General features: G+C 65.3%; 51 protein-coding genes and 2 riboswitches (1 of these 53 running past the window's edge). Of the genes, 12 read left to right on the top strand and 39 right to left on the bottom strand.

Going from position 1 to position 57,671, the window contains the following annotated elements; all coding sequences use genetic code 11:
• The 14 genes in view from fliF to MJ605_RS07845 are tightly spaced (at most 38 nt apart) and all read right to left on the bottom strand, a layout consistent with a single transcriptional unit that may run on beyond the window.
• Window positions 1–912, bottom strand: partial view of a flagellar basal-body MS-ring/collar protein FliF gene (gene fliF, locus MJ605_RS07910; RefSeq protein WP_243040895.1) — the 5' portion only. It extends 510 nt beyond the left edge of the window; 912 of the gene's 1,422 nt are visible here — the first part of the coding sequence; it begins with the start codon at window positions 910–912; its stop codon lies off the left edge, out of view.
• Window positions 913–948: 36 nt separating this feature from the next.
• Window positions 949–1,251 carry a flagellar hook-basal body complex protein FliE gene (gene fliE, locus MJ605_RS07905; RefSeq protein ID WP_243040894.1) on the bottom strand — a complete coding sequence of 101 codons (303 nt, stop codon included), beginning with the start codon at window positions 1,249–1,251 and terminating at the stop codon, window positions 949–951.
• Window positions 1,248–1,664, bottom strand: a complete 417-nt coding sequence (locus MJ605_RS07900; protein ID WP_243040890.1) for a flagellar basal body rod protein FlgC — start codon at window positions 1,662–1,664, stop codon at window positions 1,248–1,250. Before MJ605_RS07900 ends, fliE begins: the two co-directional genes overlap by 4 nt.
• Before the next feature lie 2 nt (window positions 1,665–1,666).
• Window positions 1,667–2,035: a flagellar basal body rod protein FlgB gene (locus tag MJ605_RS07895; RefSeq protein WP_243040889.1), complete on the bottom strand. Its 369-nt coding sequence runs from the start codon at window positions 2,033–2,035 to the stop codon at window positions 1,667–1,669.
• Between the two features lie 8 nt (window positions 2,036–2,043).
• Window positions 2,044–3,114: a flagellar basal body P-ring protein FlgI gene (locus tag MJ605_RS07890; protein ID WP_243040887.1), complete on the bottom strand. Its 1,071-nt coding sequence runs from the start codon at window positions 3,112–3,114 to the stop codon at window positions 2,044–2,046.
• Window positions 3,115–3,152: 38 nt separating this feature from the next.
• Entirely contained in the window at window positions 3,153–3,743 is a 591-nt protein-coding gene (locus tag MJ605_RS07885) for a flagellar basal body L-ring protein FlgH (RefSeq protein WP_243040880.1), read from the bottom strand.
• A complete protein-coding gene (gene flgA, locus MJ605_RS07880; protein ID WP_243040878.1) occupies window positions 3,733–4,440 on the bottom strand; it encodes a flagellar basal body P-ring formation chaperone FlgA in 708 nt (235 codons plus the stop codon). The genes MJ605_RS07885 and flgA overlap by 11 nt, the downstream gene beginning before the upstream one ends.
• Window positions 4,441–4,442: 2 nt before the next feature.
• Window positions 4,443–5,210, bottom strand: coding sequence for a flagellar hook-basal body protein (locus MJ605_RS07875; RefSeq protein ID WP_243040876.1), 768 nt, complete (start codon window positions 5,208–5,210; stop codon window positions 4,443–4,445).
• A 10-nt stretch (window positions 5,211–5,220) separates the two neighbouring features.
• A complete protein-coding gene (locus MJ605_RS07870; RefSeq protein ID WP_243040875.1) occupies window positions 5,221–5,898 on the bottom strand; it encodes a flagellar hook-basal body protein in 678 nt (225 codons plus the stop codon).
• An 8-nt stretch (window positions 5,899–5,906) separates the two neighbouring features.
• The gene (locus tag MJ605_RS07865; protein WP_243040873.1) at window positions 5,907–7,967 is read right to left on the bottom strand and encodes a flagellar biosynthesis protein FlhA; all 2,061 of its coding nucleotides are present in this window, start codon (window positions 7,965–7,967) and stop codon (window positions 5,907–5,909) included.
• Window positions 7,964–9,037 (bottom strand): EscU/YscU/HrcU family type III secretion system export apparatus switch protein, encoded by a 1,074-nt coding sequence (locus tag MJ605_RS07860; protein WP_243040871.1) that lies wholly within the window; start codon window positions 9,035–9,037, stop codon window positions 7,964–7,966. The genes MJ605_RS07865 and MJ605_RS07860 overlap by 4 nt, the downstream gene beginning before the upstream one ends.
• A 1-nt stretch (window position 9,038) precedes the next feature.
• The gene (locus MJ605_RS07855; protein ID WP_243040869.1) at window positions 9,039–9,806 is read right to left on the bottom strand and encodes a flagellar biosynthetic protein FliR; all 768 of its coding nucleotides are present in this window, start codon (window positions 9,804–9,806) and stop codon (window positions 9,039–9,041) included.
• A 5-nt stretch (window positions 9,807–9,811) separates the two neighbouring features.
• Complete coding sequence (locus tag MJ605_RS07850) at window positions 9,812–10,075, bottom strand: flagellar biosynthetic protein FliQ (protein WP_243040864.1); 264 nt, start codon at window positions 10,073–10,075, stop codon at window positions 9,812–9,814.
• The gene (locus MJ605_RS07845; RefSeq protein WP_243040861.1) at window positions 10,065–11,216 is read right to left on the bottom strand and encodes a tetratricopeptide repeat protein; all 1,152 of its coding nucleotides are present in this window, start codon (window positions 11,214–11,216) and stop codon (window positions 10,065–10,067) included. Before MJ605_RS07845 ends, MJ605_RS07850 begins: the two co-directional genes overlap by 11 nt.
• Window positions 11,217–11,692: 476 nt before the next feature.
• On the opposite strand from MJ605_RS07845, the gene MJ605_RS07840 reads away from it, so the two are divergent.
• The 4 genes from MJ605_RS07840 (at window position 11,693) to MJ605_RS19425 (ending at window position 12,988) form a co-directional block, all read left to right on the top strand.
• Entirely contained in the window at window positions 11,693–12,085 is a 393-nt protein-coding gene (locus MJ605_RS07840; RefSeq protein ID WP_243040859.1) for a hypothetical protein, read from the top strand.
• Between the two features lie 16 nt (window positions 12,086–12,101).
• Window positions 12,102–12,413 carry a DDE-type integrase/transposase/recombinase gene (locus MJ605_RS19430; protein ID WP_425600992.1) on the top strand — a complete coding sequence of 104 codons (312 nt, stop codon included), beginning with the start codon at window positions 12,102–12,104 and terminating at the stop codon, window positions 12,411–12,413.
• Window positions 12,341–12,607, top strand: coding sequence for an integrase core domain-containing protein (locus MJ605_RS07835; protein ID WP_279237498.1), 267 nt, complete (start codon window positions 12,341–12,343; stop codon window positions 12,605–12,607). Before MJ605_RS19430 ends, MJ605_RS07835 begins: the two co-directional genes overlap by 73 nt.
• Before the next feature lie 192 nt (window positions 12,608–12,799).
• A complete protein-coding gene (locus MJ605_RS19425) occupies window positions 12,800–12,988 on the top strand; it encodes an integrase core domain-containing protein (protein ID WP_425600998.1) in 189 nt (62 codons plus the stop codon).
• Between the two features lie 268 nt (window positions 12,989–13,256).
• Here the strand turns inward: MJ605_RS19425 and MJ605_RS07830 are convergent, their stop codons facing one another.
• The 17 genes from MJ605_RS07830 to MJ605_RS07740 all read right to left on the bottom strand — a co-directional run bounded on the left by MJ605_RS07830 (window position 13,257) and on the right by MJ605_RS07740 (window position 44,276).
• Window positions 13,257–13,499: a hypothetical protein gene (locus MJ605_RS07830; protein ID WP_243040854.1), complete on the bottom strand. Its 243-nt coding sequence runs from the start codon at window positions 13,497–13,499 to the stop codon at window positions 13,257–13,259.
• Window positions 13,496–14,959 carry a TNT domain-containing protein gene (locus MJ605_RS19355; protein ID WP_243040852.1) on the bottom strand — a complete coding sequence of 488 codons (1,464 nt, stop codon included), beginning with the start codon at window positions 14,957–14,959 and terminating at the stop codon, window positions 13,496–13,498. The genes MJ605_RS07830 and MJ605_RS19355 overlap by 4 nt, the downstream gene beginning before the upstream one ends.
• A gap of 6 nt (window positions 14,960–14,965) precedes the next feature.
• Entirely contained in the window at window positions 14,966–16,534 is a 1,569-nt protein-coding gene (locus MJ605_RS07820; RefSeq protein WP_243040851.1) for a LysM peptidoglycan-binding domain-containing protein, read from the bottom strand.
• A gap of 292 nt (window positions 16,535–16,826) precedes the next feature.
• Complete coding sequence (locus MJ605_RS07815) at window positions 16,827–17,138, bottom strand: hypothetical protein (RefSeq protein ID WP_243040849.1); 312 nt, start codon at window positions 17,136–17,138, stop codon at window positions 16,827–16,829.
• A complete protein-coding gene (locus tag MJ605_RS19295) occupies window positions 17,138–31,186 on the bottom strand; it encodes a putative Ig domain-containing protein (RefSeq protein WP_279237486.1) in 14,049 nt (4,682 codons plus the stop codon). The genes MJ605_RS07815 and MJ605_RS19295 overlap by 1 nt, the downstream gene beginning before the upstream one ends.
• Window positions 31,187–31,331: 145 nt before the next feature.
• Entirely contained in the window at window positions 31,332–32,081 is a 750-nt protein-coding gene (locus tag MJ605_RS07795) for a VOC family protein (protein ID WP_243040848.1), read from the bottom strand.
• A gap of 78 nt (window positions 32,082–32,159) precedes the next feature.
• Window positions 32,160–32,969, bottom strand: a complete 810-nt coding sequence (locus MJ605_RS07790) for a ferritin-like domain-containing protein (RefSeq protein ID WP_243040845.1) — start codon at window positions 32,967–32,969, stop codon at window positions 32,160–32,162.
• Between the two features lie 117 nt (window positions 32,970–33,086).
• A complete protein-coding gene (gene purF / locus MJ605_RS07785; RefSeq protein WP_243040843.1) occupies window positions 33,087–34,562 on the bottom strand; it encodes an amidophosphoribosyltransferase in 1,476 nt (491 codons plus the stop codon).
• 15 nt (window positions 34,563–34,577) lie between these two features.
• Entirely contained in the window at window positions 34,578–35,183 is a 606-nt protein-coding gene (locus MJ605_RS07780; RefSeq protein WP_243040839.1) for a CvpA family protein, read from the bottom strand.
• Window positions 35,184–35,209: 26 nt separating this feature from the next.
• Complete coding sequence (locus MJ605_RS07775; RefSeq protein ID WP_243040836.1) at window positions 35,210–36,250, bottom strand: SPOR domain-containing protein; 1,041 nt, start codon at window positions 36,248–36,250, stop codon at window positions 35,210–35,212.
• Window positions 36,251–36,311: 61 nt separating this feature from the next.
• A complete protein-coding gene (gene folC / locus MJ605_RS07770) occupies window positions 36,312–37,607 on the bottom strand; it encodes a bifunctional tetrahydrofolate synthase/dihydrofolate synthase (protein WP_243040835.1) in 1,296 nt (431 codons plus the stop codon).
• Window positions 37,604–38,206: a GNAT family N-acetyltransferase gene (locus MJ605_RS07765; protein WP_243040834.1), complete on the bottom strand. Its 603-nt coding sequence runs from the start codon at window positions 38,204–38,206 to the stop codon at window positions 37,604–37,606. The genes folC and MJ605_RS07765 overlap by 4 nt, the downstream gene beginning before the upstream one ends.
• 3 nt (window positions 38,207–38,209) lie before the next feature.
• The gene (locus tag MJ605_RS07760) at window positions 38,210–38,617 is read right to left on the bottom strand and encodes a ketosteroid isomerase-related protein (protein WP_243040825.1); all 408 of its coding nucleotides are present in this window, start codon (window positions 38,615–38,617) and stop codon (window positions 38,210–38,212) included.
• A gap of 96 nt (window positions 38,618–38,713) precedes the next feature.
• Entirely contained in the window at window positions 38,714–38,872 is a 159-nt protein-coding gene (locus tag MJ605_RS07755) for a hypothetical protein (RefSeq protein ID WP_243040823.1), read from the bottom strand.
• A gap of 98 nt (window positions 38,873–38,970) precedes the next feature.
• The gene (locus tag MJ605_RS07750) at window positions 38,971–41,388 is read right to left on the bottom strand and encodes a heavy metal translocating P-type ATPase (protein WP_425600997.1); all 2,418 of its coding nucleotides are present in this window, start codon (window positions 41,386–41,388) and stop codon (window positions 38,971–38,973) included.
• A gap of 2 nt (window positions 41,389–41,390) precedes the next feature.
• On the bottom strand, window positions 41,391–41,795 hold the full coding sequence (locus tag MJ605_RS07745) for a heavy metal-responsive transcriptional regulator (RefSeq protein ID WP_425600991.1): 405 nt from the start codon (window positions 41,793–41,795) through the stop codon (window positions 41,391–41,393).
• 294 nt (window positions 41,796–42,089) lie between these two features.
• Window positions 42,090–44,276 carry a TonB-dependent siderophore receptor gene (locus MJ605_RS07740; protein WP_243040815.1) on the bottom strand — a complete coding sequence of 729 codons (2,187 nt, stop codon included), beginning with the start codon at window positions 44,274–44,276 and terminating at the stop codon, window positions 42,090–42,092.
• A 470-nt stretch (window positions 44,277–44,746) separates the two neighbouring features.
• Here MJ605_RS07740 and MJ605_RS07735 point away from each other — a divergent pair, with 470 nt between their 5' ends.
• Entirely contained in the window at window positions 44,747–46,114 is a 1,368-nt protein-coding gene (locus MJ605_RS07735) for a ComEC/Rec2 family competence protein (RefSeq protein WP_243040813.1), read from the top strand.
• Here MJ605_RS07735 and MJ605_RS07730 read toward each other — a convergent pair.
• Window positions 46,106–46,306 (bottom strand): TonB-dependent receptor, encoded by a 201-nt coding sequence (locus MJ605_RS07730; protein WP_243040812.1) that lies wholly within the window; start codon window positions 46,304–46,306, stop codon window positions 46,106–46,108. The two genes, MJ605_RS07735 and MJ605_RS07730, sit on opposite strands and share 9 nt — an antisense overlap.
• A gap of 409 nt (window positions 46,307–46,715) precedes the next feature.
• On the opposite strand from MJ605_RS07730, the gene MJ605_RS07725 reads away from it, so the two are divergent.
• Both MJ605_RS07725 and MJ605_RS07720 read left to right on the top strand, forming a co-directional pair.
• On the top strand, window positions 46,716–47,168 hold the full coding sequence (locus tag MJ605_RS07725) for a fasciclin domain-containing protein (RefSeq protein ID WP_243040803.1): 453 nt from the start codon (window positions 46,716–46,718) through the stop codon (window positions 47,166–47,168).
• Between the two features lie 65 nt (window positions 47,169–47,233).
• Entirely contained in the window at window positions 47,234–47,533 is a 300-nt protein-coding gene (locus MJ605_RS07720; protein WP_243040801.1) for a YkgJ family cysteine cluster protein, read from the top strand.
• Between the two features lie 94 nt (window positions 47,534–47,627).
• On the opposite strand, the gene MJ605_RS07715 is transcribed toward MJ605_RS07720, so the two are convergent.
• The 3 genes from MJ605_RS07715 to MJ605_RS07705 form a co-directional block, all read right to left on the bottom strand.
• Window positions 47,628–47,768 (bottom strand): hypothetical protein, encoded by a 141-nt coding sequence (locus MJ605_RS07715; RefSeq protein WP_243040784.1) that lies wholly within the window; start codon window positions 47,766–47,768, stop codon window positions 47,628–47,630.
• A 98-nt stretch (window positions 47,769–47,866) separates the two neighbouring features.
• Window positions 47,867–48,079 carry a cold-shock protein gene (locus MJ605_RS07710; protein WP_243040781.1) on the bottom strand — a complete coding sequence of 71 codons (213 nt, stop codon included), beginning with the start codon at window positions 48,077–48,079 and terminating at the stop codon, window positions 47,867–47,869.
• A gap of 294 nt (window positions 48,080–48,373) precedes the next feature.
• Complete coding sequence (locus MJ605_RS07705; protein ID WP_243040779.1) at window positions 48,374–49,126, bottom strand: LysR substrate-binding domain-containing protein; 753 nt, start codon at window positions 49,124–49,126, stop codon at window positions 48,374–48,376.
• A gap of 238 nt (window positions 49,127–49,364) precedes the next feature.
• Here MJ605_RS07705 and MJ605_RS07700 point away from each other — a divergent pair, with 238 nt between their 5' ends.
• The 3 genes from MJ605_RS07700 to MJ605_RS07690 all read left to right on the top strand — a co-directional run bounded on the left by MJ605_RS07700 (window position 49,365) and on the right by MJ605_RS07690 (window position 52,185).
• Window positions 49,365–49,664, top strand: a complete 300-nt coding sequence (locus MJ605_RS07700; RefSeq protein WP_243040777.1) for a hypothetical protein — start codon at window positions 49,365–49,367, stop codon at window positions 49,662–49,664.
• A gap of 536 nt (window positions 49,665–50,200) precedes the next feature.
• Window positions 50,201–50,278: riboswitch (Fluoride riboswitch) on the bottom strand.
• An 81-nt stretch (window positions 50,279–50,359) separates the two neighbouring features.
• Window positions 50,360–50,425, top strand: a riboswitch (Fluoride riboswitch).
• A gap of 81 nt (window positions 50,426–50,506) precedes the next feature.
• Window positions 50,507–51,814, top strand: coding sequence for a voltage-gated chloride channel family protein (locus MJ605_RS07695; protein WP_243040776.1), 1,308 nt, complete (start codon window positions 50,507–50,509; stop codon window positions 51,812–51,814).
• Window positions 51,815–51,822: 8 nt separating this feature from the next.
• Entirely contained in the window at window positions 51,823–52,185 is a 363-nt protein-coding gene (locus MJ605_RS07690; RefSeq protein WP_243040775.1) for a DUF190 domain-containing protein, read from the top strand.
• A gap of 90 nt (window positions 52,186–52,275) precedes the next feature.
• Here MJ605_RS07690 and MJ605_RS07685 read toward each other — a convergent pair whose 3' ends face one another.
• A complete protein-coding gene (locus MJ605_RS07685; RefSeq protein ID WP_243040773.1) occupies window positions 52,276–53,211 on the bottom strand; it encodes a peroxiredoxin in 936 nt (311 codons plus the stop codon).
• Window positions 53,208–54,182 carry a quinone oxidoreductase family protein gene (locus MJ605_RS07680; RefSeq protein ID WP_243040772.1) on the bottom strand — a complete coding sequence of 325 codons (975 nt, stop codon included), beginning with the start codon at window positions 54,180–54,182 and terminating at the stop codon, window positions 53,208–53,210. Before MJ605_RS07680 ends, MJ605_RS07685 begins: the two co-directional genes overlap by 4 nt.
• Before the next feature lie 79 nt (window positions 54,183–54,261).
• On the opposite strand from MJ605_RS07680, the gene MJ605_RS07675 reads away from it, so the two are divergent.
• Complete coding sequence (locus MJ605_RS07675; protein WP_243040770.1) at window positions 54,262–54,900, top strand: TetR/AcrR family transcriptional regulator C-terminal domain-containing protein; 639 nt, start codon at window positions 54,262–54,264, stop codon at window positions 54,898–54,900.
• Here the strand turns inward: MJ605_RS07675 and MJ605_RS07670 are convergent.
• On the bottom strand, window positions 54,886–55,830 hold the full coding sequence (locus tag MJ605_RS07670) for a LysR family transcriptional regulator (RefSeq protein WP_243040768.1): 945 nt from the start codon (window positions 55,828–55,830) through the stop codon (window positions 54,886–54,888). The genes MJ605_RS07675 and MJ605_RS07670 overlap by 15 nt on opposite strands.
• A 98-nt stretch (window positions 55,831–55,928) precedes the next feature.
• Here MJ605_RS07670 and MJ605_RS07665 point away from each other — a divergent pair, with 98 nt between their 5' ends.
• Window positions 55,929–57,182 carry a YbfB/YjiJ family MFS transporter gene (locus tag MJ605_RS07665; protein ID WP_243040767.1) on the top strand — a complete coding sequence of 418 codons (1,254 nt, stop codon included), beginning with the start codon at window positions 55,929–55,931 and terminating at the stop codon, window positions 57,180–57,182.
• Here the strand turns inward: MJ605_RS07665 and MJ605_RS07660 are convergent.
• Window positions 57,176–57,427 (bottom strand): hypothetical protein, encoded by a 252-nt coding sequence (locus MJ605_RS07660; protein WP_243040766.1) that lies wholly within the window; start codon window positions 57,425–57,427, stop codon window positions 57,176–57,178. The genes MJ605_RS07665 and MJ605_RS07660 overlap by 7 nt on opposite strands.
• Window positions 57,428–57,671 lie beyond the last annotated feature (244 nt).

Raw genomic sequence — 57,671 nt, 5'->3', positions numbered from 1 at the left:
CGGCTTCTCATGATCGGGATCCGCGTCGTCGGCCGCCTTTCCGGACGACCCCGTTTTCTCCCTGACCAGCAAGCCATTGCCGTCCTTGCCCTGGGAGATCAGTTGCTCGCGAACCTGCTTGACGTGGTCATAGTTGAGGCGCACGTCGACCGAGACGGTAAAATCATCATTGGACAGCACCCGGTGGAGCAGCTCGGCCACTTTCCGCCGCAACTGCAGCTCCAGGCGTGACTGTTCATCGAGGCGATCGCCCATGGCAAGGTGGCCGCCGTCCACACCGTGGGCCGACAGTACGGTGCCATTGCCATCCAGCACCACGACCGCGTCCGGCGCCAGTCCTTCGACCGCCGAGGCCAGCAGCCGCTGGATGCCGACGACCTGGCGGGCATCCAGGTGTTTTCCCGCCTTGATGGCGATCGCCACGGACGCCTTGGAGGCATCTTCGTCATGCGAGAAAAGATCCTGCCGGCGTATCGTCAAGTGGACCCGCGAAGAGGACACCTCGTCCATGGAATCGATCGTCCGCTCGAGTTCGCCCTGCAGGGCGCGCTGGAAATTCACCCGCTGGGCGAACTCCGTGACGCCATAGTCGGAGTCCTTGAACAGCTCGAAGCCGACGCTGCCGCCCTTGGGAACGCCCTGTGACACCAGCTTCATGCGGGTGTCGTACACCTGGGTCTCCGGCACCAGGATGGCGTGCCCCTCGTCCGCCAGGCGGTAGGGAACCTGCATTTGCCCCAGGGCCGACGTGATCTCGGCCGCATCGGCGTCCTTGAGGTCCCGGAACAACACCCCATAGTCGGGATGGGCCGCCCACCAGGCGATGGAGGCGCCCGCGCCAACGATCAGGAAAGCGCCCAGCGCAAAGCCCATGCGGGCACGCCGGGAAAGATTGGAAAGAAACTGCTGCATGCCTGCTCCGGGTACTCGACCGCTATCGACGCATCGTCACAACTGCATGTTGGTAAGGTTCTGGTACGCATCCACGACCCGGTTGCGCACTTCAACGGCAAGCTGCAGCTTCAGATGCGCCTGCTCGAAAGCGATCATCACGTCATGCACCGGTACCTTCTCGCCCGCCGCCATCTGACGTGCCAGGGCGTCGGCATGCGACAAGTCGGCATTGAGGCCATTGAGGCCGTCGCCAAGAGCCTGCATGAAGCCCGCGCCTTGCGTGGAGCCCACCGGCGACGCCTCCCTGGCGGCATCGATCCCGATCCCGTTGACCGGCTCGATCGGCGTGATCGTCATGCGCCACCTCCAAGGTCGAGGGCATGCAAGGCCATGCCGCGCAGCGTATTGAAAGCTCGCACGTTGGCCTCGTAGGCGCGGCTGGCATCCAGCAGTGCGCTCATTTCCTGGACGAGATCGACCCTGGGATAGCTCACCATGCCGTTCCCGTCCGCCGCGGGATCGGAAGGATCGTGGACCTTGCGCTGGTCCGCCGAAACCTCGACCAGCGCGGGTTCTTGCCAGCGCCCACGCAGGCTCGGGGAATCGGAGGCCATGTGAGGGAGAAACGTCGTGGACACCCGCATCAATCGCGACGGTTGCCCGGGGTCATCGGGCGTGTTGGCCACGGCGATGTTGTGGCTGGCCGCCTCCAGTCGCAGGCGCTCATATTCCAGGCCATAGCGGCTTGCCGCAAAAATCGGGTCGACCATGATCAGTTCCTCCCCGCCAGAGCCAGCTGCATGAGCGAGAAGCGGCGCGAGAGCACCGCCGTCATCGTCTGGTAGTCCGCGCTGGCGGCTTCCAGGTCGGCCACTTCGCCATCGAGGTGGACGGCCGGATCAGCCTCGTCGAAGGTCGTCGTAGTCGCGGCAAGCTCGCGGTCGCCCTGGACACGCAAGCGCACGTCGCTCATCTCCGGATGCGCCGCCGCATCCCGCAGCAGGCCGATGGCCTGGCTGAAATCGGCCTGCTGGGCGCGATAGCCTGGCGTATCCACGTTGGCGATATTGACGCTGGCCACCTCCGCGCGTGTGCGGGCCAGCCCCATGCCGAGTCGCAAAGCTTCGGTCGTAAGGTCCATTGTCTGCCTCACTGGATGACGAGGTCGCCGTGCAACGCGCCGGCGGCCTTGATGGATTGAAGAATGGTGATGAGGTCACGCGTCGAGAGATGGATGGCCCGCAGCGCGCTGACCAGGTCGGCCACCGTCGCCCCGTTGGGCATGTTGACCATGCGCGCCTCCGGATCCTGCACGCGAATGGTCGATTGCGGCACCACGGCCGTGCCGATGCTGCGCGACGGATTGATCAGGGCTTCGGGCTGCGATACCAGGTAGTCGGTCTGCACCGAAATCCTCAGGTCACCCTGCGAGATGGTGACGCTGCCCAGCCTGACGTCGCCGCCGGAAACCACCGTGCCCGTCCGCTCGTTCACGACCACCCGCGCAATCGCGTCCGGCGTGACCGGAACGTTCTCGATGGAAGAAATCGCGCGCACCATGTCCGGCGGGGGCGATCCGAAGACGACCTTGACCTTGCCCGCATGCTCGGCGACCGCCGAGACGCCGGCATAGCGGCGCAGCGATTCGGCCACACGTTCCGCCGTCGTGAAATCGGGCTGGTAAAGCACGACATCGAGGGATCGGCTATCGGTATTGAGACCCAGCGGCGCCTCCCGTTCCACGGAAGCCCCGTCCGGCACGCGTCCCACCGTCGGATGATTCTTCTGCTCCATGCTGCCGAACGAGCGCACGTCATAGCCACCGACCGACAACGCACCCTGTGCCAGGGCATAAAGCTTTCCATCGGGCCCGTTCAGCGGCGTAAGCAGCAGCACGCCGCCGGAAAGGCTGCGCGCATCGCCCAGCGACGACACGGACACATCCAGCTTCTGGCCCGACTCCGCGAAGGCCGGCAGCGTGGCCGTCACGAGTACCGCGGCGACGTTGCGGCTGTTCAAGTCGTCGGGACTGATATTGACGCCGAAGTGACTGAGCGTATTGGCGACGGATTGGACGGTCAGGCGGTTCTTGTTGGTATCGCCGGTACCCGCCAGGCCAATCACCAGCCCATAGCCCGTCAGCGGGTTGTCCCGCACACCCTCGATGCGGGCAATTTCCTTCAGACGTACGGTACCGGTGTCGGCCAGGGCGGGCGACATCCCGGCGCAGGCCAAGGCCGCTATGAATGCAAGGCGTCTCATATGAGGTGAAGCCACCGGGCGATGCGATAGAGAATGCTTCGGCGCTGCGCTTCGGACACGTCGCCTTGGCCCGTAAACTCGATGTTGGCGTCACTGATGCGATTGGACAGGACGACATTCGTGGTGGAGATATCTTCGGGGCGAACCAGGCCGGTGAGCGAAAAATGCTGCTTTTCCCCATTCACCACCATCGTCTGTTCGCCACGGATGCGAAGCATGTCCTTGCCTTCCAGTGCCGTGACCCGCACCGTCAACTGCGCCTGTAGCGTGCCCGCCCGGGTCGTCATGCCCTCGCCCGCATCGCTACCGGAAAGTCCAAGCCCATAGTTGTGCTGGCTCCGCTTGCCGTGGGTATTGGCGGCCAGTTGCACATCGCTGTCCGCGTCCGTATTGGCGCTGGCCGATGCCTGCGTCGCCTCGGTAACCACGACAGTCAGCGTATCGCCCACCTGGTGGGCCCGGCGATCCGCCGCCAGTCCGCGATAGGTATCCGGCTCGATCATCGAACCGCTGGCCTGCTGCGCGTGCAGCGGAAATGCGCTCAGTGCGCAAGCCAGGGCGACGGCCATTGCATGCTTATTGGACAACTTCGACCACTCCTTTTTCGGTCACCCTGGCCTGTACCGGAGCATCCGCGCCATCGACCAGCACAGGCACCATGTTTCCTGCATTGCCCATGGCATTGGCCACGCCGTGCGTGGCCAGGCGAATGGCGCCATAGCTCACTAGCACGCTCACCTTCTGCTTCCTATCCACGTCGGGAATGCGCTCGAAGTCGCTCTTCAACACAGGCGCTCCCGCCTGGGCGGGCTTGCGCAAGCGCATGCCTTCCAACTCGGCCGGCTCGGCAACGGTGGCATCCTGCAGGGCGGCGACGTCGACATCCGCCAACTGCATCGGCACGCTCGAGGCCATCGTATCGATGGGGAAATCCCCGCCATACGTCAGTACCCGGCCATGCAGGCTCAAGGCGAACCACACGGTGGTCGAGCGCGCCACATGCCCATCGACCAGCACATCCACGGGAACTCCCACCCGCGGCCGCGGCCAATGCCCGATAACGGGGCGGACGTTCAAGCTCACCGTGCCAGGGCCGACGCGCACATCCTCGGGGGCGCCGATGGCCGACAGTTCGGCCTCCCCCGCGCTGGAGGCAAGCCGGGCAAGCAACGCCTGCCGCGCCGTCTCCACGAGCCGCGACGAAGCCACCACCTGCGCCGCCGCTCCCGCAACCAGCCTTGCAGGCAACAGCAACACGGCAAGCCCGAGCAGGAGATATCGCATGCTTACTGGCGCAGGTTGTTGATCGTATCGAGGACCTGGTCCGACGCCTGCAGAACGCGCGCATTCAACTGGTAAGCGCGCTGGGCGATGACCAGCGAGGACATCTCCGACACCATGTCCACGTTGGAACTTTCCAACGATCCCTGGAGAATGATGCCGGTGCCGTTTTCATTGGCCTTTTCCACGCTCGGGTCGCCGGATGCCTGCGTCGCCACGAAATTGTTGCCGCCGACCGACTGGAGGCCGTCAGGCGAGGGAAAAACGCTCAGCTCGATGGTGCCAAGCAAGGTCTGCGATGTTGCGCCACCGACATTGGCGTAGATCTGGCCGTTCTGGTTGACCTTGACCTGCGACGCATCGGGTGGAACCTGGATGTTCTGAGCCAGACGATTGCCATCGACCGTGGCCAGGTAGCCTTCGCTGTCGATGTGCAGTTGTCCCGCCCGGGTATAGAGATGGTTGCCGTTGCCGTCGACCACCTCGAGGAAGCCGCTGCCCTGGATGCCAAGGTCCCAGGTGTTGTTGGTCTGCGTCATCTGCCCCTGCGAAAACAGCGCGGTCGTGGCGAGGACTTCCGAGCCCGCGCCCGCGCTCTCCGGTGGAAGGCCCGCCGCGACCTGGGCCGGCGAGATCGTCGCAATATCGCCGAAAGCGACGCGCTTGGCCTTGAAGCCGGGCGTCTGCATGTTGGAAATATTGTTGGACAGCGTATCGATCTGGCTCTGCTGGCTCTTCAGTCCGGAAGTGGCGATATACAGCGCATCGATCATGTCGGGTTCCTCAAGCATTGTCGCCAAGGTGGGAGATACCGTTCTGCATCGCGGTGTCGTAAGCCTGGATGGCCCGCTGCACGGACTGGGCGTGCCGCGTTACTTCCATCAACCGGACCATCTCGGTGCCCGGGTCGACGTTCGAACGCTCCAGCGCCCCCTGGTGCAGGGTTCCGTTCCAGTCGGCCGGCGCACCGTCATAGGCATAGAGGCCGCTCCCCAGTTCACGCAGGCCATTGGCATCGGCGACGCCTACGATCCGCAGGGTATCGACCTGCCTGTCGCCGTCCGTGATCGTTCCATCCGCGGCGACGCGTACCGTCTCGCTGTCCAGCGCGATGGGACCCGATGCGCCGAGAACTGGCCTGCCCATGGCATCGACCAGTTGCCTGTCCGCATCGAGATGGAATTGGCCATTGCGTGTCAGGCGCTCCTGGCCATCCGCCTCGACCACGAAGAAACCCGGCCCCTGGATGGCGAAATCGAGCGGGGCTCCGGTCTTGTCGATATTGCCGTCCAGCAGGCTGAGGAACCGGTCCGCACCGGGACCTTCGCCCCTGAAGCCGCTTTTCAGCCGCTCCGTGCGGTATCCGGCCGTGCGCATGTTGGCCACGTTCTGGCCGATGACGTCCAGCGCCTCCACGTCCCGGCTCAGATAGCTGGCAATGCTCGAAATGACGTTGCTCATGATGATCCTCAGTGCGTTGCCGAGACGATGCCGAACGCCTTCACCGCGACCGACGTCGGCACCTCGTTGATGCCGAGCACGGTGACGTGGGGAAGACTGCGCTGGATGAGCGCGCGGAGATGGCGCCTCAAGACGCTCGGGCAAAGCAGTACGGGTAGATGGTTGCGCACCATCATCGCCTCGGATTGCTTCGCCAGGCCGCCCAGGAAAGCTTCCAACTGGCTTGGATCGCTGAGCAGCAGCCCTCCACCCTCCTTCTGCCGGACCGCCGCCAGGATGTTGCGTTCCAGGTCCGTGGCCAGCGTCAGCACGTGCAATTCGCCCTGGGCGTTGCTGATGCGTTGGCAAATCACCGGACCCAGCCGCTCGCGCACGCGCTCGACCAGTTCCTCGGTCTGCTTGAACGTCTTTCCAGCGTCGACCAGCACCTCGAGGATCGCCTCGATATTCCGGATGCTGACCTGCTCCCGCAGCAATTGCTGCAGCACTTTCTGCACGTCGGTATAGGACATGACGCCGGGAACCAGTTCATCGACCAGCGATGCCTGCTGTTCCCGCACGCGGGCCACGAGCCGTTCGGTCTCCGCCCGGGTCAGCAACTCCGGCGCATGCCGCTTGACCACTTCGCCCAGATGGGTGATCAGCACCGTCTCCGGGTCGACCAGCGTATAGCCCGCCCCCCGCGCCGCCTGGCGCTTTTCCGGGGCGATCCACAATGCCGGCAATCCATACGCCGGGTCCTTGGTTTCCCTGCCTTCCAGGCGTGGCCGCTTGCCACCGGGATCGATGGCAAGCAGCGCATCGAAGTAAAGCTCTCCCTTCCCCACGCGCGAGCCCTGTACGAAGATCTCGTAGGCCCGCTCGGGTAGTGGCGCCTCCTGCACGAGCTTCACCTTAGGCAGGATGAAGCCCGCCTCCATCGCGTACTGCTTGCGATAGGTCGCAATGCGTTCTCCAAGGTCGAGGTTCCTGGCCCTGTATGTCGCGACAATGGCTGTGCCCAGGTGGATCTCGATCGGCTCGATCGCGATAAGCCTGTAGATGTCATCTTCGGTGCGGCTAGTGGCCGATACCGGCTCGTCGGCGGCGGCTTGCGCCATCTGCTCAGCCTGGCCGCCGCGAGTCGAGAAGAAGATCATGACGGCCACGCCGGCGAGCACCAGCAGTACGGGCCATGCCGGCAACCCGGGAAGCATCAGCACCACCATCAGCGTCAGCGCCACGATGAGCAGGGTGCGCGAATTGGACAACACCTGGCGCGTCACCTCGGTGCCAAGCTGTGCATCCGACGCCGCACGCGTGATGATGATGCCCGTGGCCACCGCGATCACCAGGGAAGGGATCTGGGTGACGATGCCGTCGCCGACGGTCAGCAGCGTGTACTGGTGCGCCGCCTCGGACCACGGCAGGCCGCGTTGCACCATGCCGACCGCAAGCCCGCCGATGATGTCGATCAGGATGATCATGATGCCGGCGATGGCGTCGCCTTTCACGAACTTGGTGGCGCCGTCCATCGCGCCATAGAAGCTGGCTTCCCGCTCCACCATCCCGCGGCGGCGCTTTGCCTCGTGCTGGTCGATGAGCCCCATGTTCATGTCGGCGTCGATGCTCATCTGCTTGCCAGGCATGCTGTCCAGCGTAAAGCGCGCGGCCACTTCGGCCACGCGCTGGGCGCCGCTGGTCACCACCACGTACTGCACGACGACCAGGATCAGGAACACGACCAGGCCGATCACGTAGTTGCCTCCCACCACATAGGAACCGATGGCGCTGATGACCCTGCCCGCATTGCCCTTGTCGAGGATCAGCCGTGTCGCGGAGATGTTCAGCGCGAGCCGGAAAAGCGTCGTGATGAGCAGTAGCGACGGGAACGTCGAGAAGCTCAGCGGCGTATCGGTAAAGAACGTGATCAGCAGCACCAGCAATGCCGACGTGAAGTTCAGGACTAGCAGGAAGTCCAGGAGGCCCGGTGGAATCGGCGTGAACAGGATGACGAGAATGCCGACCATGCCGAGCACGAGGGCCATGTCCCGCTTGCCGCTCCACAGCTGCCGGAATAGCGCGTTCACGAGAAGATCCTGTTGCCGGGACGCCCCATGAGCCAGCGATAGACCGGCGCAAGCTGGGCATAGAGGTGGTCGGGAACCGTGCGATCCACGCCGCATTCCCGGAACAACGCGCGCGCCAGGGCCGGCGAGCGCAGGCAGGGCACCCCGGAGATGACCGCCTTGCTGCGCATCCTCGCCGCGACCGCATCGGTGCCCTTGGCCACCACGATGGGCGAGCGCATGGTGCGCGGCCGATACTGCAACGCCACGGCCAGATGGGTGGGATTGGTGAGCACCACGTCCGCCTCCGGCACACGGCGTATCGAACGGGACTGCTTGAGCAGTTCGGCCATCAGGCGCCTGCGCTTCTGGCGGATGTCGGGGTCGCCCTCCCGCCGCTTTACCTCGTCCCTGATGTCGTTACGGCTCATGCGCAGCTTGCGCAGGTACTCGCGGCGGCTGAACAGCCAGTCCAGAAGCGCCACGAAGGCAAGCACGCCGATGACCCAGGCGGTGACGTGGACGTACACGGCCCGCAACAGGCTCCCGGCCTCCGTGGGAGCCGCGCTCACCGTCGCCAGCACCTGCCGCTGCAGCGAGCCAGCCAGCCACCAGGCCAGCGCTCCCAGCAACGTCACCTTGAACACCAGCTTGAAGAGATCCCACAGCAGCCGCATCGAAAAGATGCGCTTGAATCCCTGGGCGGGATTCAGGCGCGAGAAATCCGGCCTGAGCGGATCCGTGCTGAAGACGGGCCCGGTCTGCACCAGGTTGGCCACCACGGCGGCCACCAGCAAGGCGATGATCAGGGGCACCAACGCCTGCCATACGGGCTGGAAAGTGGCGTCGATCCAGCGCGCCAGGCTGACGGTCGGCGACGGCGCATTGCCGGCCATGAGAATCAGGCGCTGGAAGGAATGTTCCCAGGCGTGGGCTGTGGCGTACCCCGTGGCGCACAACGCCACGCTGAACACCATCATCACCAGTAGCCCGCTCAGCTCGGCGCTGCGGGGCACTTGTCCCTTTCTTCTCGCTTCCTGCAGCCGGAAGGGCGTCGGCTGTTCAGTCTTGCTCTGCTCGCTTTCGGCCACGTCAATAGTTCCCTGGCATGGACAAGGCCGAGAAGGCGCCGTGGAACAGACGGCCGATCAATGCCGGCGCGAACTTCAGCGTGCTGGCCAGCAAGGCAAAGCCCGCCAGCAGTTTCAGCGGCAATGCGACGAAATAGATATTCGCCTGTGGCATCGACCGGCTGGCATAAGCGGTGCCCAGGTCGATGGCGAACAGCCCGAGAATGACCGGCAGCACTACCATGATGCCCAGCAGGAACTGGCTGGAAAGCAGCCCCATGAATGCCGCCGGGGACAGCAACCACCTACCACTGCCAAGAGGCACCAGTTCGACCGACGATACGACGCCGCGCAGCAGCACCAAGTGCAACCCCAAGACAAAGAACGTGATCGTTCCACCCCACTGGACCAAGGTGCCGAACAACGACTCCGAGGTATGCGTCGATGGATTCAGCAGGCTGGCCGCCGCCAATCCCGACTGTATGTCGACCATGCGCGAAGCGAATCCCAGCGCCGCGGCGGGAAGCACCACCGCCAATGCGAACGTCAGCCCGACCAGGCTTTCTCCGCCCAGGGCAAGGCCGAAAAGCAGCGGTGAATCCATCATGTCCGATGGAGCCGAGGATGCGCCCGCCACGCCTGCCACGGTCATACTCAGCACAAGGAGCACCACGACCCTGACCATGCCCGGCACCCATGCCATGAAGCCGAAAGCCGGCACCATCAGCAAGGGAGCGAAACGCGCCATGGCCAACAGGAACGTGCCGATGTCGTTATCCCAAGCGCCCACAGCCGTCACATCCCCACGATGAGGCCGAAGAGATGGCGCGTGAACTCGACGATGACGGCCATCATCCAGGCGCCGGTGGCCACCACCATCACCACGACAATCGCCAGCTTGGGAATGAAGGTGAGCGTCATCTCCTGGATCTGCGTCACGACCTGCACGATGGAAATCACCACGCCCACCACAAGCGTGGCCAGCAGGATCGGCGCACTGACCTTCGATGCCGTCAGCAGCGTCAGAGACAACAGGTGCATGGCGGTATCAGTGTCCACGCATGTTCCCCGCCCTTGGACGCAGCAGCTCGCGCAGCGTGTGCACGAAGCCGGCGGGAATCGGCACCTGGCCCTGCAGCGGTTCGGACGCCAGGGCATCGACGATCTGCTGTGCCTCCGACTCCCTGCCCTCGTCCAGCAACAGCACGCTCTGGGCATAACGCGCCGATCGGCCTTGGGGATCCAGGCGCAAGGCGCGCTTGATCGCCTCGCCGGCCAATGCTTTCTCGCCGCGCAAGGCATGGACCAGGGCGCGACCGCCGTGCGTCTCGCCAAACGCGCGGTCCAGGGCGAAGGCCCGATCGAAACTGGCTTGGGCGCCATCGAGGTTGCCCAGCAACAACTGGCACCATGCCAGCGCGTGCCAGGTACCGATGTGCCCGGACATATGGGAGGCCGCTCGTTCGAGCACGCCAAGCGCGGCAGGAATATCCCCCCGCAGCATCAAGCCCTCGCCCAGCCCCAGCAAGGCACGTCCCGCCGTGGGCTGCCTGGCGACCAACGGCTGGAACTGCGAGATAGCGACATCCGTCTGGCGTGCCCACAAGGCAAGCGTGCCGTTCACCAGGCAGGCTTCATATTGGGTGGGGTCCAATGCCAGTGCCTGCTCTGCCTCCCGTGAGGCCTCTGCCGCCTGCCCATGGTCGAGCAACAGCAGTGCGCGCAAGCCACGACGCTCCGCTTCCCGATCCTCCCCAGGCGTTTCATCCAGCAACGCCAATGCCTCCACCAGGCGCTGCTGCTGGTACCAGATGCGGGCTTTCAGCAAATGGATGGCGATCGCATCGGTCCCGGTGGCCTGGGCAAACGACAACGAATGCAGCGCCCCTTCCGGGTCGCCGAGCAGGAATTGCGCCCACGCCAGATCGTGGCACAGCCCTGCCGGGACAGGCTGTGCCGCCTGCCGGATGGGCATCAGCAAATCGACGACTTGCGCGTAATCACCCGCCATGAGCGCGCAGCGCGCTTCGCGGAAACGCATGCCGGGCAAGGCCCGCACTTCTTTCGGTGCCTGGATCAATCGCTGCCTGGCACGCTCGACCTCGCCTTGCAACAACAAGGCATCCAGCAACTCGCAAAGCGCGTCCGGGTTGGACGGGTCGCTGTCCGCAAGCATCTCGAGTCCGGGGACGCGATTCATGCGGCTCCCCTAAACTTCTTACGCCCTGAGCGGACAAGCATTTCGCGCGAGAAGCCGTGTCTTCTCGCCATCAAGATGACTTTGAACACGTAAGTCCATTTACGCACGGTGTATACCCGTACGCCCCCTAATACCCAGCCCTTCGAAAGAGCGCCCCCGCGCTCTTCAGCAGATCAAAAGTCAACCTGAGCTGTGGTCCGGAGACTATGTGCCGTTCGGCAAAGCTGTCAACAAGCTAACGACGACGTACTTATTTGCGCAGGTCGACTCGATGATAATCAGCATGATGCCCGCATTGAACGCATGTTCTTGCGCCGATGGCAAAGCATTTGGCGAACCAGGCCGGCCCTTGTAGCCACCATGAAGTCCAGGGCACCCTGCCGATCTGGCCGGCGAGGCCAACCGTGCATGTGCTAACGACGGGCCGCACCAGCAGCTAGACTTCGCAAGCCTTATCGACAGGAAGAATCCAGCGCATGCCTACTGATCGCATCAACCCCGGCGCTTCCCTGCTGGAGGCGATGCGCGCCATGGCCCTGGACAAGGCCAGGAAGAGAGATCCGTCGAGCGCCGCCGCCAGCATCGATCCGGCAAAAAACGAGCCCACCGGTCCATCGCGCACCGGCGGCGCCACGGAACTGAGGCAACGCCTTCGCACGTTGCTCGCCCCTGTCGATCCAGATGACGACGAGGCGATAAATCGCATCAGGGAGCCCGCGCTACGCGAAGTCATCCTCTGGGAATTTGGCGACGACTTCAGGCAAAGCGCCAATTTCCATCCGATGGTCACATCGATCAGCCAGGCAATGGATATCGATGAACGATTTCGCGCGCAGTTCATGGCGATGATCCGGAGCTTGAAGCCCTGAGGCCAACTCCACGCCGGTGTTTTCCTGCCTGGCGGCCACTGCCGATGCCACTGAAGCTATAGCTCAGTGGGCGACCGGAGGGATGGGTGAAGGTGACAAGCGGGCCACCACCATCGTACGGGCGCTACTCGATGCCATCGCCAGCTACGGGAAGCCCAAGGCGATCCGTACCGACAACGAAGCGGTGTTTCGCAGCCATGCGTTCAACGCCGCCCTGAAGCGGTTGAGCATCCGGCATCAGACCATCGAGCCGCACTGCCCTGGCAAAACGGTCGCATCGAACGCTTCTTCGGCATGCTCAAGGGCAAGCTGGACCGTTGGGCGGTAGCCGATGCCGATACGCTGCAAACATCATTGGTGGTCTTCCGCGCCTGGTACAACCACGTACGTCCTCATCAGCACCTGGGCGACCTCACGCCGGGGGAGGCCTGGGCTGGCGTCGACATCCGCCGGCCGCCGCGGCGACGGCTTTGGTTCGAGGGGTGGCATGGGCTGCTGCAGGGCGAATATCTACAGCGCTGACGCCACGCCACGATGAATCCAGGTCTGTCCGGAGCACGGAAGGTTCCAAGCCGTTCGTATTGTCAAAGCAAGACGGTTTTAGCGCAAACATCCCAAGGAGGACGCACATTCGGCGAGCCGAAACTGAGCTTGCCGACCATTTCGAACGGCGGTCGCTTCAGAAAAAGGGCTCGCTGAAGAGACGGAAGAGCTATTCGGACAGCGGACAGGACACTGGCGATCTTCCGCACTTGGTACAACCACGTACGCCCTCATCAGCACCTGGGCGACCTCACGCCGGGGGAGGCCTGGGCTGGCGTCGACATCCGCCGGCCGCCGCGGCGACGGCTTTGGTTCGAGGGGTGGCATGGACTGCTGCAGGGTGAATACCTGCAGCGCTGACGCCACGCCATGCCGAATCTGGGCCTGTCCGGGATACGGAAGGTTCCAAGCCGTTCGTGCTATCAAAGCAAGACGGTTTTAGCGCAAACATCCCAAGGAGGACGCACATTCGGCGAGCCAAAACCGCGCTTGCCGGCCATTTCGAACGGCGGTCGCTTCAGAAAAAGGGCTCGCTGAAGAGACGGAAGTACTATTCGGAAAGCGGACAGGACACCCCGTTTTGTTGAAGAGAAACGCCCGCACAACGCGGGCGCTTCCGGCACAATCATCAGCTCGTTGCCTTTACGCCGAGCCATTGGCAAAACGTGGTGTACACGAAGTCATAAGCAGCGTCCACCGCATTGAAAGATGCGAGCTCGTCGGGCTTATCACGTTCTACATAATAGACCTTCCATTTATCGCCGTCCTCAACAACACAAACACATTCGCTGTTGCGGAGAGCTCCCAATGAATAGCTATTCGGGTGCACACCAAGCTCGGAAAGTTTAGATATCAACTGATCGCGCGTCATGGATGAATCACCTTCAAATATCCGTTGTTCAAGTACCACTGTACAGAATTTGGAACCTGGAACTGGGTACCCATGCCAGGCTGCCCAAACCAAGGCAACGCCTTGGCCTGCGTTACGCCAGGAATCGGCTGTATGACCTCATATTGGAAGTATGGCTTTGTAGTCAGATAGGACGACGGCAAAGCGCGGCCGCCAAACGAATCGCCAAGCGGAGACAAATACGTTCCACCAGGGAAACCAAATCGATCGAGCTGCGTACCGACATCTAGCGTCGTGTTGTAAATCGGGGCATAGCCACCGTTATTGGGTGGCCAGATTCCAAGTGCCTCCTGAAGCTGACCTTCTACTTGGCTAAATTGACCAAAATTCGAGCTTGCTCGCGCAGCCTGGCTGTCAGCAATGTTGCTCAGGACACGGGCACGAATCGCAGATGCATCAGCACCGCTCGCCAACGACGTATCAACGGCCGTCGTGTTTGGAACTGCTGGGTTGGCGACAGCTGAGCTATCGCTGGCCACACTGCCTGTTATCCCACCACTTAACAGCCCAGCCAAGCCAAAAGAATTTGCTATAGCCTGGCCGCCTGCCATCAGGCTTTGGCTAGTATAACTCAACATATCGTTCGAGTTATTTGACAGCACTGCAGCGGCAGCACTTTGGCCCGCAACAGACGCATCGGAGTAGATGTTCTCGATGCCCCTGATCCAGCCAGCGACGAGATTCGCCGGTTCCTCGGCAGCCCCCAAGACCAAGTACCCGGCGCGCTGCAGCAACGTATTACTGGGGTCGCTGAATCCCTCAACTGCCGTGTCGTGAACTTGCTCGTAATAGCCCTTATCGACGTAGTAAGGCCTCTCGATGGCGGGCAACGTCTGAGCGCTGTCGCCTGCTGGATTGAGATAGGTAACTTCGTTCATTGAAGGCGTCTGCGCCCAACTCATGGTGGGGCCACTGCCGCCAGAACCGGATGGCACTGGGGATGGTGCCTGGCTATCGTTTGGTAGCGCCGGCACATTTATCTCACTAGCCAGCTTCTGATTCACTTCATCATTCAGCCGCTGACCCATTGCGACACTGGCTTGCGAACCTATGCCAGACAAGTCGCTATCAATGACTGCCTGTGTGCTGGCCCCGTTAGCGGTTGAAAGCTGCTGAATTTCAGCACCAATCTGCTGATTGGCCTGCGTTGTAATTTGGCTCATCCGCTCATAGCCAGCCACCTGTTGGTTGACGATGGCGCTCCCCAACGCATTCCCAAACGCGTCCTCAGCGATGGTGTTCCAGCCGGCGACGCGGTCATCGCCCAGCAATTGCGAGGCCCCGCGATTGAGCGCACCTGACAACAGCCCGCCCGCCAGATCGCCACCGAACGACCCCGAAGTCAGCCCCAGGCGCTGCAGCGGCTCACCGACCGTGCCGGCTCCCGCCGCCACTCCCGACGCCACGGCTGAAGAAATCACCCCGGCTCAACTGAAGGCGCTGGCCTGCCCGGTGACCTTCGAAGCGATCACGTTATTCGCATAACTACCGGCCGCCACCAGACCCGCGCCTACGGGCTCCAAGTGACCCTGGCTGTTGGCCAGTATCGAGAAATCGTCTCCCTGCTTGGCGATCTCCCCACCCAACCCCGCCGTCAGCCCCGACGCCAAGCCACTGGTCAGTGCCTCGGTCAACGAGAATCCATGGCTCACGCCCAGAACATCGCCGGTGACCTGCCCCGCCACGCTGCCCACGAAACCGCCCGCAGCAGCAGCGGCGACACTGGCTCCGACCCCGACGCTACTTGTGCCGGCCAAGGCGGCCGTACCAGCGGCCCAGGTCGATGAGGCAGTGGCGCCCATGGCCTCCGCCGCCAAGCCCGCGGTATAGACGCTCGCCACCACCACCACGACCGCCACCACAATCTCCGCCAACGCATTGCAATGGTGGCTGGGCGGCGGCGGGGGTGCCGCCGGCAGGCTCGGGGTGGTGCTGCCGATGATCTGCCCGGGGTTGTACGGCTTGAACGTGCTCGCCGTGTTGCTCGTCGTGGTCACCGTCGGCAGCGTGATCCGCTGCCCCACCACCAGCGTGCCGTCGGTCAGCGCATTGGCGTCCCCGATCACGAAGGCCAGATCGCTGTTGCCGTACACCGACTGGGCGATGCTCTCCAGCGTGTCGCCCGACTGCACCGTGTAGCTCTGCGTGCTGTCCCCGCTGCTGAACCCCGTCAGCGTGTCCGCCGTATGGATGCCGCCGCCCTCGTCCACGTCGCCGATCTGCTGGCCCTGGGCATAGCTGTAGTGGTCCACGTCGAAGCTGCCGTAGACGGTGAAGGTGCCGTTGCTGGTGCTGCCCACCCGACGCTGCACGATCTCCCCCGCCGCGTCGTAGGCGAACACGCTGGCCGTGTTCTGCGCCGTGCCCGTCGACAGCTGGCTGCTCTGCGCCACCGCGAGACGGCGGCCGAACGCGTCGTAATAGCTGGTGTCCGTCGCCGCCACGTAGCCGGACACCGTCGGCGTACCGGTGGTGCTCTGCTCCAGGTAGCCGTCCTTCTTGAGGTAGTTGACGGTGTAGTTGGCCCCGTAGGCTGGCGTGCCGGCCCCGTCGACACCCTGTGGCGAGGTGGCCTTGGGCTGCGCCGGCTGGCTGTAGGTATAGGTCACCACGTTGCCCACGTGGTCGAAGCTGGTGTACTGCGTCACCGAGCCGAGCTGGAGCGGCCCGTCGCTCGTGGCGCCCGGCGCCGCACCGGCCGTCAGGTCGGTCTCATCCGGCAGCTGGCCACGCTGCTGCAGCTGGTAGGCCTCGTCGCGCCAGTCGCTGTCGTAGCGGTTGTAGGTGGCCTGCGCGGTCAGCTGACCATCCGCGTTGTAGGTGTACAGCTGCGCCCCCGCCAGCCAGCCGGTCCAGTTGAGGATGTCCGGCTCGCCCGAGGGGCCACCCACCACGCCCGAGGAGCCATCGCCGTAGTAGCTCGCATCGAGCAGCGCATGGCCATCCGCGTCATAGCTCTTGCGCTCGGTGATGGTGCCCGACGCCGTGGCGGTCATGACCAGCTCGTTGGGTTTAACTACCCCCGCTCTTTATCGGATCGTCCACCTCGATAGAAGGAAGTGAACATGACCCCGTTATGGTCTGACCCCGTTATGGTCTTGCCGCCGAACGTGGCAATCGGTTCCTGCAGCCAGGCAACCGCTTTATCGCGATCGCCCGATATCGCCTCGGCGGCCAGTAGGGCGCGTCTAACGCGTAGATCATCAACGATCGCCACACAGCTACTCCGTCGATAAGCGATGACCATCATAAAGAGAAACGCCCGCACAGGGCGGGCGCTTTATTACGTCAAGCCAATCTCTTCTGCAGATCAGCCTCAATTGCTTCCAGCAGCGACTGATCAGCCTCGCCGTCCTCTCTGACGAAGTAATTTCCATCCTGCCCGTCGTGATAAACGGATATGGAAACGCCACCAGATCGCAGTACCCACCGCCGCGAATAGACGTTGTCGACTGACTCAATCACTACTCCATCCCAATGCTTCTCGATGTACTTCACCAACGAATCAAAGCCATCCCAAGTCTGATCGGCCCAAAAGTGATATTCGACACGGCCTTCCCTGCCCACAGCTTTGGTGATCGGCGGCAATTTAACAGTCATTACTCTAACCCCAGCTGCTTATTAACGGAGACACGCGTCTTCTGCGAGCTATCGATAATCGATTGATAAATTTGCTGATCAGACAATCCACTTGCTCGCCTGTACTCGATCATCTGCTCCCAAGTGCGATTTGGCTCTTCCCTATTCAAACGATCAGCGGTAATTCGATCTGACATATACTCTCGAGTATCCGTACGGTTAGCATTACGAAGATCAAACGCCTGCTTCGCTTGATCTTCGAGTGGCGCATAGGCATCCAGGCTCTCAGGAATGCTCGCATCTTGCGCCAAATACCACTGTCGCGCCTCCACGTTTGACATAGTGCCATGCAGCGGATTGTCACCGTAGAGGGCATAGAACTCTGCACTTCTGGCGTTAACGGCATCAGGGCTGAAAGGAGTACCTTCAAGTGCTGGCGTGCCACCTGAAAATTCCAGTGGTTTGCTCGGAATTCCACCTGGAATCGCCCTCCCTCCAAGTCCTTCGATAGCCCCTGGTACCACCCACATCGCCGCGTCGACCGTCGAGGAACCCAGCCGCTCCATGCCGCCCATGCTGTCTTTTTCGTTGAGCGCCTTGATGAAACCCACGGGCGTGGACATCACAAGCCCATGAATGGCGCCACCTGCATCCTGCAGCATGGTGTTACCCAATTGTCCCTGGTTGTATGCCTGCGTATAGCGGGTAGTCGCCAACGGCAGCATGGAGGGCAACGTGACGGGATTGAACATCACCGCGTTTGTCGCCAGCCCTTTGAGTTGGTGCCCCACACCGCTCAGGAACTGACCTGCCCGATTGAAGGTAAAGAATGCCTCCGTGTCGGAGATGCCATGCGTACCGCCAAACTCGTAACCACCACCGGCATTTCCAAGGCCGGCAGCGGCCATGTCCTCCGCCGTCGGTGTCACATTGACCGTTGCTAGGGTCTGCGCATCAGGCTGATAAATCCCTAGCTGGCTGTAATCGTGCACATACGACTCGACCTGATCGGTCGACATGGTGCTGAAGCTCACCTGAGGCGCACCGGTGGATTTAAGCTCCTGGGCAGCGCTATACAAGTCGTCGATCGACGAGGCCTTCAGGCTCAGATAATCCCCGCCTGTATCGCCACCACCGTTGACCGCTGCCACGGAAGAGCTGCTATTCAGTGCATAGCTCATCGCGGCATTTTGCTCCTGCCAACCTGACGCACCCTCTGCATTGTACGTGGATAGCGCGTTGTTCCAGTCCGTACCTGAACCCTGCTGGGCAACCGTCTGCGCTGCGTTCGGGCTGTTCATCCCCGCAATGGCCGCATTGCCCAACGCATTCCCAAACACATCCTCGCCGAGCTGCTCCCAGCTCATCACATGGTTGTCCCCCAAGGCGACGCTACTCTCACGCGTTACCAGGTCCTGCGCCACATTGGACTCGACCCGGCTAAGGAAGTCGCCACTGTTGATGCCCGCCGCCGCCTGGTTGTTGGTCGTCCCTAGCGTACCACCCGCGGCCGAGCCCACTGCGCTGGACACCAGCCCCGCCCAGCTGAAGTGGGCCGCCTGGCCACTGACCTGCTCGGCGGCGTAAGCGCCGGTATAGCTGGCCGCGCCGATGATTGCGTTGCCTCCTACGCTGATATGGTTGCCGACATCGCTGTAGAACGCACTGTCCGAAGCGGTAAATTGGGACGCCAAGCCACCACCAATGCCGCCGCCCACCGCCCCGGTCAGCACCTGGCCAAAACTGAATCCGTTCTGGACACCCAAGGACACCGCCACCGTTTGACCCGCCACGCTACCCACGGCCCCTGCCACGGCACCGGACGCAATAGCCGAACCTGTGGTCCCGAGTTCACTTTCGAGCATGCCGCTGGTGGCGCCCGCCGTGTAATACGTCACGATGGCCGTCACAGCGATAACCACGATCTCTGCCAACGCATTGCAATGGTGGCTTGATGGCGGTGGCGGCGCCGCCGGCAGGCTCGGGGTGGTGCTGCCGATGATCTGCCCGGGGTTGTACGGCTTGAACGTGCTCGCCGTGTTGCTCGTCGTGGTCACCGTCGGCAGCGTGATCCGCTGCCCCACCACCAGCGTGCCGTCGGTCAGCGCATTGGCGTCCCCGATCACGAAGGCCAGATCGCTGTTGCCGTACACCGACTGGGCGATGCTCTCCAGCGTGTCGCCCGACTGCACCGTGTAGCTCTGCGTGCTGTCCCCGCTGCTGAACCCCGTCAGCGTGTCCGCCGTATGGATGCCGCCGCCCTCGTCCACGTCGCCGATCTGCTGGCCCTGGGCATAGCTGTAGTGGTCCACGTCGAAGCTGCCGTAGACGGTGAAGGTGCCGTTGCTGGTGCTGCCCACCCGACGCTGCACGATCTCCCCCGCCGCGTCGTAGGCGAACACGCTGGCCGTGTTCTGCGCCGTGCCCGTCGACAGCTGGCTGCTCTGCGCCACCGCGAGACGGCGGCCGAACGCGTCGTAATAGCTGGTGTCCGTCGCCGCCACGTAGCCGGACACCGTCGGCGTACCGGTGGTGCTCTGCTCCAGGTAGCCGTCCTTCTTGAGGTAGTTGACGGTGTAGTTGGCCCCGTAGGCTGGCGTGCCGGCCCCGTCGACACCCTGTGGCGAGGTGGCCTTGGGCTGCGCCGGCTGGCTGTAGGTATAGGTCACCACGTTGCCCACGTGGTCGAAGCTGGTGTACTGCGTCACCGAGCCGAGCTGGAGCGGCCCGTCGCTCGTGGCGCCCGGCGCCGCACCGGCCGTCAGGTCGGTCTCATCCGGCAGCTGGCCACGCTGCTGCAGCTGGTAGGCCTCGTCGCGCCAGTCGCTGTCGTAGCGGTTGTAGGTGGCCTGCGCGGTCAGCTGACCATCCGCGTTGTAGGTGTACAGCTGCGCCCCCGCCAGCCAGCCGGTCCAGTTGAGGATGTCCGGCTCGCCCGAGGGGCCACCCACCACGCCCGAGGAGCCATCGCCGTAGTAGCTCGCATCGAGCAGCGCATGGCCATCCGCGTCATAGCTCTTGCGCTCGGTGATGGTGCCCGACGCCGTGGCGGTCATGACCAGCTCGTTGCGCAGGTCGTAGGTATTCTTCTGCGTGTCGGTGTAGGTCCCCGTGAGCGCGTTCACGCGCACGGTGTTCACCAGCGCCACGTTGCCGGCCGCATCGTACTGGTTGGCATAGCCGGCGTTGTTGGCGATGGTCACCTGCCCGTTCTGCAGCACGCCATCGACCACCACCGCCCGGTTGTCCGCATCGTAGGTGAACCAGTACGACTGCACGTTCGGGCTCGGCGCCACCTGCGCCTGCGCCTGCGTCGCCACCAAGGTCGGCACGCCCTTGCCGTTGCCGTCGATCTCCACGCTCAGCGTCACGCTGACCGACAGCCCATCCGCCGGGTCCGTGGCGGTAATGGTGATCGAACCATTCAGCTCGTTGCGGTTACTGGGGATGGTGGCAGTGATCTGCCCCGTGGAGGAATTCATGCTCCACGTGCCGTAGATGCCACCGCTGCCGATGCCACTGAAGCTGTAGCTCAATGCACGGCCGGAGGGATTGGTGAAGGTATTGGCGGGCAGGGACCAGTAGTTCGTCGTGCCCGCCGTGAAAACGATCGTGCCGAGGCCACCGTGATAGACCGGCGGCTGGTTGGCGGGCGGATTGACGGTGAGCACGAGGGTGGTGCTGCCCGCGTAACCCAAACTGTCCGTTGCCGTGACCGTGATGTAGTACGTGCCGGCCGTACTGGGTGTGCCGCTGAAGGTGCGGCTGGATGGGTCGAACCCCACCCCGCCCGGTATGCCGCTGGCACTGTAGGAGATACCGTCGCCGTTGTAGTCCGTCGCAGCGGGGACCTGATAGGCGAAGCCCGTGCCCTGCGTGGCCGTGAAGTAGTATGGCCCCCCACTAAACTGCGGCGCCACTTCCGGCACGACTACGGAGAACGACGTGGTGGTGCTGCCGCCGGCATTCGTCGCCTTTATCGTGACGGTATACGTGCCGGCGGGTTGTACCCCGCTCCAGCTGATTTCAGTCCCGGTAATCGTCATCCAACTCGGGGCCGTGACCGTATAGGTCATGCCCGTCCGGGAGGGGTCGGAGAACACATTGAGTGGAATCGGATAGACCCCGCCGCTACCTGGCGAGGTCGTCACCGTCGGTAGGGTGCCCACCACCACGGGTACCGGAATGCTGCTGCTCAGCGTGAAGGTGCCTGAGACAGCTCCACCCTGGGCATTGGTCGCCACGATCTCGATCTGGTAGCTGGGCGAGCTCGAGGTGCCGAGGTTGTAGTAGATGGATCCCGTATCACCGTAGTTGTAATCGAGAACGAGCGGTGTGCCCGTAACCTGGCCGGTCGTTGCATTGACAGCCAATCCGACCGCATCGAGGGATACCCAATGCGCTGGCACATCCTTCAGGATGTCGTCTGTGTGCGTGGAATTCCAATAGTCGACTTGATGCTCCGGTATCAGCACGTATCCCGTATAAGTCAGCGCGCCGCCATCCGGCTGCACGAAGGCATTCGACGGAAGATTGATAGCTATGGAGCTACCGATGACGCCATTGACGTTGGGAAGATTGCCATTGTAGACCGGCGCCGGTTCCACGTACTGGGCCACGGTGATGCTGAAATAGCCCTTGACGAACTGGCCTTGCGGGTTCGTGCCCTGGATGTAGATGTTGAAGGTCTGGCCGACGGCGCTTTGCGGCGGCGTGCCGCTGAACGTGAGCGAGTTGGGATAGAAGGTTAGCCACGATGGCAGGGGTGAATCGACCTCCGTGCCGGGCACCTGCAGGTACTGGTAGCTGCCCGCGCTGTAGGAAAGCGTATCGCCATCGCTCTCATAGAACGTGCTGGTCGAGAAGCCGAACGAGAAGGCGCGCGTGCCATAGACCGTCTGGTTGCTGAGCGTGCCGTTGATGACCGGCGGCGTCGATTGCACCGTGAGGGTGAACGTCTCGGTCGCCACGCCGCCATTGGCGGCCGTCGCCGTCACGGCGATGCTGTAGCTGCCGACGCTGCCCGGTACGGGCGTACCGGTAAAGGCGTGCGTGCTGGCATTGAAGCTCAGCCACGACGGCAGTGCCGCGCCGCTGGATAGCTTGGCGCTGTAGGTCAGCGAGGCATTGTTGGGATCGGTCGCACCGGGCACGGTGAAGCTGAGCGCGCCGCCCACGCCGCCGATCTGGTTGGCGGCACCCGCCGTGAACACTGGCGCCGCTACGGGCACGGTGACCACCACGTTGGTGGTCACGCTCTTGCCGTTGACGTCCGTCGCGGTCACGGCCACGGTCCAGCTGCCCGCCGTGGTCGGCGTGCCGCTGAAAACGCCCTGGGTGTTGAGCGACAGCCAGCTCGGCAACCCGGTGGCGGTGAAGGTCAGCCCGAAGCCGACGTTGTCGGTGAACGCCCCCGCAATGTTCGAGCTCCAGGCCGCCCCTGGCGTGGCCGTCTGCGTACCTACCCCACCGGTGGTCGGGGCGCCGCCGTTGCCGCTGATAGCGGTGGCGTTGCCATAGGCGCTTTGCACGAATACCGCGCGCCGGTTGCCCACGGCGTCGTAGTTGTAGACGGTGCGCGTGCTGAGGGAACCGTTGTCCGGGTTCTCCGTCGTCACCATGCCCAGGCGGTTGTGGCTGTCGTACTGGGTGATGGTTTCCGTATGCACCGTCTGGCCGGCGCCATCGGTGGTGTAGGTGGCATCCACCGTCTGGTTGCCGTTGGCGTCGTACTGGTACGTGTCCCATTGCGCGGTGGTGCCGCCAGTCTTCTGGGTCACTTGCTGCAGCTGGCCATCGGCGTAGTAGGTGTAGTCCTGCTCGCTGCCGCTTCCGGTCAATATGCCGGGCAGGTAGCCGGGATTGCTCTGACCCGTCGGTGCCCAGTTGCTGGTCTCCTTGACGAGCAGGCCGGAACTGGCGTCGTAGGTATAGGTCGTGGTGGCGCCGCTCAGGTCGACGTGGGAGGTCACGCGCCCGAAGTAGTCGTACACCCAGGTCTGCGTGTTGCCGTTGGCGTCGGTATCGCTGACCTTGTTGCCGTTGGCATCGTAGGCGACGGTTTCCTGCCAGCCGTTCTGGTGCTGGATCGTCGTCTGGCTGGTCAGTACCCGGTGCTGGCTGTCGTAGGTGTAGTAGCTGGTATTGCCCAGCGCGTCGGTCACCTGGGTGCGGTCGCCATTGGTATTGAGGACGTAGGTTTCCTGCGCCTGCTGGGTACGGGCCGTGCCTGCGCTGTTGAGCAGGAAATCGCCTTGCTGCACCGCCTGGTCGAGGTTGTCGTAGTTGGTGTAGGTGATGTGGGCAACCGGCCCGGTGGCCGTATTGGCCGGCGGCGTCTGCTGCGCCACGGCACGCCCCAGCGCGTCGTAGGCCGTATAGGTCTTGTTGCCTGCGCCATCCTGGGTGATGGTGAGGTTGCCGGCCCCGTCGTAGGTGTTCCAGGTACTGTTGCCGTTCTCGTCGGTGACCCCGATCAACTGGCCGCTGACGTTGTAGTACCAGTTCTTGGTCGGCGTCTGCCAGGTACGCGCACCCGTGGCCGAGACGACCTGCACGTTCGGCTCGATTTCGCGGATGAGCGTGTTGTGGCTGTCGTAGAGATACTGGGTGACGTTGCCCGCCGCATCCGTATAGGACAGGACATTGCCCCAGCGATCGTAGCTGCGCAGCAGCATCGGGGTGCCTACCCCGCTGGCCGCCGAGGTGCTTGGCGTACGCTGCTGCACGGTATGGCCCGCGAGATCCAGCCAGTTATGGACAAAGGTGGTGGCGCCACCGCCGGTGACGACGGTCGCATCGACGATCAGCTGGCCGGCCAGGTCATAGCCATAGCTGTGGACGGCTCCGCTCTTGGCGTCCGGCGCGGCGATCTGGTTGCCCACGTTGTCGTAGGTGTAGGTGGCCTCGTAGCCCTTGTTGTCGCCCCGAGCAATCACCTCGCCGAAGGCGTTGTACTTGACCTGGGTGTAGCTGTCGTACCCGGACTGCCCCGAGCGCTGTGTGATGGATGTCAGCTGCTGGTTGTCGGCATCGTAACCATAGGTGCTCGTGACCGTGACGGACGTGCCGTTGTTGGTCAGCGTATAGCTTTCTCCAGTGATGTTGCCGTTGTTGTCGTAGCTGGTGTAATGCGCGTTGCCGTTGGCGTCGAGCTGTTCCACCTGCTGGCCCAGGGCGTTGTAGTAGGACCAGGTCTGCTGCGACTGGCCACCCGCCGACACGTTGGTGCTCAGTACGTGGCCCAGCGCATCGTAGACATAGCTGGTGACCGGGCTGGCCGTGGTGTAGAGGCTGCTGCTGGTCAGGTCCAGCGTGGGGCTTTGTTGCAGCAGCGTCTGCCAGTTGCTCACCAGCACCTGGCGTGCCGGCGCGGTGACGCTGGTGACGCGCCCCGCCGCATCGTAGGCGGTGGTGGTCTTCATGCCATTGACGGTGACCGTCAGGACACGGTTTTCCCCGTCGTAGGTGTAACTGGTCACCGAACTGCCGGTGGTGATGCCCGGCGTACCGTTGACGTCGCTGAACTCGCCGGTGTCCGTCTCGCTCAGCTTGCGGCCGATGGCGTCGTAGCTGTAGGCGGTCGTGCGGTCATAACCCGTCGCCTGCGTTCCCGCCGACGGCACGCCCGGCTTGGTCGCCGTGGTGATACCGCTGGTGCTGATCGCCGTCGCATACTGGGTGGTGCTGGTGACGTCGCCGAACGCATCGTAGGCCGTGGTGGTGACGTAGCCCTGCGGGCTGGTATAGCTGCCGGCGGGCGACACCGTCATCACGGCGCGATTCAGGGCGTCGTAATACGTGTAGGTCGTCGCCCAGATGGCAGGGGTGGCGTTGCTGTCACCGGTGGCGTTGGCGCCCTGGACCAGTACCGACGTGCTGGTGAGGTTGCCGTACGCATCATAGGTGTAGGTGGTGGTCGGGGAGGCCGCCGCCATGGCCGTGCCGGCCATCGGCCCCATGGCGAGGTCATAGGCAATGGCCGATTGCAGGACCTGGGTCTTCTGGTTGAGCTGGTTGTAGCTGGTGGTCAGGGTGCGGTCGCTGCCGGAGGCGACCAGGCCCTGCTGCACCTGGGCCAGGCTCAGCGGCTGCCCGGCACTCCAGCCGGTGATGGCGCCGGTATTCAGCGCCGTGGCGTAGCGCTTGGTACTGGTCTGGTTGCCATAGGCATCGTAGGTGCTGGCGGTGACGTAGCCATCGGCATCGACGCTGTAGGCCAGCTCGCCGTCGGTGTTGTAGACGTTGTACTGGTAGTGCCCGTTGGCGTCCTGGTCCACCACGGCCTGGCCAAGCGCGTTGTAGACCACGTGCGTGGCGGCCGTGCCGGCATAGGTGGTACTGGTCTGGTGACCCAGCGCGTCGTAGCCATAGGTGGTCGTGGTCGCCGCCGTGATATGGGCGCTGTCCGGCCCTGCCCCCTGGCTGATGGCCGTGACGTTGCCCGCGCCATCGTAGCTGTAGGAGGTATACAGGTACTGCGTGGCGGTCTGGAACGCGCCGGTGCTGGCGTTGTAGCTGCCCACGGTGACCGCGGGGCTCTGCTCCAGCGTCTTGCGGCCCGCCTTGTCGTAGCTGTCATAGGTCCAGTGGCCGTCACGGTCCTCGCGCGCCGTCTGCAGGCCCGTGGCGTCGTACTGGAAGCTGGCGTTGGTGCCGATGGCGTCGGCCGTGGCGGTGACACGGCCGGCGGCATCGTAGGTGCTCTTGCTGATGCGGGCGCCGGTGGTGCCGCTGTTGGTGGCGCTGACGGCGCTGGCCAGGTTCGCCATGGTCTGCGAACTGGGCAGCGTGATGGCATTGGCGTAGGCAATGGTGGCCGTGACGCGACCATCGGCGTCATATTGGGTTTCGGTCACATGGTTGGTCGCATCGACCGTGTAGCGCAGGCGGCCGGCATTGTCGTAGACGCTGTAGGTGACGTGGCTCGGCGCACTGGCCAGCGACTGCGTCACGCTGCTGGTGGACAGTTGGGCGCTCAAGGCCTGGCTGCTGGAGAGTACCAGCGTGCTGCCGTAGCTGATCGATACCAGCACACGGCCCGCCGCGTCGTAGCGCTGCTCCGCCACCACGCCCACCAACTGGCCGTTCACAGTGTTCTGCTGGACAGTGAAGCGCTCCTGCCCGTCCGCATCGTACAAGTGCAGCGTGGCATGGGCATTGGCGTCGGTATTGCCGGCCCCGCTCACCAGCGATGCCATGGAACCCAGCGCCGTGCCCTGCTGCAGTGAGGTCGCCAGCGTGCCGGACACGCTTACCGCGTTGGCATAGGCCAGCACCTCGCTGACCCGGCCCTCGGCGTCGTAGCGCGTCTCAGTGACATAACCCATCGGGTCGATGCTGTAGCGCACCTGGCCTTCGGCGTTGTACGCGGTATAGGAAACCTGGTCGGCGCTGGTCGCCGTGAGATCGGCCTGCACCTGCGCCAGGGTCGGGGCACTGCCCAGTGCGCTCAGCTGCGTGCTGCTCAGCGGCGTGGCGTAGGCGTGCACGGACGTGACGCGTCCATCCGCGTCGTGGGTGGTCTGCACCACCGCGCCGGCAGCGTCGATGGAGACGACCGCCTCGTTGGCTTCGTTGTAGACCGTGCGTGCCACGTGACCGTCGGCATCGGTGACGCTGATGAGGTTGTCGTTGCCGTCGTAGGCGTAGCTCGTGACCAGATGCAGCCCCGACGGATCGACGATCTGCTGGCTGAGCCGCTCGAGGTTGTCGTACACGTACTGGGTGGTGCGCGCGGCCGAGGTGCCCGCGCCCACCGTTACCGTGAGGGTCTTGCCCTCGCCGTCGTAGCTATAGGTGGTGGTGAGATTGAGCTTGCCGGTGCCGGCATCCTGCACCTGGGTCAGTACGTCGCCGTCCGCGTCGTAGCTGTAGGTGGTGACCGAACCGGCCGGGTCGGTCACGCTCAGCTGGCGCCCTATGCCGTCGTAGGCATAGGTGGTCTTCAGGTTCAGGCCCGACGGATCGACCGTCCGGGTCAATACCCGGCCGCTGGCGTCATAGCTGTAGGTGACGACGTGGCCCGTCGCGTCGGTGGTTTGCGTCAGGTGGCCGTCGGCGTCGTATTGGTTGGTGCTGGTATTGCCCAGCGCATCCTTGGTCGTCAGCAGGTTGCCGTCGCCATCGTAGGTGTACGTGGTGATGTCGTTGGCGGCGTCGGTGACGGTCAGCGTATCGCCATAGGCATCGTAGGCGGTGACGAGCTTGACGCCGTCCGCCGTGGTGACGGTGGTCTTGTGATTGAGCAGGTCGTACTGGTAGGCGGTGACGTTGCCCGCCGCATCGGTCTGGGTCACCACGCGGTCGAACGCGTCGTAGGTGGCGTGCGTCGTGCGCGCCACGCCCTGGACCGTCTGCGACGCACTGACCTGGCGGCCCAGCCCGTCGTAGGTGTAGGTCGTGCTGTTGCCGCGCGCGTCGGTGGTCTTGGTGATGCGGCCGAAGGCGTCGTAGGTGACCGACGTGCTGCGCGCCACGCTGGTGCCGGCCCCGTCGGCCTCGCCGGTGCGCTCGCCGCGCACGTCATAGGTGTAGTTCGTGATCGTGCTGTTGGCGGTGGACAACGCGCTGCCCGGGGCGCTGAGCTGCTGTTGCTGCTGGATCAGGTCGCCGAAGGCGTCGTACTTGCTCGCGGTGTGATAGCCCAGCCCGTCGATGGTGCCCGCCACCTGGCCATCGAGCGTGTAGGTGTAGGTCGTCGTGGTGTCCAGGCTGGCGTTGGCCAGGGCCGACGCCGCCGTGCCCAGCTGGGCGGTCGTGGCGGTGCTGACGTTGAGGGTGCTGCCGCTGCTCGATCCCGACGTGGCAAGCGTCAGCAGGCCCGCGTATTGGCGGCTGGTGGCCACTTGCCCGAACGCGTTGTAGGTATAGGCGGTGACTGCTCCCTGCTTGTTGGCGACGCCGCCTTGCGGCTGCCCCTGCACGACGTAGGCTACCCGCCCATCGGCGTCATAATAGGTATAGGTGGTGTTGCCGAGCGGATCGGTGGCGGTCACGCGCTGGTCGAGCGCGTTGTAGGTGTAGGTGGTGCCCTTGCCGTTGCCGTCCGTCGTCGTCAGCGTGTCGCCGAAGGCGTTGTAGGTCGCGCTGGTGGTACGCGCCGCCCCCTGCCCGCTGGCCGGCGTGGCGACCGAGCTCAGCAACTGGCCGACGCTGTTGTAGTTGTAGACGGTAACCGTGCCATCCGGCGCCGTGCTCTGGTGCAGGCGGCCATCGGCATCGTACTGGTCCATGGTGGCCTGGCTGCTGGGCGAAGTGCCGAGCAAGGCTACCAGGCCCGCCACGGTCTCCTTGCCGGTCAGCGCACTCAGCTGGGCGGCGGTCAATGCTGTGGCATAGCGCGTCGTGGTGGCGGCATGCGTCGTTTCGTTGACCGTGGTCGTCGTGAGATAGCCGTCCGCATCGATCTGGGCGACGTTCCGGCCCGCGTCGTCGTAGTAGTAGCGTGTGGTCTGGTCGTTGGCGTTGGTGGAAAGATCCGCCTGCAGCGCGGCCAGGGTCGGGGTAGCGCCGAGAGTGCTGACCTGCGCGCTGGTCAGGGCGGTGGCATAGGCGACCTGCCTGGTCGGCCGGCCTGCCGTGTCGTAGCTGGAGACGACGACGTAGCCGGCGGGGTCGATGGTGGCGACAGGCTGGTTGTCGGCATCGTAGATCGTCCGGCTGGTGCGGTCGCTCGCGCTGGTCGTGAGGTCCGCCTGCAGCGCGCTCCAGTTCGGCTGGGCGCCGAGCGCCGTCAACTGCGCGCTGGTCAGCGCCGTCGCATAGGCGGTCGTGCGTATCGCATTGCCGTCGCCATCGTAGGTCGTGGCAACGACATCGCCCAGCGCGTCGATGGTGGCGATGACGCGACCCGCCGCGTCGTACAGCGTGTGCGCCGTGCGGTCGCTGGCATTGGCGGTCGGGACCGGCAGGCTCGCCGGGTGGCTGGTCGTCAACGCGCCGGCACTGACCCAGCCCGAGGTGCTGACCAGCGTGGCGTACTGGGTAGTCGCCACCATGTGGCCATCCGCATCGTAGGCGAATGCGGTGACCGCCCCCGTGGCGTCCACCGTGCCGGCTACGCGGCCGTCCGCATCGTAGAAGGTATAGCTGACGTTCCCAGCCGGGTCGATGGCGGCCACCTGCTGGCCCGCCGCGTCGTACAGGTAGGAGGTCACGCGGCTGGTCTGCCCGCTGGCCGATTGCGTGCTGCTGACCAATTCGCCGGCATTGTTGCGCACCTGCGTGGTGGTCAACCCGTTGGCCTGGGTGATCGCCAGCTGGTTGCCGCTGTCGGTGTAGACATAGCTGGTGACGTTGTTGAGTGGGTCGGTCATGCTGACCAGCCGCCCCAGCCCGTCGTAGGCGTAGGTCGTCTTTTCCTGGCTGCTGCCGCGCACCGTCGCTTGCTGCAGCAGGCGTCCCTGCGCGTCGTAGGTGTACTGGGTGATGATGGCGCCCGTGTCGCCGCTCTGCGTGCCCTGGCCGCTGCTGCCGAGCACGTCCCACTGGATCGACTGGCTCAACTGGCCTCGCACGTCATAGCTGTAGTCGGTGCGTTGCATCTGGCCCAGCACCGCTTGCACCGGACTGCTGGCCACCCAACTCTGCAACTGCGCCAAGGTCGGCGGCGCGCTGGGGCTCAAGCCCGTCAGGCTGTAGCTCACGCCGACGTATTGCCTGCTGCTGGCCAGGACGGTGACGCCCTGGCTGGTGCCGTAGTCGTGCTCGGTGACGTTGCCCAGCGCGTCGACCACGTAGTTGAGGCGGTCGCTGGCGTCGTAGACGTAGTAGGTGGTCTGCGCCCCGCCCGGCGCGACATAGCCGCTCTGCCCCGCCACGCCCTGGGCCGGCACGCTGTAGGTGGTCTGGCTGGTGACCTGGTTGTCGGCGTTGTAGGTATAGCTGATGGTGTGCCCGGTGGGATCTTCCGCGCTCAGCCGGTTGCCGTTGGCATCGTAGGTATAGGTGGTGATGCCGCCATCGGCATCGGTCACCTGGGTAAGGTTGCCGCTGGCGTCGTAGAGGTACTGCGTGGTCGGATTGGCGCCGTTGACGGTGGGCGCCACCACCTTGGTCAACTGGCCTGCCGCGTTGTAGGAGTAGCTCCAAGTCCGGCCCAACCCATCGGTAACGGTGGTGGTATCCGTGCCCAGGTTGTAGCCCAGCGTGATGGTCTGGGCCGCGGCGCCGCTGCCGGTGGTGATGGTCGCCACCCGATAGGTACCGTTGGCATCCGCCGCATAGGTATAGCTGACGCTGGTCCCGTCGCTCTGGGTCACCGAGGCGACCCGGTCGCTGCTGCCATCGTAGGTGTAGGTGGTGGTGTAGCTGGCCGTGGTGGTGTCGGTATCCGAACCCAGGGTGGTGGTCACCGTATGCAAACGGCCCTGGGTGTCGTAGCCATAGCTCACCTGCTGGCGCACCACCGCCGTGGTGCCGCCGGGCGGGATTTCACTGATCGACAGGCTGGTGAGGGCGCCGCTGGTATAGCCCAGGGTCAGCTTGTCGCCGTCGCCGGCGGTGATGGTGCTGAGCTCGTTGCTGGCGTCATAGCCGAAGGTATAGCTCGCGCCAGTCTCGGGATCCTTCAGGGTCTGCAGCTGGCCGCTGCCGCTGTAGGTCTCCTGCACCCGGCTGGTGCCATCGGTCCAGGTCCAGGTGGATGCCGAGGCATTCCAGGCCAGGGTGTCGGCCGTGCCCGCCTGGCCCTGGCTGACGTACTTGCCCAGGGTGGCGTTGAAGGCGTAGGTGACGACCGAGCCATCGTCGGCCACCCGGGTGATCGTGCTGCCGGCGGTATTGACCGTACCGGTCACCGCGCCCAGGTGGCGGTTGAAGCCGAACAGCCATCCCTGGTTGCCGGTGGCCTGCCCGAGGCTGTTGTACGTCCTCAGTACATTGAGCGGCAGCCCATCGAAGATCAGCCCCTCGTCGGCGTTCTGCAGGATCAGGTTGCCCGTGGCCAGGTTGAGGTATTGCCCGCTCGACGCCTGCCCGATGGCGGCTTGCCCGCCGGAAGTCTGCCCCAGTTGGGACAGTGACGTGTTGGCGAGCCCAAGACCGTTCCCTGCGATCACTGCGACCATCGAACCACTCCCCGGATAAGCGTCAGTCGGTGCCTTGCCCGGCCACGGGCATGGGCTGTCATCGACTTAATCCAGGGGAGACCGAAAAAGTTTAGGCCTGGCCACTACGGCTGTTGCCGCCCCGATTGCGCCTCGGGGCGGGACATCACTGCCGTTCGGGCAGGAACACGGCGAACAGGGCGCCTTGCGGGTCGCGTAGTACGGCGTAGCGGCCGATGCCGGGGATGTCTTCCGGCGGCGTGGCCACTTCAGCGAGCAGGGACTCGGCCTTGCGCACCGCGGCGTCGACGTCGGCGACCAGCACGTAGGGCAGCCACAGCGACGGGCCGATGCCGCCGGGGTTGCGGATCAGGCCGCCGCGCGCGACGCCGTCGCGCTTGAGCATGTAGTAGGTTTCCTCGCCGGCGGGCATGCTGTCGTGCGCGAGGCCGAACAGGGTTTCGTAGAACACCAGCGCACGCGCATCGTCGGTGGCGTGCAGCTCATGCCAGCACCACTGGCCTGGCGGCACCTCCGTGTCGGGTGCGTCATCGCCGGCGCTGCGCCAGATCGAGAACATCGCGCCCGCCGGATCGCGCAGGGTGGCGCCACGGCCCGCCGGCGCGAAGTCGGTGGGCGGCATCAGCGGCGTGGCCCCGGCCACCAGCGCCTCGGCATAGCTGCGATCGACGTCGTCCACACTGAGGTAGACGCCCCACAGGCTGGACTCGCCCACCTGTGTCTCGCGAAGGCCGCCGATGCCCTGCCCCGCGTTCGAGATGACCTGGTAGGGTTGGCCACCCGCTTCCATCGTCGATACCTGCCAACCGAACAATGCCTGGTAGAACCGGCCGGCCTCCGCGGGCACGGGACTGGCGTGCTCGACCCACACGAGCTTGCCCGGCAATGACTTCATGGCATGGCCTCCTGGGGAAGGGAAACCCTAGCCTAGCGATGCGAACATGACGATCAGGTCGTGATGCGTACGGCAGGCTCAGGCGTGCAGCGCCAACTCGGCCAGGCGGTCCAGTTCCTCGGCGTCGAAGCCCGCCGCCAGGCGCGCCTGGCGATTGAACGGGCCGCGCAGGTTGCGCCCCATGTAGTCGCGCAGCAGGTCGAGGAAGGTCTCGCGCGGATCGAGCCCGTCGCGTTCGCAGCAATGGCGGAACCAGCGCGTGCCGGCGGCCACGTGCGCCACTTCCTCGCGCAGGATTACGTCGAGCACGGCCACGGTGCGTTCGTCGCCCACCGACAGCAGGCGCTCGATCATGCCGGGCGTCACGTCCAGGCCGCGAGCTTCCAGCACGCGCGGCACCAGCGCCATGCGCGCGGTATCGTGGTGCGCGGTTTTCCCGGCCATCTCCCACAGCCCGTTGTGCGCGTCGAAGTCGCCATAGGCATGCCCCAGCTCGGCCAGTCGCCCGGTCAGCATGGCGAAGTGGCGGGCCTCGTCATGGGCGCAGCTGGCCCAGTCGCGATAGTAGTCGCGGGGCATGCCGCGGAAGCGGTACACCGCGTCCCAGGCCAGGTTGATGGCGTTGAACTCGATGTGCGCCACCGCGTGCACCAGGGCGGCGCGACCTTCCGCCGTGCCCAGGCCGCGATGCGGCACCTGTCGCTGCGGCACCAGGCGCGGCTTTTCCGGACGCCCCGGCGCGTCGATGGGTCCGGGCGCGGGCGACGAAGGATCGGGATGCAGCTCGCCGGCCAGGAAGGCCTGCCAGGTGGCGTGGGTCAGGCGCAGCTTGTCCGCCGGATCGGCGGCATCGAGGCAACGCTTGGCGGCGGCGTGGAGGTCATGCATGGCGGAGGAAATCACTGTGGGAGCGCACCCTGTGCGCGACATGCGACCACCGGGCAAAGCGGAACATCGCCATGCCGCAGTCGCGCACAGGGTGCGCTCCCACAACAGCGTCGTCGTTCAGGCGCTGCGGCGGGCGGCCTTGGCGTCGTCGGAACGCAGCATCTCGATCTGCCGCAGGTAGTGCTGGTCCAGGCCGGTGACGTATTCGCCGGAGAAGCACGAGGTATCGAAATGCTTGAGCGCCTCGTTGCCGTCCTGCACCGCCCACACCAGGTCCTTGAGGTCCTGGTAGATCAGCCAGTCGGCGCCAAGCATCTTCTCCACTTCCTGCTCGGTATGGCCGGCGGCGATCAGCTCAGAGGCGGCCGGCATGTCGATGCCGTACACGTTCGGGTAGCGCACCGGCGGCGCGGCGGAGGCGAAGAACACGTTGCGCGCGCCGGCGTCGCGCGCCATCTGGATGATCTGGCGCGAGGTGGTGCCGCGCACGATGGAGTCGTCCACCAGCAACACGTTCTTCTTGCGGAATTCCAGCTCCACCGGGTTGAGCTTGCGGCGTACCGATTTCACGCGCTCGCCCTGCCCCGGCATGATGAAGGTACGGCCGATGTAGCGGTTCTTCACGAAGCCTTCGCGGAACGGCACGCCCAGCACCTCGGCCAGCGCGGAAGCGGCGGTGCGCGCGGTGTCGGGGATCGGTATCACCGCCTCGATACCGTGGTCCGGGCGCTCGCGCAGGATCTTCTCGGCCAGCTTCTGGCCCATGCGCAGGCGTGCCTTGTACACCGACACGTTCTCGATCATCGAGTCCGGCCGCGCAAGGTACACGTATTCGAAGATGCACGGCGCGTGCATGCCGCCCTCGGCGCAGTGGCGCGCATGCAGCTGACCGTCGTTGGTGATGAATACCGCCTCGCCCGGCGCCACGTCGCGCAGGCGCTTGAAGCCGAGGATGTCCAGCGCCACCGACTCGGAGGCCACGGCATATTCGCGGCCTTCGGAAGTGATGCGCTCGCCCAGCACCAGCGGGCGGATGCCGTGCGGGTCGCGGAACGCGAGCAGGCCGTAGCCCAATACGAGCGCGATGCAGGCATAGCCGCCGCGCGCGCGCTGGTGCACGCCGGCCACGGCCTTGAAAATGTGGTCCGGCGTGAGCGCCATGCGATCCTGGATCTGCAGCTCGTGCGCGAGCACGTTGAGCAGCACCTCCGAATCGGAGTCGGTGTTGATGTGGCGGCGGTCATCCTCGAACATCTCGCGGCGCAGCGTCTCGGTGTTGACCAGGTTGCCGTTGTGCGCGAAGGCGATGCCGTAGGGCGAGTTGACGTAGAACGGTTGCGCCTCGGAAGAGCCTTCCGAGCCAGCGGTGGGATAGCGGCAGTGGCCGATGCCGATACGCCCGCGCAGCCCGCTCATCGAGCTTTGGCTGAACACGTCGCGCACCAGGCCGTTGCCCTTGTGCAGGCGCAGCCGCGCGCCGTCCACCGTGGCGATGCCGGCAGCGTCCTGGCCGCGGTGCTGCAACACGGTCAAACCGTCATAGAGTGACGCGGCGACCTCACTGGTGCCGACGATGCCGATGATTCCGCACATGGTTGAAAGCCTGTCTTAGTAAGTCATCGCCTGGGCGGCCGAGGATGCGGCCGCCACGTGGGTTCTGTGTCCGGGCGCTGGCGTATCGCCCGGTACAGCCGCCGGCAAGGCGGGAAGATGGTCCAGTACCGCCGGGGGATGGAGGTAGCGGCGGACGCTGTCCGGCACCTGCTGGCCCAGCCATGCCGCCATGCCCTTGAACTGCGGCAACAATACCGAATCGCTCCACCAGGGATCGCGCGTGAACGCGGTAAACCCGAGCAGGAACACCGCAAGCGTCACCAGCAGCACGCCCCGCGCAAAACCGAAAAACATGCCCAGCAGGCGGTCGGTACCGGACAATCCTGTGCCCTCCACCAGCCTGCTGACCAGGAAGCGCAGCAGCGCCCCGGCGATCAGCACGGCCAGGAAGCAGATGCCATAGCCAACCAGGATCCGCGCCGACGGCAGCTGGATGCTGTGCTCGAAGTAGCCCGCCACGCTCGGACCGAACGTCCAGGCCACCCAGAACGCCGCTACCCAGACCGCCAGCGCCAGCACCTCGGAAATGAGGCCGCGCCATAGCCCGATCAAGACCGAGAGGGCCAGGACGGCCAGGATGATGTAGTCGGCCCAGTTCACCGGGTCACCGTCCGCCGGACTCGGGCTCAGGGCGCGCTGACGACATTGCCGTCCACGCCCAGCTTGGTCTTGATCTGGTCGCGGACCCGCAGCGCGTCCGCGCGTTGCGTCTGCGGACCGGCGCGCACGCGCCACAGCTGCTTGCCGTTGACGTTGACCGTGTCCACGTAGCCGTCGAAACCGTTCGCGCGCAGCTTGTCGCGCAGCGTATTGGCGTCGGCTTGGCTGCCCATGGCGGCCACCTGCACCGCCCAGCCACCCGCGCGGGGCGTCGTCGCGGCGGCAGTCGCGGCCGCCGGCTTGGCTGCGGGCGCCTCGTCGTCCTGCGCCGGGGTGCTGGCGCTGGATTCCAGCCGCACGGGCACGCCCGCGATGGATTGGCTGATCTTCAGCCGCGCGGCCTCAGCGGCGGCGCGCGATTCGAACGGTCCGGCGGTGACCAGGGTCAGCGGCTTGCCGGCCTGGCTAATGGCGCGGCCGGAAGCGGGATAGCCCAGCCCGCGCACGCGCTGGACCAGGTTCTGCGCGCTCGCGCTGGACGCATAGGCGCTGAGATTGAGCGTGAACTGGCCATGCGCCGCCGTGGCGGGCGGCGTGGCCGGCTGCACAGGGATGGCCGGGGCGTTGGCAGGCGGCTTCGCGGGCGCCGAGGCGGTCGCGGTGGTCTTGCCCTGCGCCGGGATCACCGGCTGCGCCGCGCTGGAACCGGCGCGCGTCACCGTGGTCGGCTCGGGCGCCTTGCCGGCGTTGGGATCGGTCTCCACGTCGCGCGGGCGATTGGAGCCGATGTTCACCGTGGCCAATTGGTCCGACGCACCCACCGGCGCGGCGGCGGGCGTCGGCGTCGGCACGGCGGGCCTGGATGCGGACGCCGCCGTGGAGGCCGGCGCGGCGCCCGGGGTCAGGCTCATGGTCTTGGTCTGCAGGTCACGGTCCGGCGCGGGCGGGATGGCCAGGCTTACCGATTCGTCACCGCTGGTGGATGGCGGGTTGCTGGAGAAGAACATCGGCACGATGAGCACCAGCAGCGCAATGATGACGGCAGCGCCCAGCAGACGTGTTTTCAAGACAGGCTCCAAACGGCGGGGGTGCGAGGACCAGCGCGATTATACCCGCCCGCGCCGCCGGTCAGGCCGAATCCTGTCCGGACGATTCAGCCAGCACGGCCGACGCCACGAAAAACGAACCGAACGCGAGCATGCATTCGCCCGGCCGCGCCGCCGCGCGCGCAGCGGCCAGCGCCTCGCCCACGGAGGCATGCGCGTCGTAGCGCGCCTGCGGCAGCACCAACCGCAGTTGCCCGGCCAGCGCCTCGGCCGGCAGGCCGCGCGGCGTGTCGCGGTCCAGAGCGGCCAGGTGCCAATGGTCGATCCGCGTACCCAGGGCGCGGATCACGCCGCCCACGTCCTTGTCGGACAGGGCGCCATAGACGGCATGCACGCGCCCGTGCGGCCGCGTGTCCAGCCACTCGGCCAGGGCGCGCGCCGCCTGCGGGTTGTGGCCCACGTCCACCACCAGGGCCGGGTCTCCGCCCAGCGATTGCAGGCGCGCGCTCGCCTTCGCCCGACGCAGTCCCGCGGTGGCCGCCTGGCCGAGGTCGATGCCGGCCAGCGGCGCATCCACGGCGCGCAGGGCATGCAGCGCCGCCACGGCGCTGGCCGCGTTGGCGTATTGCACCGGCGCCGCCAGCGCCGGGTCGGGCAGCGCCAGCACGGTGCCGTCGCGATGCCACCAGCGCCAGCCCCCCGCGGGCAGGCGCTCCACGCCGAAATCCAGGCCGGCGCGCTGCGTGTCGGCGCCGATCCGGCGCAAGGCTTCCAGCAACCCGGCCGGCGGATCGTCCTCACCCACGATGGCAGGCCGCCCCGCGCGGGCGATGCCGGCCTTTTCCACGCCAATGCTGTCGCGGTCCGGCCCCAGCCAGTCCAGGTGGTCCAGGTCGACCGTGGTGATGACGGCCACGTCGGCATCGATGATGTTCACCGCATCCAACCGCCCGCCCAGCCCCACTTCCAGCACGGCTACGTCGAGGCCAGCACGGGCGAACAGGTCCAGCGCGGCCAGCGTGCCGAACTCGAAATAGGTCAGCGGAATCTCGCCGCGTGCCGCCTCGATGCGTTCGAAACTCGCCACCAGCGCCGGAGCGCTGGCCTCCGCGCCATCGATGCGCACGCGCTCACGGTAATGCAGCAGGTGCGGCGAGGTGTAGCAACCCACGCGCTGGCCGCCGGCGGCCAGCATGGCCTCCAGCATGGCCACGGTGGAGCCCTTGCCATTGGTGCCGCCCACGGTGATCGCACGTCGCGCCGGCACGGGCGCTCCCATGCGCTGCCAGACAGCACGCACACGATCGAGCCCCAGCTCGATGCTGCGCACGTTCACGCGCTCCTGGTAGGCCAGCCATTCGTCGAGGGTGCGGGTCATGCGGCGGTATCCAGCGGATGCATCCAGAAGCGCAGGCGATGCGGCGTCGAAGCCAGCGCATCGACCTCGGTCCAGTCCAGCGTGCAGAACATGTCCTCCTGTCGCCGGTAGCCCCGTCCGGTCCAGAACGCATCGTTGGCCCGATAATCCGCCGGGCGGCGTGGATCGTTGGCGGCGCGCTCCACCGCGCAGAACGCGGTCCAGCGAATGCCGGGCACGCGCCGCGCATGCGCCTCGCGCTGGTCGAAGAAGCGATGCCCCAGGCCCAGCCCGCGATAGGCCGGCAGCAGCACCGATTCGCCGAAATAGAACACTTCGCCGAGCAGCATGCCCCGCTCCACGAACGGCTGCTGGATGGCCGCGACCTCATCCACCAGCGGCATGCCGGTGGCGCAGCCCACCACCTTGTCGCCGTCCAACGCCAGCACGAACACGCTGCGGCGCGACCTGGCATAGGCCTCCAGGTAGCGCTGCTCGTAGGCCATGTCCCCGTCGTAGAGATAGGGATAGTCGCGGAACACCTCGATGCGCAGGCGCGCCAGGTCCGCCAGGTAGGGCGTCACCGCGCCGCCGACGCTGGTGATGATGCGCACGTCCATCGCTCAGGCGCCCACGACCTGGGCGATCCAGTCCTGCAGGTTGTAGTAGTTGCTGACGCGCGCGATGCGGCCGCCGCGAATGTCGAAGAATGCCCCGCCCGGCAGTACGTAGCGCTGGCCGCGCGCCGGCGGCAGGCCCTCGTCGTCGGCCAGGTACTCGCCGTGCACCACGTATTCGGCGGCGGCACGGGTATCGTCGGCGCCGGCCATCACCACGATGTCGCGCAGTTGCTCGCGGTAGCAGCGGTTCATGCGCTCCAGGAAGCGCCGGAAGGTGTCGCGCCCGGTCTCGCGGTGGCCCTGGTTGATGTCGTGCGCCACGTCGTCGGCGAGGCAGGCCAGCATGGCTTCCCAGTCGGCGCGGTTGAAGGCGTCGTAATAGCGTGCGATCAGGTCGGTGCTGGCGGACATGCGAGGCTTCCTGCGGGGTATGGCGGGGCGCACAGCTTAAAGCATGGCCGTATCCGCACGCCTCACCCCACACCTCGTCATGCCGGCGCAGGCCGGCTAGAAATGCACACCCGTGGCCCGCAGCGCCCAGTACATGCCGAACGCGGTCCAGAACATTTTCTTGAGCGCCCGTCCCGCCAGCAGTGCAACCAGCAGGCCGAGCAGCAGCGGCATGTGCTTTTCCAGGGTGCTGCGCGTGTCGTCGATGATGTTCATGTGAATGCCCTCCCGCACCCCAGCGGTGCGGGAGGCATGTTCCGCCCTGCCCGGCCCGCCCGGCAGGGCGTGCCGTCAGGCATCGCGGGTGACAAGCATCACAAGGGCGCCCGGCGCAGGCGCAGGGCGTTGCCCACCACCGACACCGAGGACAGGCTCATTGCCAGCGCCGCCACCATCGGCGACAGCATCACGCCCAGCAGCGGATACAGCAGGCCCGCCGCCAACGGCACGCCGATGGCGTTATAGAGGAAAGCGAAGAACAGGTTCTGCCGGATATTGCGCACGGTGGCCCGCGACAGCGCGCGGGCGCGCACGATGGCAGTGAGTTCGCCCTTCACCAAGGTCACCTGGGCGCTTTCCATGGCGATGTCGGTGCCGGTGCCCATGGCGATGCCCACATCCGCCAGGGCCAGCGCCGGCGCGTCGTTGATGCCGTCGCCCGCCATCGCCACGCGATGGCCCTGCCCGCGCAGCGTACGGATCACGGCCGCCTTGTCCGCCGGCGATACATCCGCATGCACGTCGTCGATGCCCAGCGCGCCAGCCACTGCCTTGGCGGTGATGGCGTTGTCGCCGGTCAGCATCACGATGCGCAGGCCCGCCGCATGCAGGTCGCGAATCGCCTGCGGCGTGCTCGCCTTGACCGGATCGGCTACGGCGACGAGGCCTTGCAGACGGCCATCCACCGCCAGGAACATCACCGTGGCGCCATCAGCACGCAGGGTGTCGGCGCGCTCGAATGCGGCAGGGGCCGCCTCGATGCTCAGGTTCGACAACAACTGCTGGTTGCCCAGCGCGACCGCATGCCCCTGCACCGTGCCCTGCACGCCGGCGCCCGTGGTGGAGCGGAAGTCCGCCACGTCCGGCACCGCGATGCCGCGCGATTGCGCTCCCGCCAGGATGGCTCGCGCCAGCGGATGCTCGCTGGGCGCTTCCAGCGCCGCCGCCAGCGCCAGCAACTGGTCGAACGGATACGCGCCGACGCTGGCCACGTCCCTCAAGGCCGGCTTGCCCTCGGTCAGCGTGCCGGTCTTGTCCACCACCAGCGTATCGATGCCACGCAAGGCCTCGATGGCCGCGGCGTCGCGGAACAGCACGCCGTTCTGCGCGGCACGGCCACTGGCCACCATGATCGAGATCGGCGTGGCCAGGCCCAGCGCGCATGGGCACGCGATGATCAGCACGGACACGCCCGCGATCAGCGCATAGGCGAGCCTCGGGTCCGGCCCCAGCCACGCCCATAGCGCGAAAGCCAGCACCGCCACGGCCGCCACCGCCGGCACGAACCACGCCGCCACGCGGTCGGCCACGCGCTGCAGCGGCGCCTTGCTGCGCTGCGCCTGCGCCACCAGCGCCACGATCTGCGCCAGCAAGGTCTGCGCACCAACCTTGTCCGCGCGCATCCGCAAGGCGCCATCCTGGTTGAGCGTGCCGCCGGTCACGCGCTCGCCGGCGCGCTTGGCCACCGGCAGCGGCTCGCCGGTGAGCATGGATTCGTCCACGTGGCTCTCGCCTTCCAGCACGACGCCGTCCACCGGCACTTTCTCGCCGGGGCGGATACGCAAGATGTCGCCGGGGTGCACATCTTCCAGCGGCACGTCGCGCTCGCCGCCGTCGGCGGCGATGCGGCGCGCGGTCTTGGGCGCCAGGCCCAGCAACCCCTTCAATGCGGCGCCGGTACGACGCCGGGCGCGCAGTTCCAGGAAATCGCCCAACGTCACTAGGGTGACGATCACCGCGGCCGATTCGAAGTACACGCCCACGCGGCCATGCATGTCGCGGAAACCCGCCGGGAACAGCGACGGCGCCAGGAACGCCACCATGCTGTAAAGCCAGGCCACGCCGGTGCCCAGGGCGATCAGCGTATACATGTTCGGCGACCATGGCTTGAGTGAGCGCCAGCCGCGCTCGAAGAACGGCGCACCGCCCCATAGCACCACGGCGGTGGCCAGCACGGCCTCCACCCAGGCGGCCGCACCATCCCATGGCGCGGGCAATTGCCAACCAAACAGATGCGGCCCCATCGCCAGCAGGAACACCGGCAGGGTCATCGCAGCCAGCACCCAGAAGCGCCGCGACATCGCGCGCAGCTCATGGCCGTCATCCTCGTCCAGGCTGGGCATCATCGGTTCCAGCGCCATGCCGCACTTGGGGCAATGGCCGGGACCCGCCTGCTGCACCTCCGGATGCATCGGACAGGTGTAGATCGCGCCGGCCACCACCGGCGCCGGTTCCGGCGACGGCTGCAGGTAGCGCTGCGGATCGGCCAGGAACCGCTCCTTGCAGCGCTGCGCGCAGAAGTAATAGGTCTGCCCCCCGTGCTCGGCGCGGTGGACGGCCGTGGCGGGATCCACGGACATGCCGCAGACCGGGTCCTTGGCGGCCTGGGCATGATCGCCGTGACGGGCATGAGGATGCATCGGCAGCGCGGCGGATACGTGGCCGCCACAACAGGATTTCGCCGCCGGCTCCGCCACTGGTTCCTTGCCGCCGTAGCAGGCGTGCTTTTCCATGTTCATGCCTCGTCCTCCTGTCCGGTCAGCGCACGTAGAATCGGGCATTGCTCCGGCGCCCCGTGGCCGGGGCAGGCCTCGATCAACTGTTCCAGCCCGTTTCGCACGCGGGTCAGCTCGACGATGCGCTCGTCGATCGCGGCCAGCCGATCCCGCGCCCGCTGCCGCACTGCCTTCACCCCGCGCTTGCGATCGGCGGACAGCGCCAGCAGGTCGCGGATCTCTTCCAGCGTAAAGCCCAGGTCTTTGGCGCGACGGATAAAGCGCAATTGCCGCACCGCGCCTTCGTCATAGCTGCGATACCCGGATGCCCTTCGCTCCGGTTCGGGCAGCAAGCCTTCGCGCTCGTAGTAACGGATGGTGTCGATCGCCACGCCGACGCGCTTGGCGACGGCACCGATGGTCATGGGAGACGGTGATGTGTTCATGCCGCCAAGTCTAGACCCTTGATCAAGGTCTAGAGTCAAGCCTGGCGCCGGGGCGTTTTGTCGCCGTCGAGGGGCCTTGGCGCTGTCACCAAAGGCGCCAGCGGAAGCCACGCGAGTCAACCCGACCGCCGATCTCGATGTGCCCCCTGCCCCCCCTCCCAACCTCCCCCTGCGTGCAGGGAGAGGAGCCAAAAACATGTGCGCTCCGGCCCCCTCCCCTGCGTGCAGGGGAGGGTTGGTGCCCTGTGGCCCGTGGAGATTTTGAACAGGCTCTTAGAACTTCCAGTTGAGGCTCAGTGAATAATTGCGCGGTGCGCCGTAATAGCCGATCGAGTACAGGCTTCCGATGTATTTCTTGTCGGCGACGTTGTTGATGTTCGCACGCAGGGTGAGGTTCTTGACCACCTCCCACGCGGCAAACACGTTGTATACCGCGTAGGCGCCCTGGCGCACCGCATAGCCCGTGTAGCTGTCCACGTTGGCGGTCTTGTCGCGCCAATTGCCGCCGGCGCCGAACGACAACGCTTCGTGGCCCGGCACATGCGCGCTCAACAGGAAGTTGGCGGTATTGCGCGGAATCCACGGATTGATGCGGCCATCGACGGTGGTCAGCAGCGTCTTGTCGCCATCGAGCGTCAGGTGCGTGTAGCCGAGCACGAGGTCGACGTAATCGTTGAGTTTGCCGGTGGCCTCGAATTCCCAACCCTTCGATTCCACGTCCTCGCCGACGTAGTAGTACTGGAACGTGTCCAGGTCCATGCCGGCATAGGTGCCCAGGTTCTTCTGCTTGGCGTCGAACACGGCCAGCGTGGTCAGCAGGCGTTTGTCGAACCAGTCGGCCTTGACGCCGGCTTCGTAGTTCTCGCCCTTGGTCGGCTTGAGATAGACATGGTGGATGTCGTAGTAATCCTGCGGCTGGAAAATGTCCGAATAACTGACGTAGCCGAGCACGTTGTCGCTGAAGTCGTAAGTCAGTCCGCCGTAAGGACTGAGCTTGGTCTGGCTCTGCGAACCGGAACTGGTGTCGTTGCGGCTGAAGGCCGCGTAGTTGAAGCCGACCACAGCCTTGAGCTTGTCGGTCAGGGTCAGGCGCGTCGCGCCGAACACGCGCTTGAGATGCTGGCTGAGCGTGTCGCTCAAGATCCTGTCGCCCCACGTCGGCTTGGGAATCGCGTCGCCGGCATACGGGAAGCCCGGCAGCATGCCGAACGCCGCCTGGCTGGCATCGATCGGGTATTCGTACTGCGGATAGTTGCTATACGCGGTGCTGGCGCCAAGCATCACTTCCTGGTCGTGGCCGAGCCAATCGAAATGGCCGTTGACGCTGACGTTGCCCATGTGCTCGGTGGTGGTGTCGTTGCCGCGGTACGCCCAGCCGACCAGTCCTTCGCGGGTCCGCGGATCGAGGCCCGTCGTGGTGTACGCGTCGAGCAGCAGATCGTCTTCTTCGAAGCGCTGGTAGTTGTACGTGGCCTTCACCTGCCAGTTGTCGGACAGCGCGTAGGTGTATTCGATGAAGGCGTTGTTGTTCTGCGTGTTCCAGTACGTCCAGTCCTGCCCCGTCGAAGCACTGCGGTTCCAGCCGATCTGGCTGCCATCGACAAGGTTGTAGGTCAACGCGCCCCACATGTTGCCGTTGGTCTTGGCCTTCTGGTAGCTGTAGCCGAGGGTCAGCGTGCCGTTCTCGCCGACCTGGCCGTCGACCACGCCGTAGAGGTAGTCGCGCTTGTTGTCGAGGCCGCGCAGGTACGAACCGTCGTCTTCGTGCACGGCGACGATGCGTCCGGCCCAGGTGCCGCTGGCGGTGAACGGCGTGGAGTAGTCGAGCTGCTCGCGCGTGCTGCCCCACGAGCCGTAGCTGATCCCGGCCTCGCCCTGAGCCTCATTGGTGGGGCGCTTGCGCACGTAGTTGATCGTGCCCGACGCATTGCCGACGCCGGTCAGCAAGCCGTTCGCGCCGCGGATTACTTCGATCTTGTCGTAGCCGTAGGCATCCAGCGCACCGGTGACGATGCCCCAGCCGTTCGGCATGCCGACACCGTCGATCTGGGTATTCTCGATATCGAAACCGCGCGCGGTGTAGTTGCTGCGGTCGGTTTCCCACTGCTCGACGTTGATGCCAGTGGTCAGGCGCAGCGCATCGTTGACGTTGTTGGCGCCGAAATCGCGCATCTGTTCGCTGTCCACCACGCTGATCGACTGTGGCGTGTCCTTGATATCCAGGTCGAGGTTGGTGGCGCCGTTGCTGACGCGCTCGGCGCGCTGGGCGACGACCCGCACCGCGCCCAGTTCGGTCGCCTTGTCCTTGTCAGCGGCCGTATTCTTGGTCGAAGCGTCATTCTTGGCCGAGGCATCGGCGGCGGATTGGGCATGGGCTTGCATGGCAAGCAACAGCCCGATGGCGAGCACGGAAAGGCGCGGGGCGCGCAGGGCGTGCGCGCGACGGAAAGCATTGGACATGAGGGGATTCCCGAAAATGACGAATGAGGCCGGCACTCGGCAGGCACTCAGTGCAAGTCATAATAAATGAGAATCGATCTCATCTACAATATTCCTGTTAAACAAGTGCTGGGATGGCCTTGACGCGGTGGAGCCTTACCTATCGGAATGCCCAGGAGCCCGTCGGCATACCCTCCGGATCGAGTTCGCTCGCCATCTATTTGAAATTAAAGGACTGCCAGTCTGTTACCCGTTCTGCATACTGCGGGTTCGCGAGTTCATGAGATGGGCGTTGTTGTCGGCCGACCACGATGCTCGTGCGATAGTGCTTCGCGTGGTTCCGCAGTCTGCGCAATCGGCTGCGACAAGAAGTCCCGATAGCATCGGTCTGGAGGATGGGCATGCCCTGCGACTAAGAATCTGTTCACCGCATGCCCGGGCGGCCTTCCCCAAGACCCGCGAACTCGGCCGCGTGGCGTAAGGATCCCATCATGACGAAACCCGGCGCCATCCTGCACAGCCTGCTGGAGAAACTCACGGGGCAACGGTGCCGAAAAAAGCCGCGCGGCGTGCGCAGATACGTTGCGCTGGCAGGCATGGTCGTTGCGTGTATGCCGGCGTCATCCATCTTTGCCGCACCGGGCGACCCCGCCAGCCTGCCGGCATGGTCCAGGGGCTATCTCTACATCCATCACATCAGCACGGGGCGAGGCAATTCGACGTATTTCGTTTTCCCCGACGGAACGACCATGCTGATCGATGCGGGAGAAGCGGATCCGGCATTCGAGGCATCCGTACGACCGCTGAAACCGTTTCCGCCCCGTCCCGACGGTGCGCATTCGGCGGCCTATTGGATCGCCGACTACATCCGCCAGTTCGCGCCGGCTGGGCGGCCGGTCAAACTGAACTACGCGCTCATCACGCATTTCCACACCGACCATTACGGCACGATCACCCCGGACAAGCCTATGTCCCGGACCGGCGCCTATCGCCTGGCGGGGATCACGGAACTTGCCGATCTCATTCCCATAGGCATGCTCATCGATCGCGCCGCGCCCGCGTACGACTACCCGGTCGACCTGCGCAAGTGCCTGCAGGGGCCCGATGGCCTCCAGGGCTCTGACGCCCTCTCCCTGTCGAATTACCTGGGCTTCGTGGCATACCGGATGGCCCATGGCCAAGCCGTGGCCGGCCTCAAGCCGGGTGTGCTGGACCAGATCAAGCTCGGGCAAGCCGACGCATTCCCGAGCTTCCATATCCGCAATATCGCATCCAGCGGCATCATCTGGACTGGCGCGGGAGATGGCACGCAGTACTACATTCCCAAAGGCGCGATCACGGATTGCCATTTCGACGAGAACCCGCTCAGCAACGTGTTGTTGCTCGCCTACGGGAAGTTCAAGTACTACACGGGCGGCGATATCCCGGGCGTGCCCAACTACGACCAGCCCTGGTGGCGCGACATCGAAACACCCGTGTCCGCGGTTGTCGGGCCCGTCGATGTCATGTTGCTCGATCATCACGGGAACAGGGATTCGACCAACCAGAACATCCTTCGCAACCTGCAACCGCGCGTGATCGTGCAGGAGAACTGGCTTTCGCCACAGCCAGGCGAAGAGGTCGTCAACAGGATGGCCTCGAAAGGTCTCTATCCCGGCCCCAGGGACGTGTTCTCCACCGGCATGAGCCCGGAAAGCCGGGATGTGATCGGGCCGATCATGGACAGCGTCTACAAAAGCTATGGCGGCAACGTCGTCATACGGGTCGCCCCCGCCAGCGACCAATACGAGGTCTATATCCTCAGCGACGACAAACGCCGAGAGGTCCTAAAGCGGTTTGGGCCCTATATGTCAAAGTAGCGCCGTTCTCAGGGCCTGTTCACGATCAGGACTCGACAGCTTTGAAACGTCGAAAATGCGCCCATGGCGCATTCCCCGGTAGATGCCATCCTTCCGGAAGGTCGCCGCCCATATGACGCTGTCCAGCACTGCCGCGTCGTACTGCGCGGTATAGCTGAATCCGTTGCTTGTGGTGCCAAGCAAGTCATGCATAGCCACATAACCCGTGGGCGATCGTGCGTTGACACTACTCCTTGCCGAATGGGATGCGTAAAGCCCACGGAATGGGCCAGGGCCGCTATCGCCCGGCAAGAAGCCACGGTGCGGGCTGGTGGTCCACATGTCCTGCGATACCGGGAAGGTGGCCGGACGACGCCATGGCTATCACACCCCCATCGCGTGGAGATTGCAGCCTCGGTGGCATGACGTCACATCACCATCACGTAACAAATAAAAGCGCATGCTGCCTTGGCGCTTGGAAAGATATAGCCCTCCCTGGCAAGCGCCTCAGTCACGCGGTCCTGTCCCTAACGCCATCTGAGTACTTCCCCGATCTTCATCGGAGTTGCGGCTCGGTCCGCCCTGGATTCGCACTGCGAATCACCACTTAAGGCATATACCCATGTCCAGCAACGATCACAATGCTCCTCGCGTTGGCAGCAAGAATCTCGTCGAGACAGCGGCCTCCAACGACTCCTTCCATACCCTTGGCAAGGCCCTCGAAGCGGCGGATCTCGCCAGCGTCCTGAAGAATTCGGGCCCATTTACCATCTTCGCACCGACGGATGAAGCCTTCGAGAAGCTGCCCAAGGACACGCTCGCCCATTGGCTCAAGCCCGAGAACAAGGCGGAGTTGATCTCCGTGCTGAAGTATCACGTTCTGCCCGGTCGCGCATCGGCTGCCGACGTTGAAAGGCTCACCACGCCGAAGATGATGCAGGGCCAGACTGCGACGATCACCAAGGATGGCGACAAGCTGCGTATTGGCGAAGCCACCATCACGAAGACGGATATCGCTTCAAGCAACGGCATCATCCATGCAATCGATCGGGTAAATGTGCCTACCAGGCATTGATCGTCGGGAGCTTGTGGTAAAGCGGGAAAAATCTCTTGCACACGACCCTACCAACCAGTCCGGCCATGGATGGCGTACACTGTTCCACCTGCGAGGCCGTCTGCTGTCGCCTCATGGTCGTCCTGCAGCCGGAAGACCGTATTCCCCTGCACCTCACCACGCATTCACCGGAAGGTTTGCATGTCATGAAGCGTGGCGAGGATGGCTGGTGCGTGGCTCTGAACAGCGTGCGCATGAACTGCGGCATCTATGAGACCCGGCCCACCGTGTGCCGCCGCTTTGTCATGAATGGCCCCTATTGCAAGGCCATTCGCACCGAGTACAGCGGCCCCGCCGCCAGCGCGCGACACGAATCTGCCGCATAGGCCCTACTGCCTAGCGACACTACCGGCGGACGCACTTGCAAGAGTCCGCTCCCCTTCCTCACCAGCCCGGGAAAGCTCCATTGGCAAAGACAAACTATTCCTTCGAAAAACGCCAGCGCGAGATCGCGAAGAAGAAGAAGCAGGACAGCAAGCAGGCCAAGAAGATGGCATCGCGCGACGGTGCAAGGGCAGAGCCCGCCGCGAGGGCATCGAGCATCAAGGATGCATAGGCCACGCCGGCATTCCGGCATGCACTGACCAGCCGCGTCGGAAACATTCGAGGAAAAAAAACCCGGCGCAAGGCCGGGCTTTTTACGTTCTTGGCAAAGGTCCTTAGACCGCCTGCACCTGCTCAGCCTGCAGGCCCTTCTGGCCCTGGGTCACGGTGAAGGACACCTTCTGACCCTCGACTAGGCTCTTGAAACCAGAAGACTGGATCGAGCGGAAGTGTACGAATACATCGTCACCGCCCTGGTCCCGGCTGATGAAGCCAAAGCCCTTGGCATCGTTGAACCACTTCACGGTACCGGTTTCTGTCTGGGACATGTTTATTTCTCCTTGGAACGAATAAAAGCCGCATAGCGGCGAAGAGGCTGGTCGCAAGGAGGAACGGGGTACAACGGTGTAGTGGAACTGCAATCTACAGCATCGGGCCACAATTCATGGTGACCCTTGAAACTCAGCCCGCCCACCATATACGGCATTGGCTCAAAGAGCAAATGCCGGGACAAGCTCCCATACAGACATGCCCCGCCGCTGTCGCCTTCCTTCGCATGCCTGGGGTCAAATCACTACGGCATTGCCGCTGCCGAAGCGGCAAGCCCTGCGGAACCGCAGTGCTCACATGCCCGCCGGCCCTGCGAGCCGGGCCAATGCCTCCCGCAATCGCGGCACGGCAAAGTCGATGAAGCTCCGCAGCTTCAGCGGCATCTGGCCTCGCGACACGTGGAGCAGGTGGACGGGGGCAGGCTCCGGTTCGTAGCTTTCGAGGACGATTCGCAGCGCGCCGTCCCGCACGGCATCGGCCACCTGGTATTGCAGCAGGCGAGTGATTCCCACGCCCTGGATCGCGGCCTGGGCCGCCGCCTCCGGCGTCGTCACGGCGAGCCGCGAGCGAATCGGCACGTCGCGCATGGCCTGCGACCTTGGCATGCGGAAGCGCCAGGACGGCACGGGCGTGGGCGTGATGGCCGCCACGCACGGGTATTTCAACAGGTCGTCCGGCTGCCTGGGCACGCCATGGCCGGCAAGGAATGCGGGGCTCGCGCAGGTGACGGTCCTCATCGCGCCCACCTGGGTGGCCACCATGGAACTGTCCGGTAACTTGCCGATGCGCACGGCCATGTCCACGTGGTCGCTGACGAGATCGACGTTGCGATCGGCCAGGATCAGGCGAAGGTCGATCTCCGGATACAGGGCAAGGAAATCGATCACCACGGGCAAGACGTGCAAGCGGCCGAAGAAGACCGGCGCGGTCACCACCAGCTCGCCTTTGGGCATGGTGAATTCGCCCGCCGCCTCGCGCTCGGCTTCCTCCACCTCGTCCAGGATGCGGCGCGCCGCCGCCACATAGGCCACGCCGGCGTCGGTCAACGTGAGCTTGCGCGTGGTGCGCGTCGTTGCGCACGACCTGCCGCGGCGAGTCCCGGCGTGCGGCCGCAAGGGCAAGGTCGAACGCCTGCTCCACATGGATGTCCTTGCGGCTTTCCGAGACCTCCGGGTAGCAGAACGCGAACCCGAGCCGCTTCAGCGGTTCGATATAGGCGCGATAGGCCAGGTAGAACTGCACCTCGCGGTCGAACCGTAGCATCGAGGGATCCACGAAGTCCGCGTGCCCGGCGACATAGGCATCCAGACGGCCGAACTCGCCTGGAAAAAGCAGGGCCACGCGTTCGAGGATCATCGCCTCGACGTGGTTGAGCCTGTCGTGGACCGGGAAGTGCGCCAGGTAGTCGGTGGCGGCGGCCTGCCGGAACTTCGCGAACAACGCCGTGACGACTTCGCTGTAGTCGGGCTCGCCGTCATAGCGCCGCACCGTGACGCCGTCCTTGAAGAGCACCGCGTAGCGGATGCCGCGCAGGCCGGCCAGGGTATCGTCGACGTCCTGCTCCAGCCGCAGGAACTCCGATGACCCCAGGTAGGCCTGCAGGTGGTCACGCATCCTGCACAGGCCCGTGGAAGCCAGGCCCAGGGGTTCGACCCCCTGGGCAAGCGCCCTCACCGTCCCGCAATAGGTTTCGCCGGCGGCGAGCAGCCAGCGCCTGGCCTCGTAGGGGTAATGGCACTCGTCCGCATGCTGCTGGCAGGCCCGCACCATACGCATGCCGTCCGCGAAAGCCTGGATGGCGCGCACCAAGTCCGCCTGCGCGAGATCGCGCATGACGGCTTGACGATAGGCGATGTCCTCCACGCTTGCGAGCGGCGCGTGGAAGAACGGGGCCAGCCGGTATGCCTCGGCGGGCTTGGCGATCGCATCGACGATCTGGTCGAGATGGAGATCCACGAAGCAGGCCGGGCGCGGCGTCGCCTCATCCACGCCTGCCCCGGGATCTCGATAGAGAACGCTGAAGCTGGCTTCGGCAACGGTATCCATGCGCGGCGGCACCTCGTCGTGCGGGTGCGCATCGCGCCGGCAACAAGCCATGGCGCGCCTACGCTCCCAGGGTCGGGAACGCAGGCATCATTAACCTCGAGGGCGGTTTGCCAGACAGGCCGGACGGGAGGCATGCCATCTCCCTGGGCGACGATGGTAGCGGCCATCGGATGAAGCGCAAGTGGAACCGCCCGGTCGGCGCATATTGCGATGCAGCAACGAATTGTTATACTGGCGGGTACGGAGATGGCATGCCTCCGCGAACCGCCGAGCGATCGGCTGATGATGCCTACGCGTTCCCTGACAGGGAGGTCGTAGGCTTTTTTTATGCCTGCTGCTTCCGCCTGTCCGGGTTTGATCCACTCAAATCTGGAGACCTGATGAAGCGTTTATCGGTACCCGAGCAAGTGGCCATGGTGCCCTTCCTCGGACGGTGGCTGGCGCTCTCGGCCATCATCGGCGGATTGATCGGCTGTGCGTCCGCCCTCTTCCTGTGGTCCCTCGAATGGGCCACGCAACAGCAGACCAGCCACGGCTTCATGCTGGCCCTGCTTCCCATTGCCGGCCTCGTCGTCGGCTGGGTCTACCACCGCGTCGGCAAGGACGTCGAGGGCGGCAACAACCTGTTGCTCGACGAGATCCACGATCCCAAGAAGCTGGTGCCCAAGCGGATGGCGATCCTGGTGTTCGCGGGCACCGTCATCACGCACCTGTTCGGCGGCTCGGCCGGACGCGAAGGCACGGCGGTGCAGATGGGCGGCACCATCGCCGACCAGATCAGCCACCGCTTCGGGCTGGGCAAGGAGGACCGGCGCATCCTGATGATGGCGGGCATCAGCGCGGGCTTCGCCTCGGTGTTCGGCACGCCGCTGGCCGGCGCCATCTTCGGCCTGGAGGTGCTGGCCATCGGCAAGGTGCGCTACGACGCCTTGCTACCCTGCATGCTGTCCGCGGCCATCGCGGACCAGGTGACCCTGCACCTGGGCATCCACCACACCGCCTATGCGATACCGCTGGTGCCGCACGTGAGCTGGCAGGGCGTGCTCGCGACCATCGTCGCCGGCATCTGCTTCGGCATCGTGGGCATGCTGTTCGCCAACAGCACGCATGCGCTTTCCGCGCTGCTCAAGCGGCTGATCAAGTACCCGCCGCTGCGGCTCTTCCTCGGCGGCGCCGTGGTCGCCGCGGCGGCCTACGCCATCGGCTGCCGCCAGTACCTCGGGTTGGGCATACCCACCATCCAGGCGGCCTTCCTGCATCCGCTGCCGGCCTACGACTTCGGCGGCAAGTTCGCCTTTACCACCGTCACCCTGGCCTCGGGCTTCAAGGGCGGCGAGGTCACGCCGCTGTTCTACATCGGCGCCACGCTCGGCAATGCGCTGGGCTATGTCCTCCCGCTGCCCTTCCCACTGCTCGCCGGGCTGGGCTTCGTGGCCGTGTTCGCCGGGGCGGCGAATACGCCCATCGCCTCCACCGTGATGGCGGTCGAACTGTTCGGTGCGGAGATCGGCACGTATGCCGGCATGGCGTGCGTCATCGCCTACCTGTTCTCGGGACACACCAGCATCTATCGCGCCCAGCGCGTGGGCCATGCCAAGCACCTGCATTGGCCGGAAGGCATCCGCCTCGCGGACATTCCCGCGCTTCGTCGTGCCCGCCGCGCCTCCCCTACTCCTTCCAATTCCTGAAAACCTTCATGAGCCAAACGATGAACAAGCTGACCGCCCTGCGCCTGTATTTCCACCACGCCGAGAAGGTCGAGCACACGAGCCTCTGGCATCGCCTGACCCGGCCGAGCATGGCCTCGCACGTGCTGAAGTCCGCGCACAGCAAGGGCATCGAGCAGGTGCTGGTCCACCAGGTGCATGGCGGCTACCTGCGTGGCGGCAAGCCGCAACTGCGCCATATCGAGCACGTCCATCCGCACCTGCCGCACTGCATCGAACTGATCGACATCGAGAGCAAGCTGCGCGCCTTCTGGGACGACCACGCGCACCAGTTCAAGAATGTGCGCGCGCTGTTCCTGCCCTGCGAGGTGGCGCCCGAAGCGGCGTCCTGAGCACACCGGAAACGAACAGGGCCTGCGCATGCAGGCCCTGTTCGAGAAGCATCCTCGCCATGCGCGGGCGCCAGCGCGCCCGCACCATCATCAAGGCGTCTTGCCAGCCTTCAGCTGTTCCACGACGGCGAGCGACTTGCTCACGTGCTCCTGCGGATGGAGGTGGTCGGCCTCCGAGGAAAAGACCGCCGCGACCTTGCCATCCTGCCCGATCACGAAGGTGGAGCGCGAGATGAAGCCGTGCTCGATGGCCTCGCCGCGCACGTCGGTCGCGTTGGGCACCGCCGCGGACATCTTCACGTCGAACAAAGCGGCGACCTTGCCTTCGGAGTCCGACGCCACCGGGAACTTGCCGGCGCAGTAGCTCGGGTCGGCGGAAAACTTGTCGAGCCGCTGGATGCTGTCGGCGGAGACGCCGACGATCGTCGCGCCGGCCGCCTTGAACTTCTCAGCCTCGGTGGCAAAGGCATGCGCCTCGATATCGCAGCCACCGGTATAGGCGGACGGGAAGAAGTACACGACCACCGGTCCCTTCTTGAGCGCATCCGCCAGCGAATACTTGAAATCCTTGCCGGCATGGCTGGCCTGGGCAGTAAAGGCGGGCGCGGCGGCCCCCTGGCCGATCTCCGCGAACGCGGGCGGCACCATGGCCATCCCGGCGGCCACGGCTCCCGCGGCCAGCAAACACATAAGGCGCTTGTTCATTGCAGTAACCCTCGTCTTGCACATGGAAAGAGACAATCGCGGAAGCCCCGGCAACGTGCCGCGAACGACCCGGCGCATATCATGCGCGCCTGACAGGGCCATGCGGGCATCGGGCGCCATGATGAGGCATGAAGCGGCATGGTGTCGAAGGCGATTCCAGGAAGCGGCCATAACCAAGGTGAGTGCCGTCCATGCGAGCAAAGGTTGCCACTCGTCCGCAAGAACCCGGCGTCCCGCCGCGATGCGGATAAACGGCGGTTCCGCAAGCGAAATCCAGGGGGATTCGCTATTTCTTGCCATCACCCGCGATGGCTGCGTCATCCGCCGATGGCAAAGACCGTCCTGGTCCCGCCGGCATCGTCGTTCCATGCCGACTCGACCTGCGGCAGCGGCACGGTACGGGTGGCGATGCGCAATCCCGCGGGGCCATAGGCGTCGTAGACATGCCGCACGGCTTGCAGCAGTTCGCGCCAGGGCACGCTCTTGATGCCGCTGCCCATCAGCACGATGGCCGACGACCGCAGCGCGGCGCCCGGCAGTGCGATGTCGGCGCCGCTCGATGCACCCACGTGCACGAAGCGGACCGGCGCGGCATCCCCGGCTGCCTTGGCTATCGCCGCGATCACCACTTCCGCGCTTTTTCCCCAGAGATAGTCGATCACCACGTCGACGCCTTGGGCGAACTGCTCCTTCAAGGCTTCTTCGAACGCCTTGGCGCCATGCGCATTCCCTTCCACGTCGAAGGGAACGATCACATCGGCCCCAAGCGCCCCGACTTCCCGCAGCGCGGCTTCGTTGCGCGCGGTGGCGATCACCTTGGATGCACCCAGGTACTTGGCCAGTTGCACCGCCAGGCGCCCCGCCGTGCCGGTGGCGCCGTTGACGAGGACGGTCTCGCCCGGCCGCAGCGCGGCACGGTTCACCAGCGCGGCCCAGGCCGACATGCCGGGATTGGCAATGGCGGCGGCGGTGACGTCGTCGATGCCCGGCGGCAGTGCCACGCAGTGGTCGGCCTTCACCCGCGTCCGCTCGGCCATGGCGCCGAACGGCGCCTCGGGCAGCGCGAAATAGACACGGCGTCCGTCCGCGGTGACGCCCACGCCATCGGACCCTGCCACGGCCGGCCACACGTCCTGGGCGCTGTAATGGCGTCCCGACGCGCGAGCCCGGGTGAACTGGCTGAGCGCGGACGCCCTGACCGATACCAGTTCCTCGCCCGGCATCGCCGAAGGCTCCTGGAAATCCGCATAGCGGGGCGATTGCCCCGCCTGGAAGACGACGGCTGCTTTCATGGCACACCTCCAAAATCTAACAATGTTAGATCACTCTAACCATGTTAGATTTCATGCGCAACTCGTCGGAGTCTGTCCCATGAAAGTCAACCGCGAACTCATCGTCCGCACCGCCCTGCAATTGCTGGACGACATCGGCCTGGAGGAACTGACGCTGCGCAAGCTGGCTGCCCGGCTGGGCATCCAGGCGCCCACGCTGTACTGGCACTTCAGTAGCAAGCAGGCGCTGATCGACGATATGGCGACCACAATATTGGTGGAGGCCAGCGGTGACCTGGCGCCCGCCAGGCCAGGCGACGACTGGACGGCCTGGGTCATGGCGTTCGGCCAGGGGATACGCCGCCGTCTCCTGCAGTATCGCGACGGGGGCCGCGTGGTCGCCGGATCGCGGCTCACCAATGCACTGTTCCACGAGGCGGCCGAACGGATCGGTGCCCAACTATTGGAGGCCGGCCTGTCCCATCGCCAGGCCATCGTGCTGATGAGCACGGTCTATACCTTCACGATCGGCTTCGTGGTCGAGGAACAGGCCGTCTTTCCCCGGCCCGGCGAACGCTCCCCCGCCTACGACATCGCGCAGCGCAACCAGGCCCTGGACGCCGGGAAGTTCCCGCTCATGCGCAAGGCCGGCCCGGTGCTGTTCGACCAGTTCGACCGGCGTTACCGGGAAAGCGTGAAGCTGGTCATCGAAGGAGCCCGCGCCTCAGCGTCGCGATGATCGGGCGTCTGATTTCCCGCGAAAGCCGGCATGCCGGCTCATGTCGAGGAAGGCCGCCATGGCGCTGGAAACGTAGGCGTCGCGCCGGCGGACGAAAAGCGTCTCGACCCGAGCCTGTTCGCGGGGAAGGCGATGCGCACGGATATCCCACTGGGCCAATGCCGACTGCGCAACGCCCTTGGGCAGCAGCGTCACGCCCACGCCGGCCGCCACGCAGCTCAGGATCGCATCCAGGGAACCCAATTCCAGCGGCTTGGCGACGACGATGCCCGACTGCGCCAGGAACGCCTCCAATCGCTGGCGATACGAACAGCCCGACTGGAACACGATGGTGCGCAGCTCCGCGAGCCCGGCCAGGCCCTTGAGGGAACGGATGGCGGGAGACGTCAGCAGCGCCAGTTCTTCCGCGAACACGGTTTCCTGCGCCAGTTCGGGATGGTCGATGGGACCGGCCACGAAGGCGCCATCGAGCCGGCCATCCACGACGTCCTGCACCAGGCGCGCGGTGGTTCCCGCGCTGAACGCCAGGCGGACGCGCGGATAGGCCCGTGCGAATCGCGTCAGCACGGGCGAGAGCCGCAGCGCGGTGGTCGTCTCCAGCCCGCCAAGGACGAGCGCTCCCTCCGGCGTGCCGTCGTCCCTGGCGGCCACCTGCGCCTCGGCCAGCAGCGTCATGACGCGGCCGGCAAAGGGCAGCAAGCGCTGCCCGGCCGAAGTGAGCGAAACGCCCCGGGCATGGCGGCGGAGCAACGGCATGCCCAACTCGTCCTCCAACGCCTGCATCCGTGCCGTGATGTTGGATTGCACCGTGTGCAGCTCGGCGGCCGCCCTGTTCATGCTGCCCAGGCGGGCCACCGCCTCGAACGTTCTCAGCTCGCTGATGTCCACGGCCTGCTCCGCATGCGCGGGACCATCGCCGCGCCAGCCCACAAGATATCATTTATGCAGATAAGTCGTATCCAAAACTTTCGTTTTCAGTGATTTCATGGCACGCGTAGCCTTGCGCCGTTCCCACTGAAGGCCAGCCGATGGGCAAGGCGAAAACCCCACCCCGTCCCTACGACGAAACGCGCAGTGTCCACGCCGCCTGGCGGGCGGTGGTATCGGGCTTCTGCGCGAGCCTGGTCGGCATCGGGCTGGCGCGCTTCTCGTACACGCCGCTGCTGCCGGCCATCGTGGCCGCGCACTGGTTCGATGCGACCGTGGCCGCCTACCTGGGCGCGGCGAACCTGGCCGGCTATCTCGCGGGCGCACTGGCGGGACGTCCGCTGGCCCGCCGAGTGTCCGCGCGCGCGACCATCCGCGGCATGATGCTGCTCGCCACCGTGGCGTTCTTCGCCTGCGCCCACCCCGCCGCCTTCACGTGGTTCTTCGCCTGGCGCTTCCTCGCCGGGCTCGCTGGCGGCGCCTTGATGGTGCTGGCCGCGCCGGCGGTGCTGCCGCTGGTGGCGCCCTCACGCCGCGGCTTGGCCGGCGGCATCATCTTCATGGGCGTCGGCATCGGCGTGGCTGCCTCGGGCACGCTGGTGCCGCTGCTGCTGGGCAACGGCCTGAGCGCCACCTGGCTGGGCCTCGGCGCCTTGTCCGCCGTGCTCACCCTCATCGCCTGGGGCGGCTGGCCGGACGAGGTCCAAGCCGCCGAGCCACGGTACGCAAGGCCGGCCACGTCCCTTCCCGCCAGGCGGCTGCGCGCGCTCTACCTGGAATACGCCTTGAACGCGGCGGGCTGGGTGCCGCACATGCTCTTCCTGGTCGATTTCGTGGCGCGCGGGCTCCATCAGGGCATGGCGAGCGGGGCCGCCTACTGGGTGCTCTTCGGCATCGGCGCCACGGTCGGGCCGGTGCTCGCAGGAGCCCTAGCGGACAGGACCGGGTTCGGCCGGGCGCTCCGCATCGGCTTCGTGCTGGAGGCGGGCGCCGTCGCCATGCCGGTGCTGGCCAGCGGAACCGCGTGGCTGGTCGCGTCCAGCGTGATCGTGGGGGCGTTCGTGACGGGCACGGTGCCGCTGGTGCTCGGGCGCCTCCACGAGATCCTCGCGCATCATCCCGCCCAGCACGGCGGCGCCTGGCGCACCGCCACCGTGGCCTTCGCGCTGTTCCAGGCGGCGGCGGCCTATGCCATGTCGTTCGCCTTCTCGGCCAGCGGCGGCAGCTACAGGCTGCTGTTCGCCCTCGGCACGGCGGCCATGGTGCTTGCGCTCACCATCGATCTACTGGCCTGCGCCTGCGACCGCCCTTCCCCATCGGAACGCCCGATGGCGCGGAGCGCCGGCAATCAATAGTGCAGGTTCAATTCCTCGATACGACCGCGGCTGGCTTCGAACAGGTCCTGGAACTCTTCCTCGGTAAGTTCGTCCGGCGCGTAGACGGCCACCGGATCCCAGGTCCGTTCCTTGGTCGGCTGCGGCGTACGCGGGCCGCCACGCAGCGAGTAGACGACGCCCTCGCGTTCCAGCAACTCGGGCGCCTCCTCGACCTGCTCCCTGCGCGAATCGTCAGGGGTGATCAGAAAGATGGCTGAGATCATGGATTCGCTCCTCATGGCGCGCGCAGAAAATCGATGGCGCCGCTTCCGACTGGAAATGAAGCATAACGCGCCACGTCTCCCCTCTCCCAGCGTGAGAGGGAAACGCGCCTACGGCTTGGGCACCGCCGCCGCGGTGGGCGCGGCGCGCAGCGGGGCCAGCGACTCGAACTTGCGCTGGTATTCGTCCGTCACCTGCTTGGCCTCCTCGCTGCTGGTGATCACCCGCGGGGTGATCAGCACGATC

The sequence above is a fragment of the Dyella sedimenti genome (genome assembly GCF_022760995.1).
Taxonomy (GTDB): domain Bacteria; phylum Pseudomonadota; class Gammaproteobacteria; order Xanthomonadales; family Rhodanobacteraceae; genus Dyella; species Dyella sedimenti.
This window is presented reverse-complemented; position numbering and strand designations above follow the sequence as displayed.

What these genes read in the sequence shown, in the direction of transcription:
- MJ605_RS07710 (WP_243040781.1), bottom strand. Translation starts at nt 48,079, where the DNA reads ATGTCCCAGACAGAAACCGGTACCGTGAAGTGGTTCAACGATGCCAAG.
- MJ605_RS07765 (WP_243040834.1), bottom strand. Translation starts at nt 38,206, where the DNA reads ATGGACGTGCGCATCATCACCAGCGTCGGCGGCGCGGTGACGCCCTAC.
- MJ605_RS07685 (WP_243040773.1), bottom strand. Translation starts at nt 53,211, where the DNA reads ATGACGCAGCCATCGCGGGTGATGGCAAGAAATAGCGAATCCCCCTGG.
- MJ605_RS07875 (WP_243040876.1), bottom strand. Translation starts at nt 5,210, where the DNA reads ATGATCGATGCGCTGTATATCGCCACTTCCGGACTGAAGAGCCAGCAG.
- MJ605_RS07790 (WP_243040845.1), bottom strand. Translation starts at nt 32,969, where the DNA reads ATGCATGACCTCCACGCCGCCGCCAAGCGTTGCCTCGATGCCGCCGAT.
- MJ605_RS07840 (WP_243040859.1), top strand. Translation starts at nt 11,693, where the DNA reads ATGCCTACTGATCGCATCAACCCCGGCGCTTCCCTGCTGGAGGCGATG.
- MJ605_RS07820 (WP_243040851.1), bottom strand. Translation starts at nt 16,534, where the DNA reads ATGACCGCCACGGCGTCGGGCACCATCACCGAGCGCAAGAGCTATGAC.
- MJ605_RS07730 (WP_243040812.1), bottom strand. Translation starts at nt 46,306, where the DNA reads ATGCATGACTTGCTTGGCACCACAAGCAACGGATTCAGCTATACCGCG.
- MJ605_RS07900 (WP_243040890.1), bottom strand. Translation starts at nt 1,664, where the DNA reads ATGGTCGACCCGATTTTTGCGGCAAGCCGCTATGGCCTGGAATATGAG.
- MJ605_RS07735 (WP_243040813.1), top strand. Translation starts at nt 44,747, where the DNA reads ATGACGAAACCCGGCGCCATCCTGCACAGCCTGCTGGAGAAACTCACG.
- purF (WP_243040843.1), bottom strand. Translation starts at nt 34,562, where the DNA reads ATGTGCGGAATCATCGGCATCGTCGGCACCAGTGAGGTCGCCGCGTCA.
- MJ605_RS07890 (WP_243040887.1), bottom strand. Translation starts at nt 3,114, where the DNA reads ATGTCGCCCGCCCTGGCCGACACCGGTACCGTACGTCTGAAGGAAATT.
- MJ605_RS07870 (WP_243040875.1), bottom strand. Translation starts at nt 5,898, where the DNA reads ATGAGCAACGTCATTTCGAGCATTGCCAGCTATCTGAGCCGGGACGTG.
- MJ605_RS07680 (WP_243040772.1), bottom strand. Translation starts at nt 54,182, where the DNA reads ATGAAAGCAGCCGTCGTCTTCCAGGCGGGGCAATCGCCCCGCTATGCG.
- folC (WP_243040835.1), bottom strand. Translation starts at nt 37,607, where the DNA reads ATGACCCGCACCCTCGACGAATGGCTGGCCTACCAGGAGCGCGTGAAC.
- MJ605_RS07690 (WP_243040775.1), top strand. Translation starts at nt 51,823, where the DNA reads ATGAGCCAAACGATGAACAAGCTGACCGCCCTGCGCCTGTATTTCCAC.
- MJ605_RS07660 (WP_243040766.1), bottom strand. Translation starts at nt 57,427, where the DNA reads ATGATCTCAGCCATCTTTCTGATCACCCCTGACGATTCGCGCAGGGAG.
- MJ605_RS07665 (WP_243040767.1), top strand. Translation starts at nt 55,929, where the DNA reads ATGGGCAAGGCGAAAACCCCACCCCGTCCCTACGACGAAACGCGCAGT.
- MJ605_RS07845 (WP_243040861.1), bottom strand. Translation starts at nt 11,216, where the DNA reads ATGAATCGCGTCCCCGGACTCGAGATGCTTGCGGACAGCGACCCGTCC.
- MJ605_RS07725 (WP_243040803.1), top strand. Translation starts at nt 46,716, where the DNA reads ATGTCCAGCAACGATCACAATGCTCCTCGCGTTGGCAGCAAGAATCTC.
- fliE (WP_243040894.1), bottom strand. Translation starts at nt 1,251, where the DNA reads ATGACGATCACGCCGATCGAGCCGGTCAACGGGATCGGGATCGATGCC.
- MJ605_RS07795 (WP_243040848.1), bottom strand. Translation starts at nt 32,081, where the DNA reads ATGAAGTCATTGCCGGGCAAGCTCGTGTGGGTCGAGCACGCCAGTCCC.
- flgA (WP_243040878.1), bottom strand. Translation starts at nt 4,440, where the DNA reads ATGCGATATCTCCTGCTCGGGCTTGCCGTGTTGCTGTTGCCTGCAAGG.
- MJ605_RS07740 (WP_243040815.1), bottom strand. Translation starts at nt 44,276, where the DNA reads ATGTCCAATGCTTTCCGTCGCGCGCACGCCCTGCGCGCCCCGCGCCTT.
- MJ605_RS07830 (WP_243040854.1), bottom strand. Translation starts at nt 13,499, where the DNA reads ATGACGCGCGATCAGTTGATATCTAAACTTTCCGAGCTTGGTGTGCAC.
- MJ605_RS07760 (WP_243040825.1), bottom strand. Translation starts at nt 38,617, where the DNA reads ATGTCCGCCAGCACCGACCTGATCGCACGCTATTACGACGCCTTCAAC.
- MJ605_RS07755 (WP_243040823.1), bottom strand. Translation starts at nt 38,872, where the DNA reads ATGAACATCATCGACGACACGCGCAGCACCCTGGAAAAGCACATGCCG.
- MJ605_RS07750 (WP_425600997.1), bottom strand. Translation starts at nt 41,388, where the DNA reads ATGGAAAAGCACGCCTGCTACGGCGGCAAGGAACCAGTGGCGGAGCCG.
- MJ605_RS07745 (WP_425600991.1), bottom strand. Translation starts at nt 41,795, where the DNA reads ATGACCATCGGTGCCGTCGCCAAGCGCGTCGGCGTGGCGATCGACACC.
- MJ605_RS07720 (WP_243040801.1), top strand. Translation starts at nt 47,234, where the DNA reads ATGGATGGCGTACACTGTTCCACCTGCGAGGCCGTCTGCTGTCGCCTC.
- MJ605_RS07815 (WP_243040849.1), bottom strand. Translation starts at nt 17,138, where the DNA reads ATGACTGTTAAATTGCCGCCGATCACCAAAGCTGTGGGCAGGGAAGGC.
- MJ605_RS07675 (WP_243040770.1), top strand. Translation starts at nt 54,262, where the DNA reads ATGAAAGTCAACCGCGAACTCATCGTCCGCACCGCCCTGCAATTGCTG.
- MJ605_RS07895 (WP_243040889.1), bottom strand. Translation starts at nt 2,035, where the DNA reads ATGGACCTTACGACCGAAGCTTTGCGACTCGGCATGGGGCTGGCCCGC.
- MJ605_RS19295 (WP_279237486.1), bottom strand. Translation starts at nt 31,186, where the DNA reads ATGGTCGCAGTGATCGCAGGGAACGGTCTTGGGCTCGCCAACACGTCA.
- MJ605_RS07695 (WP_243040776.1), top strand. Translation starts at nt 50,507, where the DNA reads ATGAAGCGTTTATCGGTACCCGAGCAAGTGGCCATGGTGCCCTTCCTC.